General features: G+C 64.4%; 49 protein-coding genes and 2 pseudogenes. 22 read left to right on the top strand and 29 right to left on the bottom strand.

Features of this window, described 5'->3' with window-relative positions:
• Positions 1–822: 822 nt before the first annotated feature.
• Together XI08_RS18290 and XI08_RS18285 are read right to left on the bottom strand one after the other, a co-directional pair.
• On the bottom strand, positions 823–1,185 hold the full coding sequence (locus XI08_RS18290) for a hypothetical protein (protein ID WP_027542813.1): 363 nt from the start codon (positions 1,183–1,185) through the stop codon (positions 823–825).
• Between the two features lie 491 nt (positions 1,186–1,676).
• Positions 1,677–1,874 carry a hypothetical protein gene (locus tag XI08_RS18285; protein WP_271575452.1) on the bottom strand — a complete coding sequence of 66 codons (198 nt, stop codon included), beginning with the start codon at positions 1,872–1,874 and terminating at the stop codon, positions 1,677–1,679.
• A gap of 244 nt (positions 1,875–2,118) precedes the next feature.
• Here XI08_RS18285 and XI08_RS18280 point away from each other — a divergent pair, with 244 nt between their 5' ends.
• A complete protein-coding gene (locus XI08_RS18280; RefSeq protein WP_156936816.1) occupies positions 2,119–2,289 on the top strand; it encodes a hypothetical protein in 171 nt (56 codons plus the stop codon).
• 1,398 nt (positions 2,290–3,687) lie between these two features.
• Here XI08_RS18280 and XI08_RS18275 read toward each other — a convergent pair.
• Both XI08_RS18275 and XI08_RS18265 read right to left on the bottom strand, forming a co-directional pair.
• Positions 3,688–3,900, bottom strand: a complete 213-nt coding sequence (locus XI08_RS18275) for a hypothetical protein (RefSeq protein WP_271575451.1) — start codon at positions 3,898–3,900, stop codon at positions 3,688–3,690.
• Positions 3,901–4,168: 268 nt separating this feature from the next.
• Complete coding sequence (locus XI08_RS18265) at positions 4,169–4,777, bottom strand: hypothetical protein (protein ID WP_271575450.1); 609 nt, start codon at positions 4,775–4,777, stop codon at positions 4,169–4,171.
• Between the two features lie 657 nt (positions 4,778–5,434).
• Between XI08_RS18265 and XI08_RS18260 the strand changes: the two genes are divergently transcribed.
• Together XI08_RS18260 and XI08_RS18255 are read left to right on the top strand one after the other, a co-directional pair.
• Positions 5,435–5,626: a hypothetical protein gene (locus XI08_RS18260; RefSeq protein WP_271575449.1), complete on the top strand. Its 192-nt coding sequence runs from the start codon at positions 5,435–5,437 to the stop codon at positions 5,624–5,626.
• 361 nt (positions 5,627–5,987) lie between these two features.
• Positions 5,988–6,305 carry a DUF1476 domain-containing protein gene (locus XI08_RS18255; RefSeq protein WP_271575448.1) on the top strand — a complete coding sequence of 106 codons (318 nt, stop codon included), beginning with the start codon at positions 5,988–5,990 and terminating at the stop codon, positions 6,303–6,305.
• A gap of 51 nt (positions 6,306–6,356) precedes the next feature.
• On the opposite strand, the pseudogene XI08_RS18250 reads toward XI08_RS18255, so the two are convergent.
• A pseudogene (locus XI08_RS18250) lies at positions 6,357–6,936 on the bottom strand (TIGR00645 family protein).
• 231 nt (positions 6,937–7,167) lie between these two features.
• On the opposite strand from XI08_RS18250, the gene XI08_RS18245 reads away from it, so the two are divergent.
• On the top strand, positions 7,168–7,398 hold the full coding sequence (locus XI08_RS18245) for a hypothetical protein (RefSeq protein ID WP_135173799.1): 231 nt from the start codon (positions 7,168–7,170) through the stop codon (positions 7,396–7,398).
• Between the two features lie 33 nt (positions 7,399–7,431).
• Here XI08_RS18245 and XI08_RS18240 read toward each other — a convergent pair whose 3' ends face one another.
• Positions 7,432–7,560 (bottom strand): hypothetical protein, encoded by a 129-nt coding sequence (locus XI08_RS18240; RefSeq protein WP_256374848.1) that lies wholly within the window; start codon positions 7,558–7,560, stop codon positions 7,432–7,434.
• Positions 7,561–8,363: 803 nt separating this feature from the next.
• Here XI08_RS18240 and XI08_RS18235 point away from each other — a divergent pair.
• Positions 8,364–9,287, top strand: coding sequence for a septal ring lytic transglycosylase RlpA family protein (locus tag XI08_RS18235; protein ID WP_271575447.1), 924 nt, complete (start codon positions 8,364–8,366; stop codon positions 9,285–9,287).
• On the opposite strand, the gene XI08_RS18230 is transcribed toward XI08_RS18235, so the two are convergent.
• Positions 9,284–10,237 carry an alpha/beta fold hydrolase gene (locus XI08_RS18230; protein ID WP_271575446.1) on the bottom strand — a complete coding sequence of 318 codons (954 nt, stop codon included), beginning with the start codon at positions 10,235–10,237 and terminating at the stop codon, positions 9,284–9,286. The genes XI08_RS18235 and XI08_RS18230 overlap by 4 nt on opposite strands.
• A 152-nt stretch (positions 10,238–10,389) precedes the next feature.
• On the opposite strand from XI08_RS18230, the gene XI08_RS18225 reads away from it, so the two are divergent.
• The 6 genes from XI08_RS18225 (at position 10,390) to XI08_RS18200 (ending at position 17,080) form a co-directional block, all read left to right on the top strand.
• Positions 10,390–11,652 carry a D-alanyl-D-alanine carboxypeptidase family protein gene (locus tag XI08_RS18225; RefSeq protein WP_271575445.1) on the top strand — a complete coding sequence of 421 codons (1,263 nt, stop codon included), beginning with the start codon at positions 10,390–10,392 and terminating at the stop codon, positions 11,650–11,652.
• A 2-nt stretch (positions 11,653–11,654) separates the two neighbouring features.
• Positions 11,655–12,341 carry a dTMP kinase gene (tmk, locus tag XI08_RS18220; protein WP_271575444.1) on the top strand — a complete coding sequence of 229 codons (687 nt, stop codon included), beginning with the start codon at positions 11,655–11,657 and terminating at the stop codon, positions 12,339–12,341.
• Complete coding sequence (locus tag XI08_RS18215) at positions 12,338–13,384, top strand: DNA polymerase III subunit delta' (RefSeq protein ID WP_271575443.1); 1,047 nt, start codon at positions 12,338–12,340, stop codon at positions 13,382–13,384. The genes tmk and XI08_RS18215 overlap by 4 nt, the downstream gene beginning before the upstream one ends.
• Positions 13,385–13,494: 110 nt before the next feature.
• On the top strand, positions 13,495–15,480 hold the full coding sequence (gene metG / locus XI08_RS18210) for a methionine--tRNA ligase (RefSeq protein WP_271575442.1): 1,986 nt from the start codon (positions 13,495–13,497) through the stop codon (positions 15,478–15,480).
• A gap of 12 nt (positions 15,481–15,492) precedes the next feature.
• Positions 15,493–16,269: a TatD family hydrolase gene (locus tag XI08_RS18205; protein WP_271575441.1), complete on the top strand. Its 777-nt coding sequence runs from the start codon at positions 15,493–15,495 to the stop codon at positions 16,267–16,269.
• A 13-nt stretch (positions 16,270–16,282) separates the two neighbouring features.
• Positions 16,283–17,080, top strand: a complete 798-nt coding sequence (locus XI08_RS18200; protein WP_271575440.1) for an MBL fold metallo-hydrolase — start codon at positions 16,283–16,285, stop codon at positions 17,078–17,080.
• Between the two features lie 23 nt (positions 17,081–17,103).
• On the opposite strand, the gene XI08_RS18195 is transcribed toward XI08_RS18200, so the two are convergent.
• On the bottom strand, positions 17,104–18,009 hold the full coding sequence (locus XI08_RS18195; RefSeq protein WP_271575439.1) for a helix-turn-helix domain-containing protein: 906 nt from the start codon (positions 18,007–18,009) through the stop codon (positions 17,104–17,106).
• Positions 18,010–18,716: 707 nt separating this feature from the next.
• Between XI08_RS18195 and XI08_RS18190 the strand changes: the two genes are divergently transcribed.
• Positions 18,717–19,235, top strand: coding sequence for a hypothetical protein (locus XI08_RS18190; protein ID WP_271575438.1), 519 nt, complete (start codon positions 18,717–18,719; stop codon positions 19,233–19,235).
• Positions 19,236–19,271: 36 nt separating this feature from the next.
• On the opposite strand, the gene XI08_RS18185 is transcribed toward XI08_RS18190, so the two are convergent.
• The 5 genes from XI08_RS18185 to XI08_RS18165 all read right to left on the bottom strand — a co-directional run bounded on the left by XI08_RS18185 (position 19,272) and on the right by XI08_RS18165 (position 28,708).
• Positions 19,272–20,921 (bottom strand): acyl-CoA synthetase, encoded by a 1,650-nt coding sequence (locus XI08_RS18185; protein ID WP_271575437.1) that lies wholly within the window; start codon positions 20,919–20,921, stop codon positions 19,272–19,274.
• 21 nt (positions 20,922–20,942) lie between these two features.
• A complete protein-coding gene (locus XI08_RS18180) occupies positions 20,943–22,832 on the bottom strand; it encodes a TRAP transporter large permease (RefSeq protein WP_271575436.1) in 1,890 nt (629 codons plus the stop codon).
• 15 nt (positions 22,833–22,847) lie between these two features.
• A complete protein-coding gene (locus XI08_RS18175; RefSeq protein ID WP_027542794.1) occupies positions 22,848–23,867 on the bottom strand; it encodes a TRAP transporter substrate-binding protein in 1,020 nt (339 codons plus the stop codon).
• A 393-nt stretch (positions 23,868–24,260) separates the two neighbouring features.
• Positions 24,261–25,520, bottom strand: a complete 1,260-nt coding sequence (locus XI08_RS18170) for an efflux RND transporter periplasmic adaptor subunit (RefSeq protein WP_271575435.1) — start codon at positions 25,518–25,520, stop codon at positions 24,261–24,263.
• Positions 25,517–28,708, bottom strand: a complete 3,192-nt coding sequence (locus XI08_RS18165; RefSeq protein ID WP_271575434.1) for an efflux RND transporter permease subunit — start codon at positions 28,706–28,708, stop codon at positions 25,517–25,519. The genes XI08_RS18170 and XI08_RS18165 overlap by 4 nt, the downstream gene beginning before the upstream one ends.
• 480 nt (positions 28,709–29,188) lie before the next feature.
• On the opposite strand from XI08_RS18165, the pseudogene XI08_RS18160 reads away from it, so the two are divergent.
• Positions 29,189–30,384: pseudogene (locus XI08_RS18160) on the top strand (M24 family metallopeptidase).
• Here XI08_RS18160 and XI08_RS18155 read toward each other — a convergent pair.
• From XI08_RS18155 to XI08_RS18145, 3 genes are all read right to left on the bottom strand, one after another.
• Entirely contained in the window at positions 30,381–31,196 is an 816-nt protein-coding gene (locus XI08_RS18155) for a hypothetical protein (protein WP_271575433.1), read from the bottom strand. The pseudogene XI08_RS18160 and the gene XI08_RS18155 overlap by 4 nt on opposite strands.
• 78 nt (positions 31,197–31,274) lie before the next feature.
• Entirely contained in the window at positions 31,275–32,564 is a 1,290-nt protein-coding gene (gene fsrB / locus XI08_RS18150) for a siderophore utilization protein FsrB (RefSeq protein WP_271575432.1), read from the bottom strand.
• Between the two features lie 59 nt (positions 32,565–32,623).
• Positions 32,624–34,618, bottom strand: a complete 1,995-nt coding sequence (locus XI08_RS18145) for a TonB-dependent siderophore receptor (protein WP_271575476.1) — start codon at positions 34,616–34,618, stop codon at positions 32,624–32,626.
• Positions 34,619–35,312: 694 nt separating this feature from the next.
• On the opposite strand from XI08_RS18145, the gene XI08_RS18140 reads away from it, so the two are divergent.
• Positions 35,313–35,879, top strand: a complete 567-nt coding sequence (locus tag XI08_RS18140; RefSeq protein WP_271575431.1) for a helix-turn-helix domain-containing protein — start codon at positions 35,313–35,315, stop codon at positions 35,877–35,879.
• Positions 35,880–35,896: 17 nt separating this feature from the next.
• On the opposite strand, the gene XI08_RS18135 is transcribed toward XI08_RS18140, so the two are convergent.
• The 5 genes from XI08_RS18135 to XI08_RS18115 form a co-directional block, all read right to left on the bottom strand.
• Entirely contained in the window at positions 35,897–36,670 is a 774-nt protein-coding gene (locus XI08_RS18135; protein WP_271575430.1) for a MetQ/NlpA family ABC transporter substrate-binding protein, read from the bottom strand.
• A 28-nt stretch (positions 36,671–36,698) separates the two neighbouring features.
• Positions 36,699–37,364 (bottom strand): methionine ABC transporter permease, encoded by a 666-nt coding sequence (locus XI08_RS18130; protein ID WP_271575429.1) that lies wholly within the window; start codon positions 37,362–37,364, stop codon positions 36,699–36,701.
• On the bottom strand, positions 37,354–38,490 hold the full coding sequence (locus XI08_RS18125) for a methionine ABC transporter ATP-binding protein (RefSeq protein WP_442869836.1): 1,137 nt from the start codon (positions 38,488–38,490) through the stop codon (positions 37,354–37,356). The genes XI08_RS18130 and XI08_RS18125 overlap by 11 nt, the downstream gene beginning before the upstream one ends.
• 256 nt (positions 38,491–38,746) lie before the next feature.
• The gene (locus tag XI08_RS18120; RefSeq protein ID WP_271575427.1) at positions 38,747–40,222 is read right to left on the bottom strand and encodes a DASS family sodium-coupled anion symporter; all 1,476 of its coding nucleotides are present in this window, start codon (positions 40,220–40,222) and stop codon (positions 38,747–38,749) included.
• A gap of 144 nt (positions 40,223–40,366) precedes the next feature.
• Complete coding sequence (locus XI08_RS18115; RefSeq protein ID WP_271575426.1) at positions 40,367–41,125, bottom strand: hypothetical protein; 759 nt, start codon at positions 41,123–41,125, stop codon at positions 40,367–40,369.
• 62 nt (positions 41,126–41,187) lie between these two features.
• Between XI08_RS18115 and nthA the strand changes: the two genes are divergently transcribed.
• From nthA to XI08_RS18100, 3 genes are read left to right on the top strand one after another with little or no spacing between them, the layout of a single operon-like run.
• The gene (gene nthA / locus XI08_RS18110; RefSeq protein WP_271575425.1) at positions 41,188–41,814 is read left to right on the top strand and encodes a nitrile hydratase subunit alpha; all 627 of its coding nucleotides are present in this window, start codon (positions 41,188–41,190) and stop codon (positions 41,812–41,814) included.
• Positions 41,811–42,470 (top strand): nitrile hydratase subunit beta, encoded by a 660-nt coding sequence (gene nthB, locus XI08_RS18105; RefSeq protein ID WP_271575424.1) that lies wholly within the window; start codon positions 41,811–41,813, stop codon positions 42,468–42,470. The genes nthA and nthB overlap by 4 nt, the downstream gene beginning before the upstream one ends.
• On the top strand, positions 42,470–42,847 hold the full coding sequence (locus XI08_RS18100) for a nitrile hydratase accessory protein (protein ID WP_027542775.1): 378 nt from the start codon (positions 42,470–42,472) through the stop codon (positions 42,845–42,847). The genes nthB and XI08_RS18100 overlap by 1 nt, the downstream gene beginning before the upstream one ends.
• Before the next feature lie 214 nt (positions 42,848–43,061).
• On the opposite strand, the gene queC is transcribed toward XI08_RS18100, so the two are convergent.
• A complete protein-coding gene (queC, locus tag XI08_RS18095; protein ID WP_271575423.1) occupies positions 43,062–43,775 on the bottom strand; it encodes a 7-cyano-7-deazaguanine synthase QueC in 714 nt (237 codons plus the stop codon).
• 127 nt (positions 43,776–43,902) lie between these two features.
• Here queC and mazG point away from each other — a divergent pair, with 127 nt between their 5' ends.
• Together mazG and XI08_RS18085 are read left to right on the top strand one after the other, a co-directional pair.
• On the top strand, positions 43,903–44,721 hold the full coding sequence (mazG, locus tag XI08_RS18090) for a nucleoside triphosphate pyrophosphohydrolase (protein WP_271575422.1): 819 nt from the start codon (positions 43,903–43,905) through the stop codon (positions 44,719–44,721).
• A 14-nt stretch (positions 44,722–44,735) separates the two neighbouring features.
• Positions 44,736–45,194 (top strand): GNAT family N-acetyltransferase, encoded by a 459-nt coding sequence (locus XI08_RS18085; RefSeq protein ID WP_271575421.1) that lies wholly within the window; start codon positions 44,736–44,738, stop codon positions 45,192–45,194.
• On the opposite strand, the gene hflX is transcribed toward XI08_RS18085, so the two are convergent.
• The 4 genes from hflX to XI08_RS18065 all read right to left on the bottom strand — a co-directional run bounded on the left by hflX (position 45,195) and on the right by XI08_RS18065 (position 50,888).
• Positions 45,195–46,577 (bottom strand): GTPase HflX, encoded by a 1,383-nt coding sequence (gene hflX, locus XI08_RS18080; RefSeq protein ID WP_027542770.1) that lies wholly within the window; start codon positions 46,575–46,577, stop codon positions 45,195–45,197.
• Between the two features lie 11 nt (positions 46,578–46,588).
• Entirely contained in the window at positions 46,589–46,837 is a 249-nt protein-coding gene (gene hfq, locus XI08_RS18075) for an RNA chaperone Hfq (protein ID WP_007591126.1), read from the bottom strand.
• A gap of 248 nt (positions 46,838–47,085) precedes the next feature.
• Positions 47,086–48,456: a nitrogen assimilation response regulator NtrX gene (gene ntrX, locus XI08_RS18070; protein ID WP_271575420.1), complete on the bottom strand. Its 1,371-nt coding sequence runs from the start codon at positions 48,454–48,456 to the stop codon at positions 47,086–47,088.
• 17 nt (positions 48,457–48,473) lie between these two features.
• The gene (locus tag XI08_RS18065) at positions 48,474–50,888 is read right to left on the bottom strand and encodes a sensor histidine kinase NtrY-like (RefSeq protein WP_271575419.1); all 2,415 of its coding nucleotides are present in this window, start codon (positions 50,886–50,888) and stop codon (positions 48,474–48,476) included.
• Positions 50,889–51,064: 176 nt separating this feature from the next.
• Between XI08_RS18065 and XI08_RS18060 the strand changes: the two genes are divergently transcribed.
• On the top strand, positions 51,065–51,205 hold the full coding sequence (locus XI08_RS18060) for a hypothetical protein (protein WP_156936814.1): 141 nt from the start codon (positions 51,065–51,067) through the stop codon (positions 51,203–51,205).
• A 164-nt stretch (positions 51,206–51,369) separates the two neighbouring features.
• Here the strand turns inward: XI08_RS18060 and ntrC are convergent, their stop codons facing one another.
• The 3 genes from ntrC to dusB are packed head-to-tail and all read right to left on the bottom strand — an operon-like array spanning position 51,370 to position 54,995.
• A complete protein-coding gene (gene ntrC / locus XI08_RS18055) occupies positions 51,370–52,812 on the bottom strand; it encodes a nitrogen regulation protein NR(I) (protein ID WP_027542767.1) in 1,443 nt (480 codons plus the stop codon).
• Positions 52,813–52,821: 9 nt separating this feature from the next.
• Complete coding sequence (locus XI08_RS18050; protein WP_271575418.1) at positions 52,822–53,997, bottom strand: two-component system sensor histidine kinase NtrB; 1,176 nt, start codon at positions 53,995–53,997, stop codon at positions 52,822–52,824.
• Positions 53,994–54,995, bottom strand: coding sequence for a tRNA dihydrouridine synthase DusB (gene dusB / locus XI08_RS18045; protein ID WP_271575475.1), 1,002 nt, complete (start codon positions 54,993–54,995; stop codon positions 53,994–53,996). Before dusB ends, XI08_RS18050 begins: the two co-directional genes overlap by 4 nt.
• 279 nt (positions 54,996–55,274) lie before the next feature.
• On the opposite strand from dusB, the gene XI08_RS18040 reads away from it, so the two are divergent.
• Both XI08_RS18040 and XI08_RS18035 read left to right on the top strand, forming a co-directional pair.
• Positions 55,275–56,456 (top strand): bifunctional 2-C-methyl-D-erythritol 4-phosphate cytidylyltransferase/2-C-methyl-D-erythritol 2,4-cyclodiphosphate synthase, encoded by a 1,182-nt coding sequence (locus XI08_RS18040; RefSeq protein WP_027542764.1) that lies wholly within the window; start codon positions 55,275–55,277, stop codon positions 56,454–56,456.
• 4 nt (positions 56,457–56,460) lie between these two features.
• The coding region (locus tag XI08_RS18035) for a CinA family protein (protein WP_271575417.1) at positions 56,461–56,995 on the top strand (535 nt) is incomplete at its 3' end.

The following is a 56,995-nucleotide window of genomic DNA, read 5'->3' as shown; positions in this document are numbered from 1 at the left end:
AGTCAGAGCCCAACTCGGCGGACTTCGCCTGGTCGAAGCGCATCTGATTTCATGCGCAGGCGGTGCTGCAAGAGCCTAATGTTTTGCCCGTCGCCGACGACCCGCGCGACCGCTTCGGTCGCATTCTCAGGTTCGACCGCTGCAACCCAGTATGACCTATGCCCGTCGGGCGCGATGACCGCGACCATAGGTAATCGGACCATCATCAAAAAATTCCATGCTGAAAATCACAACCATAAATTTTAGGATTTGCCAAAACAAGACTTGGTCGCGGTTATGGTTAGCGTCGGCGGCCTAAGACTCATGTCTGCAGCGCGCCGCGCTGCCCGCCGCGCCAGCGCAAGGTGCTGGAACTTGCGGCGCATGGCCGGGTGAGACCTGTTCTTGACCTGATCCACTCCTTCGTGCGGACGGCGATATAGCCGCGGTCGCGGTGCTTGGAGACGATGTCTTGGAGCCAGTCTGGTCAGGCCGGGACAGCCCTGGCTGCACTTGGCAGGCAGAACCCGTACGCGCGGTGCATGAGAATGAGATGGTCACGCGGCTGCGAATATGCGAATCTCGTTCCGTTTTAGCGTCGGGAATTCGTTAGTGAGGGACCGATGACAATTGCATTGCCGTATCTTGGAATTGCGCTCTGCTGCTCGCTTGCGATCTGGTTGGTGACCCTGGTGCTATAAGCGCAGTCCTCAGTGTCGCCAACCGTCCTTGTCGACCTCGACACGAAAGCCTTCCGGCGTACGCGGCGCCTCGCGCTCGACCGGAATGTCGCAGGCGTGCACTTCACGGCCGCGTCGCCGTACGGCCTTCCTCCGGCTGGCATCACGCGGCACCTTGCAGCGGCAGCGCGAGCTGCACGTCGAAGCGCCTGGTGGCATTGGCGGCGATGAAGTCCTGCAGCGCGGACGGGACCTCGGCGTCGGTGTCAGTTGCGCGCTGCGCCAGCGCGTCAGCGACGTCGGACGTGGCGTCCCGTGACCAGCCTTCGCCAGGATTGAAGCACACAATCCGGACCGGATAGGCGTATTGGCCGGCGAGGAGATGCCTCAGGACCGTCTCAAGGTCGGTCTCGGTTTCGTCGGTCTCGCGCCAGGCGCAGCCGGCGCGGGCGCCAAAATCCTCGAGGACGAGATAGATTTCGCGGTCCAGGCGATCGAGCGGCACGATCGAAGGCGAGTGACGCATACGCAACTCCACGCGTCTGACCGGAAGGGAGAACGGCCCCAGCCTTGGGCAAAGCTGGAGCCGCTATTCCAATCTTCCGGCCTCGGGGATTGTTGGGGGCAGGCCGGAAGCGAGACGAAAACGCGGCACTGAGGCGGCGGTTCCATCCGGCAGGAGATGCTGCATTCTCTCCTCTAAAAGACGCAAACGCGGACTCCGCGCCTGGCTCGTTTTTGCCTTGTTTTGGTGCGGGGCTGGCACGGCAGCTCCCGCTCGACGGCCTGGACCACCAGACAGGGCGGGGCGCTTGCCGAGGTTGCTTTCAATCTTCCCGCCAGCTGACGTGGCCTTACCCAGGCCACGGCGGTCAGCCGGGGCCGGCCAGGAACCAAAGACGGCGGTCACCAATTGTTGTTCCAAGCACCTGTCTGCGACGCAACATAGATCTCGAATCACGAAATAGTCCTGAAACAATGAGGCGCCACAATCACCGGTATTTTTGAAGAGCTTTGCTACCACTCTGTTTCATTGCGATCGGTCTCTTTGAGGCAACCATGGATTTGAAAATGGATAGGATTGCAGTCGGCGCGCGTTTCAAGCTCAGCGAAATCGGAAAAACTCGTTGCCCAGACCTGGCTGACAAGGTTGGCGTCGTTGTCGCCATAGGCCTTCGTACAACCGGCATCACCGTTCTGTTCGATGGTGCCCAACGACCAACCGTTCTGCATAGGGATTACATTAAGACCAAGCTCTGATTAACGGATCGCTCCGTTCCGGCCCTCGGGCCACCCTAAAGAGGTACCCCAAAAGGATCGTCGGGATAGCCGGCGCGTCTTGATTTGCCTCGTGTACAGTCGCAAAGTCCTCGCGCGGCTTGGCACCCAGTTCTTCCATTTTCCCTGCTTCAGTAGGTTTGTAATCTCCACCAGGTCACCTCGGACGGGGGCGCGACTCATGGAAATATTTCGTGCTGAGAAGATCTGCGTTGTCGAGGACAACTCAATCAGAACCTGCCGCATCTGCGGCAAGAAAATGAAGCTTGTACGAGCGGTGGTGGACTCTGAAAGCGGAGGCATCACGCGCATGTTCGAATGCCCCTGCGGCAAGCGCGTCTGGGACGACTGATGCGTACCTCCGCGACCGGCAACGGCGCAGCGGCCGCTTCGGCGGTGGCCACCTGAACACTTTGCCGGGGAGGCGCAGGCGCAGCTCGAGGGCTGCCGCCTGGACAAGGTCGCTCACATGAACGAGCATATTCAGCAAGTGGCCAAGAAGGAATGCAGAGACTCAATGATGCATTTCAATGCGCCGCCGACCTTGTAGCGATTTAATCTGTTCAGCAGGGGGCGAGGGCAACACGCGTGAGGCGTCAAGCATTCTGGACAAGCGTTTTGGCGCCGATGGTGCTTGGCCCTGCTGTGCCACCGGCTGCTGCATACACGGCGAACACCTGTCCCTCCGCCGTCGTGGATCGCGTAGCAGCCGAGATGCGCAAAAACGGGAGGACGCCGCGGCCAGACGACATACAATGCTTCACGAGATCCCTGAAGAGTTATGGTCGCTCAATGATCATGATATCCGTTGGAGGCGAGCTGGTAGGGTCCTGCGAAGCCTCCGACGACCCTCATGGGGGACCAAGGAATTTGCGCTGCTCCAGATCTCGCTGACGTGTTTCCCGTTTGGCTTGACAGGGCCGCCCATCGGGCGGCCTCTGTCTCAACCGTGACAGCGCCTCGCGCGCATGAGCGCCTATGGCGGCGGGCAGGGTCCTCTCCGCTGCCGGGCTGAATGGCCGAGCCGCCGGCGCCAGCGCCTCCGGCATGAGCGTCAGCATCACTTACCGACGCGCCAGCGAGCAACACACACGTGACCATCGAGAGAATTGGTCAGATTATCTTCGCGCAGCTGCTGGCCGTGCCACGTGAGCGGCTACGACGTCGAAGAGCAAAGCGAAGATGAGGCAATTGCCTCCTGGAAGCAGCACCCGCTGGCGAGCCTCGGTGACTAAAATCCGAAAAGGTATATCCTTCCAGAGGGGCGGAGCTTGATTCGCCATGCTGGAAGCCATTCTCCTATTGCTGGGAATTGGGGCCGCAGCTCTCCTGCTGATCGCCTTTTGGGGGTTGCATCGCCAAGTATAGGCACAAGAAAACAGCTCAGTGGGATCAGGTGAGCTGGTGCTAGCGAGTGCCCTTGGAGAAGGGCATCGGAAAAGCTTGGCAATACAACCAACCTTCCTGTTCGCCAGAAGGGTTTGGGGGCCCAGCGGCACTCCCGGCGCTCCGATCCGCAATTGAACCGGCTGCCGGGAGTCTTGGGGGCTGGAATGCAAGCCGTGCCATGTTCGCGTTCGGACAGCAATGCTGTGGAACATCGCGCTCCGGTAGTTGTACGGAATCCATTTTCGGAACGGGGTGTTCTATAGAAAGAACACCGGCGTGATTTGAGTACCGATTTTTACTTTATCCGGGATGGCCGCAGTGGGGGCTGGAACCACCCTGCGGCTTTTCCCGTTGGACTTACTCAGCCGTCGCGGCACGGAACGCCGATATTGTCGCAGGTGAGAGCGAAGGTTTCTTTCGCCTTCGCATCTTCGAAGCAGAAGCGCGTGCCGACATCGGCGTGATCGATCCACCAATCAATCTTATTGTCCTTCGCAATGCGGGAGGCTTCTCCTCGCAGCAGATCCAATTGTCTTCCGGCAACGCGGACGATCAGGCAATTTTCCTTGGTCATGAATGACGTCCTTATAATTGAAGCAACGGCTCAATTGATTCCGACTAAAAATGATAATCGTGTGGCGTCCACCCAGAGAATGACGATCGTCCCCAATACGGCTTCTTCCCCTTGGGATTGAGCTTCGGGACGTCGTGTCGGTTCAGCGCCCGCATGACGCCGATACGGGCGAATATGGTCAGGCCGCCGCGCTCGTCCACCAGAAGCAAGGCCTCCATCGCTGTGCGCCACTCGGACGCGTCATGCTCTTTCTCCGGAAGCGAAACTTTCAGCTCTTTGGACCGGCGCCCTTCAGCGCGTCCCACGCGGTTTTGTTCGCTTGATCGAACGCCTTCCGGGATTCGGCGAGAGCGGCGCTCAGGACCGACCAGGATTCGCTGCCAGCCTGCTTCAGCTTCTGCAGACGCGCTTCTGCCTCGGAGGCATCGGATTTCATTTGCTTGAGCGCGGAATCGACGTCAACGGTGCGGGCTGCGGCCACTTTGCCCGCCGCCTCGCGGAATTTGTCCGCAGCTTCGCGCCAGGCCTTGGACTGTGCAGCCGCAACGTCCTTGAACGTGGCCTGCTGCTGCTCGAGCTGTTTGCCAGCGCCTTCGAAGTAGGTCTTCACCTGGGCCTCGAACCCGGCCCATTGCCTCTCCAGGTCCGTCTTGGCGCCCGCCCAGGCGGTTTCGCCCGCCTCGGCCTGGGTCTTGAGCAGGGCCTGAAACTCGTCACGGCGCTTGGTCAGATCGGACAGGAGCTGATCAGTCTTGGCCCTGGACTCAGCCTTGGCCTGGCCGACTTTGACCTCGAACGAGGCCAATGCAGCGTCCATTTCGTCCATCCGCTCCTTGGCCCAACTGAGGTAGAAATGCATGCTGCTCTGCTGTGACATGGCCGTCTCCATCTGCTTGCCGAAGTTAAGATCCCAGAGCTTGGGCTTGCTCGTATTGACCTGTCTCAATGACGTCGTGTTCCGAACCTGCCGCGAACTCTCGACGCGCCGCCTCATCCTGCGAAGGAGGAAAAGCGACTGACGTCTCGTGCCAGCGATTTGCTCGTCGGCCCATTCGCGCGACGGTGCGCCAAGCGTCCGGTATCGATCGCCGCGCGAATTCTTGCGGAGCTTGCAGCTTCGCATCGGTAAACAGCAGTTTGTCCGCGAAAGGCATCTTCGCGTTGGGGGCGGGTTGCCGCTGCTCCGCTGGCGGCCGCGACGCGTCTAACGTCAACCGATCCGGCTGCCCCGATCCGGTGCCGACTCTCATGGCCAACGGATTTTCCGAAGGTGGCAGAATGCCACTGTTTTGCCCGACGCGTCAAAGGGCGTTTCGTGGATTCCAAAAACCGTTGCGCCAGCAGGACTTAGCTACTGTGCATGGGGTTGTTTTTCGAGATTTTGTTTTGGGCGGCCTGTCCCGCTGGGAGGGCAGCGGGCGATGTTGAGGTCTTCTGCCGGTAACGTCCTGACGATGCGGATATTTCGGTTTGACCTTGGCCGGCCCGCCCGGTTCGGGGTGGAACCGTTGCCCCGCTGCCGCGTTGTCTTGGCATGAGCGAAGACTTTTCCTTCCGACGCAAACCCCTGACCCCCGAACAGCGCCAGGCGCGCGATGCGGCACGCCGGATCGAGGCCGAGAAGGCCATGCGCGACCATGAGGAGGCGCAGAAGCAGTTCTACGCCAACAAGGAACGGCTGAGGGCCGAGCGGCTTGCACGCGAAGCGGCAACCGCAAAGGACTGACCGAACGAGGTCGTCGCGCCAAGATCTCCTTGATTGATCCTCCGATGGGGCCGGAGGCGGTGCCGTTGCGCCGCGCGCCCAAGGCGAGCTTGAGCGCCTGGACAGCGCCTGCCATTGCGTGGCGGAGCGATGGGTGCTCAGGCAGACCCGTTCAATCCGTCGAAACTCCCCCAGCTCTCTATTCATGCGTCAGCTCTCGATGTCTCCGGGCCATGCGGCGCCGCGCCTGCCACGAGCGGCAGGCTTGACGGCGTTTGCCTTCCGCCCGAAGATTCAAATGATCCTCAACTGACGTGAATGACGGAGACGTTCGCTCCCAGCCAGTCCGATCCTCATCAGCGAAAACGCAATGGAGCTGACTATGACCACGTTCGACAAGCGCGAGCAGGGCTTTGAAGCTAAATTCGTCCACGACGAGGAGCTCATGTTCAGGGCCACGGCCCGGTCGAACAAGCTGCTCGGACTCTGGGCCGCAAGCCAGCTCGGACTCAGCGGCGATGCCGCCAAGAGCTATTCCACAGCGCTGGCGACGGACCATCTGGAGAGCCGGACGATGGACGAGGTCGTGGACAAGGTGTCAGGCGATCTCGCCGCCAAGGGCGTGGCGCGCGAGCAGGTCGCCGCGAAGTTCCAGGAATGCCTGCATCAGGCCATTCAACAACTCGAAGCCAAAGAGTGAGCGCCGCGCGGTTTGGTGCTTACAGCTCCCTGCAGGGTGTGCGGGCGGTCCTCACTCGGCATGTCTGCGCATCCCGGAGTCGCTGAGCTTGTCGACGTAGGCGATGCCGAGCGCCGAGACGATGAAGGTGATGTGGATCAGCACCTGCCACATCACGCCAGTCTCGGTGAAGCCGGCGCGGTTCGAGCCGAGATTGCCGGCCTCGATGAAGGTGCGCAGCAGCGCGATCGAGGAGATGCCGATGATGGCCATGGCGAGCTTGATCTTCAGGACGCTCGCATTGACGTGGCCGAGCCATTCCGGCTCGTCGGGATGGCCCTGCAGATCGAGCCGCGACACGAACGTCTCGTAGCCGCCGACGATGACCATCACCAGCAGGTTGGAGATCATCACGACGTCGATCAGCGCCCAGCACGCTCATCATGATCTGCTGTTCGGTGAGGTCGAGCGCGTGCCAGGACAGATGCCACAGCTCCTTGAGGAACAGCGCGATGTAGACGCATTGCGCCACGATCAATCCGAGATAGAGCGGCAGTTGCAGCCAGCGCGAGCCGAAGATGATCATCGGCAGCAGGCCGAGGCGCGGCGAGGGCGGGCGGGCTTCGGTCGTGGGGGCAGGCTCAACCGACATTCAGGCAGCATCCTCGCATCGAGATGAATCTCGCTTTCATGTAGCCCGACAAGATGGCCGGCGGAAGACATGGCCGGCGGAAGACGCGAGCTGCGCTTGCAGCCTTCCAGGGACCATGCCGTTTCGTGCTACCGTGCCTGGCGGCCGTCGCGCGACGGCCTGGATCGCGGGAGGCAGGACGTGCGGAGCGGCTTTGGCAACGGGCCCGCGAGGATCGCGCTTGTTGCGGCGATGATGCTTGGCGCCGGCGAGGTGTCGGCCACGCCACTGACGCCGTTTCGCTACGAGGCGCAAGCGCAGCGCCATTGTCCGCGCGATCAGGTGGTCTGGCTGGATTTCAGGAAGGGCGTCTACTACGCGAGGGGCCAGAGGCGGTACGGCCAGGGTTTTGACGGCAGCTACGTCTGCCTCGGCGAGGCCCGCGACAGCTTCTATCGTCGCTCGCTGCTTGGCCTGCGCTGAGCGGCACGTGACGGGAAGCGAAAACGATCCGGTCTATTTCCGGTCGGGCAGCTTCACCGGGACGTGCGGTGAGGTGCTGATGACCCGGGGACTTCCGTCCGGATAGGTCCGGTCGCCGCGGATCAGCGATTCCAGGACCAGGAAGAATTTCTCGGCAAGCATGTGCGTCACCTTCGTTGGTGATGGCCTCTTGAAATGAGTCGAGGCGCCGAACGCGGAAATTCAATCAACTAAACGGGAGCAGGGCAATTCCGGACAAACACCAGTGTTGCGGCGCAGTACGGTCGTGGTTGGAAGGCGAAGAAAGGGTGTCGCGATCAGCCGAAGGCCAGCGCGACAAGGCTCGAGCACAACAGCACCAGACCGCCTGCGGTCAATGCCAGGAAGCCATCGGATACCAGGTCATGATTGCGCATGGGACACCTGCCACTCTCGTCTGCGATGCTCGGTCGGATCGATTAAAATTGTCCGAACGTGCCGTCTTGAAAGAGGTGATGCTTGCCGTCCGCGCGAGTGCCCTCAGGCCCTCGTACGGTAACCTTCAAACGCATGGGCCAGGAAGATCCCCGCGCTTACCAGACCCATCAGTGCCGAAACCGTCTCGATCATCGTTAAATTCCAAATCCCGCCCTTGCATCCGAGAGAACGCGTGCGGCCTTGCACAGTCAAAAGAATTCCAGTGAGCGGCGCGACAATGGGGGTGGAGTGAGGATTTGGCGCAACAGAATGTCCAGGAGTGGCACAAAGCAGGTGCCTGAGCTCCGTAGATCAACTGGGGAAAGCGAACGCGCCGTTTACCATCTCCGCGCGATCGCCGCAGGCTCCCCATTTCCGCCGTGTTCGGGTTGCGATATCGTCACGACGTCCGAAGCGGTGGTGGGCCGCCTCGGTGCAAAGGACCGGACAGCGCTCCCCGTTGCCAAAGCGGGTTGGGCAGGCCTCCGGCAGAATGGTATTTGGGGCGAATGGGGATCCGACGGTCAGATTCGGTTTTGCGGGCCGCGCGTGGTGTTGCGGCGGCCGCGACCTGCCTCGCGCTCGCCAATTGCGCGTCCTCCAACAAATTCGCCAGCCGCGTCGATCCGAAATACGGCGTGTCCTCGAGCCCCCGGGTCGTGGCTTTGGGTGATCCGGTCCCCAAGGGCGGCGGCACCTACCGCGTCGGCAAGCCCTATGTCGTCGCCGGCCGGACCTACGTGCCGGAGGAGGACGTCAACTACCGCGCCGAGGGCATGGCGTCCTGGTACGGCGACGATTTCCACGGCCGCCTGACCGCCAATGGCGAGGTGTTCGACATGACCTCGCTGACGGCGGCGCATCCGACCCTGCCGATGCCGTGCTATGCGCGGGTGACCAACATCTCGAACGGCAAGTCGCTGATCGTCCGCGTCAATGACCGCGGTCCCTATCACGGCAACAGGCTCATCGACGTCTCGAACAAAGCCGCCGAACTCCTTGAATTCAAAGGCAATGGCGTCGCCAAGGTCCGCGTCGAATATGTCGGCCGGGCGCCGCTTGAAGGCTCCGATGACCGCCAGCTGATGGCGACCCTGCGTACCGGGATCCCGGCGCCGTCGCCCTCGATGGTCCGGGTTGCCTCGGCAAGGCCCTTCGTGCCGGAGCTGCCCTCGTCGAACCGTGGCACCATCCGCGGCGAGGTTCCGATGCCGGAGGGGCGCCCCTACAATCTCGGCACCACCTCGGCCGACATGGCCTCACTCAATGCGACCTCGGAAATGTCGGCCTCGAGCCGCGGCCGGGGCCGGGCGCTCCAGAACGCGCGCGCCGTATCCTATGACGAGGACGGCTACGCCACCGAGAGCGCCTCGTCGGCCTCCGACGGCGCCGCCGAGGCCCGCAGCATCCTGAGCGGCCGCGGCCTCTACTAAGCCGCGCTCTCCCGCAAGAACTTCACCAGCGCGGCGTTGACCTCGTCGGGCCGTTCCTGCTGCACCCAGTGGCCTGCGCCCTCGATGATCAGCTTGCGCTTCAGATTTGGCAGCACGCGCTCGAGTTCGTTGACGCGCTTGGCGCCGATCAGGCCGGTGATGACGGCGTCCTTCGAGCCGGCAATGAAGAGGGACGGCTGGCGGATCTGCGCATCCTGCCAGGGCGCTGTCAGCTCCCAATTGCGGTCGAGATTGCGATACCAGTTCAGCCCGCCGCGGAAGCCGGATTTGCGGAAGGTCTCGGTGAAGTAGGCGAGGTCGGCCTCGCTGAGCCAATCCGGCAGCGGTTCATCGGCAGTCGCGTGGCCGAGAAATCCCTTGCCCTCCTGCACGAACATGGCCGCGGAGGGATCGGCAAGGCCACGTCCGCCGAGCACGATGCGCATGGTGCGGGCAACGTCTTGCTCGAACTCGGCCTCGGCGACTCCCGGTGTCTGGAAATACTGCCAGTAGAAGTTGGTCACGCCGCCCTGACGCAGCAGGTCGAGCGGCTTGCCGCGGCCGCGGAATGGCGGCGGCACGCTCAGGCCCGCCACCGCCGTGAAGATGTCGGGGCGGAACAGCGCCGCGTGCCAGGCGACCGGCGCCCCCCAATCGTGGCCGACCACCATCGCCTTCTTCTCGCCAAGCGCCTGCACGAGGCCGACGATGTCACCGACCGTGTCGAAGATCGAATAGGCGCCCACGTCGGACGGCGCCGCGCTCTGGCCGTAGCCGCGCATGTCGGGGGCGACGACGTGAAATCCGGCGGATGCCAGAGCCGGGATCTGGTGGCGCCAGGAATAGGACAATTCCGGCCAGCCATGGCACATCACCACCAGCGGCCCCTGGCCAGCCTCGCGGATGAACAGATCGATCCCGTTGGCCTTGATCACGCGGGTGGAAGACATCGCTTTTCCGCCTTGTTTCAGGGGTTTGGTCGAGAAATATGAGGTGCCACGATAGGGGTGTGACGAGAATCGTGCAATCTCGGGTTCCGGCACCAGCCTCATGTTGTTCGCGCCGGTTCCGACTGTTAGAACGCCGCTCTCAGGGCTTGGCCATGGCATTTCGTCTCATTTCGCTCCGTCGCAGCCGCTTCACCTCCGGCATGCTGGTGCGCGCGCTTGTCGCCGGGATGCTGCTCGCGAGCCTCGGTTGGTGCGGAGTGCTCTACGCTGCCAACCAGAGCGTCCAGGGTGCCAAGAAGGCGGAAGAGTCCGGCTTTGACGGCGATGCCCCCACCGCGATCCTGATCGAGGCCTACAGCGGCAGCGTGCTGTTCGAGAAGAACGCCGACGAGCTGCGCGCCCCCTCCAGCATGATGAAGCTGATGACGGCGGAAGTCGTCTTCAACGCCATCAAGAAGGGCGACATGAAGCTGACCGACGAATACCGGATCAGCGAGAACGCCTGGCGCAAGGGCGGGGCGCCGTCGGGCGGCTCGACCATGTTTGCCGCCATCAACAGCAAGGTGTCGGTCGACGATCTCCTGCACGGCGCGATCATCCAGAGCGGCAACGACGCCTGCATCGCGTTGGCCGAAGGCATCGCCGGCAACGAGAAGATCTTTGCCGCCGACTTCATGACCAAGCGCGCCCGCGAGCTCGGCATGACCAAGTCGACCTTCGGCAACTCCAACGGTCTGCCCGACCCCGGCAACAAGATGACGGTGCGCGAGCTCGGCATCCTCGCCCGCCACATCATCCTGGACTTTCCGGAGTTCTACAAACTGTTCGGCGAGAAGGAGTACACCTGGAACAAGATCCGACAGCCCAACCGCAATCCGCTGCTCAATTCGATGGAAGGCGCTGACGGCCTGAAGACCGGCTACACCAAGGAGGGCGGCTATGGCATGGTCGGCTCGGCCGTGCAGAACGGCACGCGGCTGATCGTCGTCGTCAACGGGCTCGAAGACCCCGAGGATCGCGCCACCGAAGCCAAGAAGATGCTGGAATGGGGTTTTCGCAATTTCGAGACCCGCACGCTGATCGCGGCCGACCAGCTGGTCGGCTACGCCAAGGTGTTCGGCGGCGAGAGCCGCTCGGTGAAGCTGGTCGCCAAGACGCCCGTGAAGGTGATGGTGCACAAGAACGGCAGCGACAAGCTGATCGCGCGCGTCGTCTATAGCGGTCCGGTGCGGGCCCCGGTCGAAGCCGGCCAGAGGGTCGGTGTGGTCAAGGTCTGGCGCAGCGGCAACATCGCGGTTGAGACGCCGGTCTATGCCGCCGAGGCAGTCGGCACCGGCTCGACCATGCGCCGCGCCATCGACGGCGCCAGCGAGCTCGTGATCGGCATGTTCCGCGCAGGCGCCGAGAAGCTCTGACCATGAGTGAAAGCGCGACACAGCGGCCGTCCGGACGCGGACGCTTCATCACCTTTGAGGGCGGCGAGGGGACTGGCAAGTCCACCCAGATCAAGAAGCTCGCCGACCGCCTCAAGGCAGCAAGGATGCGCACCCTTGTGACGCGCGAGCCGGGCGGCTCGCCGGGTGCCGAGATCATGCGCCATCTGGTGCTGTCGGGCATGGGCAAGCTGCTCGGGCCCGAAGCCGAGACGCTGCTGTTCGCGGCCGCGCGCGATGACCATGTCCACACCGTGATCGAGCCCGCGCTCAAGCAGGGCATTTGGGTGCTGTGCGACCGCTTCGCCGACTCGACGCGCGCCTATCAGGGCAGCCTCGGCAGCGTTTCGCCGGCTCTGATCAACGCGATGCAGCGCGTCACGATCGGCGATCTCAAGCCGGACCTCACCATCATCCTCGACCTGCCGGTCGAGATCGGCCTCCAGCGCGCCGCCGCCCGCCGCGGCAGCGGCACGCCTGACAGGTTCGAGGGCGAGCAGCTCAGCTTCCACCAGGGTCTGCGCGAGGCTTATCGCAAGATCGCCGCGGACGATCCTGCGCGATGCGTGCTGATCGACGCCAATTCCGACCCCGACACAGTGGCGGGCCGCGTCTGGAACGCACTGCGCGATCGTCTCCTTCCGACGCCAGCCTCGGTGGTGTCGGCATGAGCCCGCGTCAGGCCGAGCGCGAGACCGCCATTCGGCATCCGCGCGAGACGAGCCGTCTGTTCGGCCATCGCGAGGCCGAGACGGCGCTGCTGTCCGCCTATCGCAGCGGGCGCATTCCGCATGCCTGGCTGATCGGCGGGCCGCAGGGGATCGGCAAGGCGACACTGGCCTACCGCATGGCGCGCTTCGTGCTGGCGCACGGCCAACCGCTGGCGGACGTCGTGCAGCATGCCGAGAGCCTGGCAGTCGACCCTGATGACGCCTTGGCGCGCCAGGTCGCCGCAGAGTCCCATGGCGGGCTGCTGACACTGGAGCGCACGGCGAACGACCGAGGCGTGATGCGCACCGTGATCACCGTGGACGAGACGCGCGAGACGATTTCGTTCTTCGGCTCGACGGCCGCAGCCGAAGGCTGGCGCGTCTGCATCGTCGACACTGTGGACGAGCTCAATCCGAATGCGGCCAACGCACTTCTGAAGATTTTGGAGGAACCGCCGCAGCAATCGCTGTTCCTGTTGGTGAGCCACGCGCCAGCGCGCGTGCTCGCCACAATTCAGTCACGCTGTCGCAAGCTGCGCCTGCGGCCGCTCGGAACGGACGAGGTGATCAATGCAGCGGCCGAAGCGGCCGGCCTCGCTCCAACCGATCCGGCGTTGCGCGAAGCGGCGGAGGCCTCGGAGGGCAGCGTCGCGCGGGCGCTGACGCTGCTCGGCGGCGATGCGCTCAAGCTCCAGCAGCGCACGGCGGCGCTTTTGGCGCGACTTCCCCAAGTCGATCCGCGCGAATTGCACACGCTCGGCGATTCGCTCGGCACCAGCGACCGCGTCGCGCTTGCGGCCTTCATCGACGGTATCGACCGCTGGATCGCGGAACGCCTGCATGCGGATGAGGCGAATGCCAACCAGAACCTGCCGCGCCTTGCGCGCCTAGCTGAGGTATGGGAAAAGATCGTCCGCGCCGCGCGTGACACCGAAACCTACAATCTGGAGCGAAAGCCCTTGGTTTTCTCGGTGTTCGGCTGGCTGGCGGACGCAACGCGCTAGAGCATGATCCGGAAAAGTGTGTAGCGGTCTTCCGAGAGGATCATGCTCAAAACAACAACCTAACGCAGGTTCGTTTCCAAATTTTTGAGAAGCCGGTAAAGGAATTCGTCGTGGCAACGCGAGCTAAAAAATCCGTCAAGCGCAAGAGCGGCAAGAAAGCTGCGAAGAAGGCCACCAAGAAGGCCGTGAAGGCGCTCGCGCGCAAAGCTGCCAAGAAGGTCAAGAAGAGCAAGAAGGCTGCCGCCAAGAAGGGCGTGAAGAAGAGCGCTGCGAAGACGGCAAAGAAGGCCGGCAAGAAGACTGCGAAGAAGCAGGTCGTCGCGAAGAAGGCTTCAAAGAAAAAGGCCGCCGAGAAAACGGCCAAGGCACCTGCGAATAAGGCACTTGCGAACAAAGCACCGGCGAACAAGGTGGCCAAGAAGGCGAGGGCAATTGCGCCGCCCGCGGCGCCGGCTGCTGTCGTCGCTCCGCCAAAGGCTGCCAAGCCGAAGGCGCCACGCGCGCCGAAACCGGTTGCAGCTGCGCAAGCCGCAGCGCCCGCCGCGGCTCCTGCGCGCGACAACGTCTTCTACATCACGACCGCGATCGCCTATCCCAACGGCAACCCGCATATCGGCCACGCCTATGAGGCGATCGCCACCGACACGCTGGCACGCTTTGCACGGCTCGACGGCAAGGATGTGTTCTTCCTGACCGGCACCGACGAGCACGGCCTGAAGATGATTCAGACCGCGCAGAACGAGGGCCTGACCCCGTCCGCGCTCGCGGCCCGCAACGCCGCCCGCTTCAAGGCGATGGACGAGCGGCTCAACGTGTCGTTCGATCGTTTCATCCGCACCACCGAAGAGCAGCACCACCGCTCCACCCAGGAGATCTGGCGGCGCATGGAAGCGAACGGCGACATCTATGCCGACACCTATGCGGGCTGGTACTCGGTGCGCGACGAAGCCTACTACGCCGAGGACGAGACGCGCCTGAACGACGACGGCGTGCGCCTCGGGCCGCAAGGGACGCCGGTCGAATGGGTCGAGGAGAAGAGCTACTTCTTCCGCCTGTCCGCCTATCAGGACAAGCTGCTCAAGCTGTATACCGATCATCCCGATTTCATCGGCCCGGACTCGCGCCGCAACGAGGTGGTGAGCTTCGTCAAGGGCGGACTGCGCGATCTCTCGATCTCGCGCACCACCTTCGACTGGGGCGTCAAGGTGCCCGGCGACGAAGAGCACGTGATGTATGTCTGGGTCGACGCGCTCACCAACTACATCACCGGGGTCGGCTTCCCCGACGAAAGCGACAAGAACTGGCGCTATTGGCCGGCCGATGTGCACATCATCGGCAAGGACATCATCCGCTTCCATGCGGTGTACTGGCCGGCGTTCCTGATGTCGGCCCGCATTCCCGTGCAGAAGCGGGTCTATGCCCACGGCTTCCTGTTCAACAGGGGCGAGAAGATGTCGAAGTCGGTCGGCAACGTCGTCGATCCCTTCAACCTTGCCGACCAGTATGGCGTCGACCAGATGCGCTATTTCTTCCTGCGCGAGGTGCCGTTCGGCCAGGACGGCAACTACAACCACGAGGCCATCGTCGCGCGCATCAATGCCGATCTCGCCAACGATCTCGGCAACCTTGCGCAGCGCTCGCTGTCGATGATCGGCAAGCAACTCGGCGGCGTGCTCCCGGAACCGGGTGAGTTCAGCGACAACGACAAGGCCATCCTGGCGATGGCCGACGGCATGATCGCAGCAAGCCGCGAGGCGATGGCGACGCAACAGATCCATCACTGGCTCAACGCCGTATGGGCCGTGGTCGCGGAAGCCAACCGCTATTTCGCGGGCGAGGCGCCGTGGGCGCTCGCCAAGACCGATCCTGCCAGGCAGAAGACGGTGCTCTATGTCACCGCCGAGGTCGTGCGCCAGATCGCGATCCTGGCCCAGCCGGCGATGCCGACCGCCTCGGGATTGCTGCTCGACAGCCTCGGTGTCCCCGAAGGCGAGCGCAATTTTGCGGCACTCGGCGGCGCCAAGCGCATCGCGCCCGGCTCGACGCTGCCCGCGCCGACGCCGGCCTTCCCGCGCTACATCGAGCCGGCGGCCTGAGGCGTTCGCACGATGCTGGTCGACAGTCATTGCCATCTGGACTTCCCCGACTTTGCGGAAGATCTCGACGGGATCGTGTCGCGTGCGCGTGCCGCCGGAATCGGGCGCATGGTCACGATCTCGACACGGGTGCGTAAGCTCACTCAGCTTCTGGCCATCGCCGAGCGCTTCGACTATGTCTACTGCTCGGTCGGCACCCATCCGCACAACGCGGATGAGGAAGACGGCATCGCGCCGGACGAGCTGATCGCGTTGACGCGGCATCCCAAGGTCGTGGCGCTCGGCGAGGCCGGGCTCGACTATTTCTACGACAACGGCTCGCCGGAAGCGCAGGCGAGGGGCTTTCGCGCCCACATCGCGGCCGCACGCGCGACCGGCCTGCCGCTGGTGATCCACACCCGCGAGGCGGACGAGGATTGCGGCCGCATCCTGGAAGAGGAGGCGGCACGCGGTTCGTTTCGCGCCGTGCTGCATTGCTACACTGGCGGACGCGAGCTGGCGCTGAAGGCGGTGTCGCTCGGCCTGTACATCGGCTTCACGGGCATCCTGACCTTCAAGAAGTCGGAGGCCCTGCGCGCGCTCGCGGCCGAGTTGCCGCCTGACCGTATTCTGGTTGAAACAGACTCGCCCTACCTTGCGCCCGGCAAGTTCCGCGGCAAGCGCAACGAGCCGGCCTATGTGGTCGAGGTCGCAAAGGTGCTGGCTGAGGTGCGCGGCGTGCCGTTTGATGAGATCTCGCGCCAGACCACCGAAAACTTCTTCCGCCTGTTCTCCAAGGTGCCAGCTTGAATCCGGGAGCCGCATGACGCTGACGCTGACGATCCTGGGCTGCGGCTCCTCCGCCGGCGTGCCGCGCCCGGCGCTCGGCTGGGGCGCCTGCGATCCGAGCAATCCGAAGAACCGCCGCCGGCGCTGCTCGCTGCTGGTCGAACGGACGTCCGAGCACGGCACGACGCGGATCGTGATCGACACCTCGCCAGACCTGCGCGAGCAATTGCTCTCGACCAATGTGGACCACATCGACGCGGTGTTCCTAACCCACGAGCACGCCGACCAGACCCACGGCATGGACGATCTGCGTTCGGTCGTCATGCACATGCGGCGGCGTATCCCGACCTACTTCAACTTGTCGACCGCCAAGGACATCATGGCGCGGTTCTCCTATTGCTTCATCTCGCCGGAGGGCAGCGACTATCCACCGATCCTGACCCGGCATTCGATCGAGGCCGGCGAAAGCCGGACCATTCTGGGGAAGGGTGGTGCCGTGACGATGACGGCCTTCCTGGTGCAGCACGGCGCCATTCCCGCGCTCGGCTATCGCATCGGGGACGCCGCCTACACGCCCGACCTCAACGACATCCCGCGCGAGAGCTGGGGAGCGCTGGAAAATCTCGACCTCTGGATCGTCGACGGACTGCGCTACACCAGCCATGTCAGCCATTTCAGCATCAACGACGCGCTGTCGTGGATCGAACGTTTCAGGCCGAAGCGCGCGGTCATCACCAACATGACGGCCGATGTCGATTATGAGGTGCTCAGGCAATCGCTGCCCGCGGGCGTGGTGCCGGCCTATGACGGGCTGCGGCTGGAGACGCACTGATGGCGTGGTCGGCCCTGCAAGGATCAGCCTTTGCGAACCAATCGCCAGCGTCCTGGCGTGGCGCCCATTGCCGCCGAGAATGCTCTGGTAAAGTGGCTCTGATCCGCGAAGCCACATTTGATCGCAATCTCGGTGAGTGACAGCGTCGAGTCTGCCAGTAGAACCTTGCTTTGCTCGATACGCTGATTCATCAACCATCGGTGCGGCGGTATTCCCGTGCTGACTCTGAAAGCCCGGGCAAAGTGGGCGGCTGACACGCCGCACTCGCTGGCGATTCGTGCCAACGCGATCTCGCCATCGAGATTCGCACGGATGAGTGCCTTCGCCGTCCGAAGTTGCCATGGCGCCAATCCGCTGCGGCAGGAGCGATTGCGAGGGTGGCTGACGGCATATCTCTTGAGGAAATGAACATTGAGCGCCATCGCGACGTGGCCCACGAACAGCTCGTTGGCCTCGTGCGGCCTTTCCAGCATCGGCAGAAGGCAGCCGCCCAGATGAGCCAGGATTGGATCGAGGAAGCTCGCGCCCGCGACAACGTCATACTCAACGCGACCAACGTCAAGCTCGTTCGCCAGCTCATTCAGCGCGTTGTGCGGCAGATACAGGTAAAGGAAGTCGAACGGATCCTGGAAGTGAACGATCGTCTCACATCGCAAATCGTAGATGCTCGTCTCGTCCTTCAACGCGCCCTTGGGCGCGTAGCGGCCATCCACCCACGTCTCGGCTCTTTGATGTTGCAGCCGAAGGCAAAGCGCAAAGGCCTCGTCGGGAGGGGACGGCAGCGTCGGATCGCCGACCGGTCCGGAATATGCCATCCGCACCGCGGCGAACGTTCCTTTCTGTAGCGACTTGACGAGGCCCGTGCTCGGCTCGCGGATCATTGGAAATAGCTTCGCAAGCCGATCGCCGTAGAGACCGTCGTCGCTCATCATCTGCTCCCAATGCGCGCTCGGAGACGATTGGTCCAATCTGCATTCGGTCCCGTTGTCGTGCCTCCTTGCAGGCTGGTTTTGATCAATCGTGGCTCAAGACATTCAAGCGCCAGGGGGCGGCCGTCCTTAAAGTCAGGTTCGCATCGGGTTGCCTCCGGAGCAGTTAATGCACGTCAAAGCGATCTATCTATAGTTGCAAGCTTGCACAATTGCAAACGCGCAGCGCTTCCCTAGATGACCCGAGGGCGCCATGGAACCACACGAGAAAGATAAGTCACCATCGATCGATCAATTCAATCGAGACTCTCTGAAGCTGTCGCTTGAAAATCTCAAGTCCGAGAACAGCAGGTTGAAGGATCTTGTGATCCGGCTCTCAGAAACACTCATAAGGACGGTTATGGGAAGAAAGTAACGCCGTCCCAAAATCGGCTTTGCAGGATCGGTCTCGGAGGAAGCGATATCGCTCTTTGCTGCGATCTTGACGAGGCCGGCGTTCGGCTTGCGGATCGTTGCAAATAGTTTCGCAAGCCGAAGCGCGGCCGAAGACGATCGGCCAGTCTGCGTTCCATTTTGATGCCCTGGCCTGATTTCCTTGCAGGCTGGTTTTGATCAATCGTGGCTCAGGATGTTCAAGCGTTACCGGTCGGGTGCCCCTAGAGTTCGGCAACACTTCGACTTTCACGCCGGCCGCATCTGGAGCATTGATGTATTTCACAACGATCAAACCGCACGTCATGTCGGCGTCGGCGCAGACCAATCTGTCTTTCCTGGAAGATCTCGTCCGTGCCGCTCGCTCTCGGTTCGCCGCGCTTGCGGACAAACTTAGTAAATTGCAAGCCAGTTCGTTATCGAGGATCCCGTGCGAGCGGAGTTCACGTGACAACAATCCGGGAAGCCGTGCGCCCGGTTCGGCGGGCGTGACCGAAGATCTGATCGCAATCGTGACCGTCATGGATCGGATGGCCGGCGAGCTCCTGCTCGAATCGAAGCAGTTGTGGGCGTCCGTCGGATTTGTCTCCGGGAACATCCACAAGATCAGCTTTGGACGATGGCGATTGCTAGGTAGCCGGAAGCGGAACGATCTGTTTGCCGTCGCGGTCGATGAAAGGCTCAGGCGGATGCCGCGCTTGGTGATCTCGCTGCTGGAAGTGGCAACTATATTGGAGGGAGCGGTTGCAGACCTGCAACCAGTCAGGATCGGAGAGGGGATTGGCGACCGGTAGCAACCCCTCAATGCCTAGGCCGATCCATGGATCAGCTCAGGCCGAGATCGCCTTCACCGAGCCGACCGCGTTGCGCAGCAGGAATTTCTGAATCTTGCCCGTGGACGTCTTCGGGATCGGCCCGAACACGACCGCCTTCGGCGTCTTGAAGCCGCTCATCTGCGAGCGGCAGAAGGCGATGATCTCGGCTTCGGTCGCACTGGCGCCGTCTTTCAGCTCGACGAAGGCGCAGGGCACCTCGCCCCATTTCGGATCGGGCTTGGCGACGACGGCGGCGAACAGCACGGCCGGGTGCTTGTAGAGGATGTCCTCGACCTCAACCGAGGAAATGTTCTCGCCGCCCGAGATGATGATGTCCTTGGAGCGGTCCTTGATGATGACGTAGCCGTGCTCGTCGAGCACGCCGAGATCGCCGGTGTGAAACCAGCCGCCCTCGAAGGCTTCCTTCGTGGCCTTCTCGTTCTTGAGGTAGCCCTTCATCACGATGTTGCCGCGGAACATGACCTCGCCGATGGTCTCGCCGTCGCGCGGCACCTCCTGCATGATCTGCGGATCGATGACGGTGACGCCTTCCTCGAGCGGGTAGGGCACGCCCTGCCGGCGCTTCATCCGTGCGCGTTCGGCCGGCGGAAGCTCGTCCCAGCCGGGCTGCTCGGCGCAGACGGAGGCGGGGCCGTACACTTCGGTCAGGCCGTAGACATGCGTCAGCTTGATGCCGATGTTTTCTGCGCCTTCGAGCACCGCAACGGGTGGCGCCGCGCCGGCGATCAGGCCGACGACGCGGCGGGCGGCATTGCCCTTCGGGGCATCGGGCGCATTGATCAGCGTGTTGTAGACGATCGGCGCGCCGCACATGTGGGTGACGCCGTGCAGTTTGATCAGCTCGAAGATCTTGGTCGGCTCGACCTTGCGCAGGCAGACATTGATGCCGGCTGAGGCCGCGATGGTCCACGGGAAGCACCAGCCGTTGCAATGGAACATCGGCAGCGTCCAGAGATAGACCGGATGCTGGCCGAGATTGCCGGCAAGGATGTTGCTGACGGCGTTGAGATAAGCGCCGCGATGATGGGTGACAACGCCCTTGGGATTGCCAGTCGTGCCCGAGGTGTAGCTCAGCGCGATCGCGTCCCATTCGTCCCTGGGCGGGATCGCGGTGAAATCAGGGGCGCCCTGCGCGACGGCGGCCTCATATTCGATCTCGCCGATACGCTTGCCGCCCTTGAAGGCGGCATCGTCGACGTCGATCACGAACGGCTTCGGTCCGCTCATCTGCGCCAGCGCATCGGTGATCACGCCCGAAAACTCGGGATCGACCAGGATGATCCTGGCCCCGCCATGATCGAGCTGGAACGCGATCGAAGGTGCATCGAGGCGGATGTTGAGCGCGTTGAGTACGGCGCCGGTCATCGGCACCGCGAAGTGCACCTCGTTCATCGCCGGGATGTTCGGCAGCATTGCCGCGACGGTGTCGCCGACGCCGATGCCCTTGCCTGCAAGGTAAGACGCAAAGCGCCGGCAGCGCTCATAGGTTTGCGCCCAGGAGAAGGTGCGGCCTTCGTAGACCGTGCTGACGTGATCGGGATAGACCGCGGCGCTGCGCGCGAGAAAGCTCAGCGGGCTCAGCGGCACGTAGTTGGCGGGCGTCTTGTCGAGGCCGATATTGTACGGGTTCTGCCGCTCGCTCATCGACACCCTCCTCAAAGCGCTTCAAAGAAATCCGATCGAGATCCACGGGAAGATCGCGACGATGATCAATCCCACCAGCAGCGCCAGCAGATAGCCCCAGATCGGCCTGATGCCTTCGGCCGGGTCGACGCGTCCGATGGCGCAGGCGGCATAATAGCCGACGCCGAAGGGCGGGGCGAATAGCCCGATACCCATGGCCAGAATGATCACCATCGCATAGTGCACCTCGTGCACGCCGACTGCGCGGGCAATCGGAAACAGCAGCGGCCCGAACAGCACGATCGCCGGGATGCCCTCCAGCACGCTGCCGAGGATGGTGAAGGCCAGGATGGACACGGCGATGAAGGTCGCCGAGCCGCCCGGCAATCCCGTCATGGCCGCCGCCAGCGAGCGCGAGAAGCCGGATTGGGTCAGGCCCCAGGCCATACCGGTGGCGGTGCCGATGATCAGGAGGATGGCGCCCGACAGCGCCGCGGTCTCGACCAGCATCGGAAACAGCCGCCGCCAGTCGAAGCGGCGATAGACCAGGAGGCCGACCAGGGCGCCGTAGACGATGCCGATGGTGGAGACTTCGGTGGCAGTGGCGATGCCCTCGACCACGGCGTAGCGGATCACGAAGGGCAGCGCGAGCGCGGGCAGGGCGACGACGAAGGTCTTGCCGATCTCGCTGCCCGTGGCGCGGCGGACATGGCTCATGTCCTCATGGCGGTAGCGCCACCACACCAGCATGCAGAGCGTGACGGCGAGCACGACGCCGGGCAGCAGGCCGCCGGTGAACAGCGCCGCGATCGAGACGCCGGTGACCGAGCCGATCGTGATCAGCACGAGGCTCGGCGGAATGGTCTCGGTCTGGGCTCCCGTGGCCGCAAGAAGCGCGACTAGGTCGCCGGGGCGGGCGCCGCGCTGTTTCATCTCCGGGAACAGCACGGGCGCAACCGCGGCCATGTCCGCGGCCTTGGCGCCGGAAATGCCGGAGACCAGGTACATGGCACCGACCAGCACGTAATGCAGGCCGCCGCGGACATGCCCCAGCAGGCTCGCCAGGAACGCCACCATGGCCCGCGCCATGCCGGTCATTTCAATCAATAACCCCAAAAACACGAACAGCGGCACCGAGAGCAGGATGAGATGGCTCATGCCCTCGTCCATCCGCCCGATCAGCACCATGACCGGCGTGCGCGTGGTCAGCGCCAGATAGCCGAAGATCGCAAGGCCGAAGCCGAACGCAATGGGAACGCCGGCAAAGACGCAGAAGCCGGCGACGCCGACGAAGAAGATGACGAGGTTGAGGTTGCCGAGCGGCCGCAGATAAGGCTGCGCCAGCCAGAATAGACCGACGATGACGGCAACTGTTATCACCGCCGTCAGCACCATGCGGTAATCGGCGGCGCGCAGCAGCCGCAGCAGCGCGAAGACCGCCATCAGGCAGATGCCGGCCGGCAAGGCCGCGGCGCGCCACATGTTCGAGATCTGGAGCGCCGGCGTGGTGATGAAGCTTTCCTCGTAGGCGTATTCGGCGGATGGCCAGACGATCAGCGCTAGGAACGCCAGCGCCGCGCAGGTCGCGACCACGTCCAGATAGGCGCGCGTGGCCGGCCTGGCGCTCGCGACAATTGCCGTCATGCGCATGTGCTCGGAGCGGCGGAATGCGACCGCCGCGCCCAGCATGGCCAGCCACAGGAACAGGATCGAGGCGAGCTCATCCGACCAGATCAGCGGCCGGTGCAGGCCGTAGCGTGCGACCACGCCGGCAAACAGGATCACGATCTCGGCGACCACCAGGGTCGCAGCCGGGATTTCGACGGCGAAGCCGAGGACGCGTTCGAGCGAAGCCAGCAGTGAGGATCGGCGAGGGGACTGAACAGCCACCTCGCCCGCCACTTCGGTCACCTCAACCTCGATATGAGCCATGACGGCCCCAACGCGTTACGAGAGCTTGCCGACGGCCTTCTCCAGGAGGTCCCAGGCCTGATCGCCATATTTGCCCTTCCACTCGGCATAGAAGCCGGCGGTCCGCAGCTTGTCACGGAACGGCGCAACCGTGGGCTGGTTGAAAGTCAGGCCCTTGGCCGCGAGCTCCTGCTGGAGGTTGGCATTGAGCTTGGCGGTATCCTCGCGCTCCTTGACCGCCGCGGCATTGATGTTCTTGGCGACGATGGTGCGCACATCTTCCGGCAGCGCGCTCCAGGCGCGGCGATTGGCCAGGAACCAGAAGCCGTCCCACATGTGGTTGGTCAGCGAGCAGTATTTCTGCACCTCGTAGAGCTTTGCGGTCGAGATGATCGCCAGCGGGTTCTCCTGGCCCTCGACGATCTTGGTCTGGAGCGCGGAATAGACCTCGCTGAAATTGATCGAGGCGGGCGCCGCATCGAACGCCTTGAACATCGAGGTCCACAGCGGCGACACCGGCACCCGGATCTTGAAGCCCTTGAGGTCGTCGGGACCGGTGATCGGCTTGGTCGAGGACGTGGTCTGGCGGAAGCCGTTGTCCCAGATCTTGTCCATCACCTCGAGGCCGGCCTTCTTGATCTCGCCGCGGACATGGGCGCCGAGATCGCCGTCCATGGCCTTCCAGACCGTGTCGTAGTCCGGGAACGCGAAGCCGATGCCGTTGATGGACGCGGCCGGCACCAGGGTCGACAGGATCAGGCCCGACAGCGTGAAGAATTCGACGCCGCCGGAGCGGATCTGGCTCAGCATGTCGGTGTCGGAGCCAAGCTGGTTGTTCGGGAAGATCTGGAGGTCGAACTTGCCGTTGGTCTCGCTCTTGATCGCCGCCGCCATCTCCTTGGCGCGCACGTTCAGCGGATGGGTGTCCGGCAGGTTATTGGCGTATTTGTAGCTGAACTCGGCGCTCTGGGCGCGGGCCACATGGGGCGCACCGAGGCCGCCCAGGACCGCGGTTGCGGCGGAGGCCTTGAGAAGCGTGCGTCGGGAAAAGCTCATGGGTCTGCTTCCTCGGAAGGTTTGTTGTTGTTCTGAGATGCAGACCTATACGGAGGTCACGTCGGAAGGTCATCTGCGATCTCGCGAAGCCTCGCTTATTGCAGCCGGACAACGTCACGGCAATATCGCTTTCGGCACATGGAGCCGGATTCAAAAACGCGAAAAACAACCCCATGCACAGTAGCCGTCAAGAGCTGGGACGACGTTCGAGGGTCGGGCCGAAAATCGCGCTGGAGCGAAGCCGGGATGTCAGGAATTCCGTCTAAATATTTGATCTGATTGTATATAAATATATTCCATAATATACCTTATGCGAATCATGGATATGGGTGGCCATGGGCTCATGGCGGCATCCAGGCTGCTCGCCTCTCGCGCCAATCCTGCCCTTACGGGCTACGACACGGTCGTTGTCGGTTGGGCTCGGACCTTGGCGCCGTCGGCGAGATCGACGGATGGATTGAGGATGATCTGGTCGCCACGTTTGACGCCGCTGTCGACCTCGAGCTCGCGGCCGAGGTCGCGCAGCACGTCGATCTTCCTGAGGTGCACGACGCCATTGTCCACCACGGCGACCTGCATGCCGCCGGCGTTGAAGATCACGGCGTCGGCAGAGATCCGGAAGCTTGGGGTCCGGCGTGGGATGCGCAGTTCCACGGTGCAGTAGATCCCCGACGTGAGCGCAGCGTCGGGATTGGGAATGTCGACCTCGGTGAGCAGCGTCCGCGATCCCGGCTGGAGCGCGTCCGCAATGCGGGTCACGGTGCCTGGAAAGGTCCGGTCCGGCATCTCCGGCACATGGACCACCGCGGTTATGCCGGGCTTGAGGCCGAAGGCGGCGTCCTGCGGCACGAACACCTGGGTACGGATCACATTGCCCTGCTGGAGCGTGAACATGAAGGTGCCCGAGGTCGCGTCGGCCTGGACCAGGCTGCCGACGTCGATGTTGCGCTGGGTGATGACGCCATCGAACGGGGCCACCACGCGCTGATAGAGCTTTTGCTGGCGAAGCACCTGCAACTGCGCCTCCTCCGCCCTGATATTGGCCTGGGCCACCGACACCGCGGCCTCCTGGGCCTTGAGAGTCTGCTCGTCGATGGTGCCCTGCTGCGCCGTGACCCATCCCTTGTCGACCAGCGGCCGATCGCGGTCCCAGGTGACCTTGGCGAGCTCGCGGTTCGCCTGGGCCTGCTGGAACGACCAGTTGAGCTGGGCAAGCGTCGCTTCGGCCTGGGCGATCTGGTGATCGAGCTCGGGGGCGACGATTTCGGCGAGCAACTGGCCTGCCTTGACTTGGTCGCCGATATCGACCGCGCGGGTGGCGATATAGCCGCTGGCCCGGGCGAAGATGTTGGCGCTGGCAAAGGCGGAGGTCGTCGCCGGCAGCTTCACGACCTCGTTCGTGTCGCTGGGCTCGACGGTGGTGACACGGACCTGCGGCACGAAGTCACGCGCCTGCTCGGCCGTCGCGAGCACCTGGCGTCGCTCCGCATAGTGGCTCCATGCACCCGACGCCAGCGCCGTGCCGGCCACGAGGATCAGGCCGAAGCCGGCGAGGCGCCCTCCCCGACGACGCGCGTGCTGCCGCGGTGCGACGTCCCGGCCCCGGTCCGTCTCTGTCACGCGCTCCGGCTCGATTGGTCCGTTGAAGTTCATTCCAGCACCTCGTCAAATACCCCGTGATGTGTCTTGCCGTCGTTGCCCTTGCGAAGCATCGCGAACAGGTAGGGCACGACCAGCAGCGTGGTCGGCGTTGCAAACAAGAGCCCGCCGATGACGGCGCGGGCCAGTGCGGCGTTCTGCTCCTCGCCGGCCGCGCCGATCGCCATCGGGATCATGCCGACGATCATCGCGGCCGCCGTCATCAGCACGGGCCGGATCCGGGTATGGCCGGCCTCGATCGCAGCCTCGAAGGCGGTCTTGCCTGCAAGCTGCTGCTCCCTGGCAAAGGTCACGAGCAGGATCGAATTCGCCGAGGCGACGCCGACCGCCATGATCGCTCCCATCAGCGATGGGACGTTGAGGGTCGTGCCGGTGATGAACAGCATGGTCAGGATGCCGCACAGCGTTGCCGGCAAGGCCAGAATGACGACAAAGGGGTCGCCGAAATTCTGGTAGTTCACGACCATGAGCAGATAGACGAGCACGGCTGCGAACAGCAGGCCGGTGCCGAGATTGATGAAAGCGCTGTTCATGCTCTGGATCTGGCCAGTCACCTGAATGGTGTTGCCGGGTTTGAGCTGCTTCTGGAGGTCCGCCGTGACCTTGCTGATCTCGCTCGCCACGCTGCCGAGATCGCGGCCCTGGACGCTGGCATAGACCTCGTAGACAGGCTGCACATTGGCCTGGTTGGTGTTGGTCGGGATCGTGCTGCGCCGGAACGTGGTGACGTTGCTGAGCATGCCGGGAATTGGGGTATCGCTCTGTGCTGACGCCAGCGACGTCGACACCGGCGTGTTGGCGAGGTCGTTGAGCGAGCTGATCTGGCGCTCGGGCGTCTGCACCGCGAAATAATAGGGAATGCCGGATGTCGGGTCGGTCCAGAAGTTCGGTGTCACCTGCTCCGAGGAGCTCAGGCTGACATTGAGATTGGTCGCGATCGTATCGGCGTTGAGGCCGAGCTGCGCCGCACGGGTGCGGTCGATATCCGCGTAGAAGGCCGGTGCGTTCACCTCTTGCTGAAGGTGGGCGTCGGCGATCCCCGGGATCGCCGCAATGCGCTGGCGCAATTCGTTGGCGACCTTCAGGTTGTTGGCCTTGTCGTAGCCGACGGTGCGCACGTCGATCTGGGCCGGCAGCCCGAAATTGAGGATCTGGGTGACGATGTCTGCGGCCTGGAAGTAGAACGTGTCTTCCGGAAACGCGGCCGGCAGGATCTCGCGCAGCCTGCGCACGTAGTCGGCCGTGGGCTGGTGCCCCTCCTTCAGCGAGATCAGGATCACGCCATCATTGACGCCGATGGTCGAGCCGTCGCTGAACGCCAGATTATAGGAGCGCGCGGGCAAGCCGATATTGTCGACGATCAGCGCACGGTCCCTGTCCGGAATGACCTGGCGGATCTTGTCCTCGACCTGCTGGAAGGTCTTCTCCGTGTTCTCGATACGGCTACCTGCCGGTGCGCGCACGTGGAGCTGGATCTGTCCGCCGTCGATCAACGGAAAGAAATCCCGGCCGACCAGCGGGAACAGCACGACACCAAGGACCAGAATGGCGGCCATTCCGGCCGGAATGATGAAGCGATGCTCGATCAATCCGGTCAGCGAGCGCGAATAGGCATGGCGCATCGTCTCGAAATTGCGCTCGAACGCCGCGTGAAAGCGCCCGAACGGTCCGCGCGGCGCGGTGCCGGGTGCATCGTGGCGCTCGCCCTTGAGCAGTAGGCCGATGATGATCGGCGTCAATGTCCTGGACAGGCCGTAGGATGCCAGCATTGCGAAAACCACGGCAAGGCCGAGCGGCGTGAACAGATATTTGGCCGGTCCCTCCAGGAAGACGACGGAGGTGAAGACGCAGCTGATCGCAAGCGTCGAGACGAGTGTGGGAACAGCGATGCCGGCCGCGCCGTGCAGCGTCGCCTGCGGCAGCGGCATCCCCTCCTCGGTCAGCAGGCGATGGGTGTTCTCGATCGTGACGGTGGAATCGTCGACGAGGATGCCCACGGCCAGCGCCAGCCCGCCCAGCGTCATGGTGTTGAGGGTTTCGCCGAGGAAATGGAGCACGATCAGCGAGGTGAGGATCGACAGCGGAATCGAGATCATGACCACGAGCGTCGAGCGCCATGATCCCAGGAACAGGAGGATCATCAGCGCGGTCAGTCCGGCGGCGATGGCGCCCTCGCGCAGCACGCCTTCCACCGATTGCTTGACGAACACCGACTGATCGAACAACTCGTTGATCTGCATGCCCGGAGGCGCTGCCGCGCGCGCGGCCTCGAGCGCCTTGTGGACCGCCTTGACCACGCTGACGGTCGAGGCGTTGCCGTTCTTGATGATGCTGAGCAGGACCGAACGACGGCCGTTCTGGCGCACCACGTTCTGCTGCACCAGCCAGCCATCGTGAACCTGCCCGACGTCCTTGACGAAGATGGTGGCGCCGTTCACGACCTTGATCGGGATATCGTTGAGGTCCGCGATCGAAGGCGGCGTCGCGTTGGTGCGGACGACATATTGCTTGTCGCCCATTTTCGCGGTGCCGGCCGGCAGCGTCAGGTTCTGGGCGTTGACCGCATTGACGACGTCGAGTGGCGTCAGCCCTTTCGCGACCAGCTTGGCGGGATCGATATCGACCATGATCTGCCGGTATTTTCCGCCCGCGGGCGTCGGCAGCGTGATGCCGGGGATCGGCGCCAGTTGCTGACGGATGCGATAGATACCGTAGTCGTAGAGCTGCTGCTCGCTGAGCGTATCGGAGCTCAGGCTGATCTGGAGCACGGGCACGCTCGAGGCGTTGAACTGCACGACGACCGGCGCCTGGATGCCGGGCGGCATCAGCGCGCGGATCGCATTGGTGGCGGAGACGATCTGCGAGATAGCGAGGTCGAGGTTGACGTCGGGTTGGAAGTAGATCTTCTGCACCGACAGACCGGCCATCGTCTGCGCTTCGATATTCCTGATTCCGTTGACGTTCGAGCTGATCGAGTACTGGCTGTAGGTGGTGACACGCTGCTCCATCTCCGGCGTGCTCAGGCCGGTGTAACTCCAGATCACGGTTACGACCGGAATGTCGATATCGGGGAAGATGTCCGTCGGCATCGCAAATATGGTGACGGCGCCCAGGAACAGGATCAGCGCGGCGACCACGTAGAACGTGTGAGGAAATCGCAGAGCGAAACGAACGATACCCATCGAGCACTCCTCGTTCCGCGGCGACCGTTTGCGGCCACGCGGCATCCAGATCAGCAGCAAGGCGTTGCACGCGGAATTTTCCGCGCGGCCCAGCCTCCTGCGCCTCCTGGATGTTCTTGGCTCGAGGGTCGACGAATATCCGCTCAATGAACCCTGGCCGCGTTCCCGGCTTCGCGCGGCCGGTATCGCGGTTGAAGGAGGACTTAGAACTTGGACGTCGGAAGTGAAAGCCGCGCGGCGTTACTTCGCGGTAATGAAGCGCGCAATTTGACCACGAGTTGGTGAACCGCCGCGCACGGAAACTCAAGGTCACGCGAGCTTGCGTGGTCCTGCACTCCCGGCGGTGGCGCCATATCATTTCGGCATTGGTCAAAATCGTGCCGGCCGTCCAAGATCCGCCGTGCCGGCGAAGCACAATGCACAATGCAACGAAGCACAATCCAACAAGGAGTGCCGCACGGTAACAATGGGAGGTTCGTCATGCAGGAGAACGTTGTTCGCGCGAACAGCTCGCGCGCCATTCCATTCGATGCCGCCAAACTCGACCGCCTGATGGAAGCAGCCGGCCTCGACGTCCTGGTCGCGACCTCCAAGCACAATGTCCAGTACCTGCTCGGGGCCGAGCGCGCGATCTTCTTCGACTACATGGATGCCATGGGCGTCAGCCGCTATCTGCCGGTCCTGGTCTATCCCAAGGGCGCGCCGGAAAAATCCGTCTATGTCGGCCACCGCCTGGAGACCCATCAGCGCGCCGTGGCACCGCCCTGGGTGCCGCAGGTCCGGACCGAGTCCAGCGGCTCGGTCGACGCGATCATGCGGGGCGTCGCGGCCTTGAAGGACGCCTGCGTGCCGATGAAGCGGGTCGGGTCGAGATGGCGTTCCTGCCCATGGATGCGGGCCGGGCGCTTGCCGACGCCCTGCCCGGCGCCGAGCTCAAGGACGCGCTGCTGGTGCTGGAGCGTCTGCGTGCGGTCAAGTCCGCGGGCGAGCTGGCCAAGCTGAAGACGGCATCCGAACTGGTGATTGCCGCGATGCTGGAGGTGATCGCCGGGCACGGTCCCGGCACGACCAAGCAGCAATTGTCGGACGGCTTGCGCGTCGCCGAGGTCAACCGCGGGCTCACCTTCGAATACTGCCTGCTGGCCTGCGGCAACAGCCACAACCGGGCGCCGTCGGGGCAGCGCTGGGAGCAAGGCGAGGTGCTGTCGCTCGATTCCGGCGGCAATTATCACGGCTATATCGGCGACCTCGCCCGCATGGCCGTGCTGGGCGATCCGGATGCCGAGCTGAAGGACTGTCTGGCCGAGATCGAGGCGGTGCAGCGCGCCGCTTTCGCCGCAGTCCGTCCGGGCGCCATGGGCGGTGACATCTATGTCGCGGCCGAGCGGCAGCTCGCCCAGATCACGCAGCGCGACTGCACGGATTTCCTGGCCCACGGCATGGGCCTCGTCAGCCACGAGGCTCCTCGCCTGACCGCCACAGGTCCGGTTCCCTATGACGACACGGACGCTCGGCTGCCGCTCGAGCCCGGCATGGTGGTGTCGATCGAGACCACGATGAAGCATCCGAAGCGCGGCTTCATCAAGCTCGAGGACACGGTCGCGGTGACGGCGACGGGATACGAGATCTTTGGCGAGGGCGGCCGCGGCTGGAATCTTGGCGGCAGTGCGCTCTAGCGCAGCGGCAGCAACTCGAGCTGGCCCTGCGCCTTCCTGACGGCCGCAGCGAACCAGCTCTGGCTTGGCGCTTCCTTGGCGAAGCATTTTGTGTAGGCGTCCATCGCCTGGTCTTCGCGGGCCATACTGTCCTGCGGGGCCTTCCTGGCCATCATCTGCTTCCAGACCTTCTCGCAAGCTGGAATCTCAGCCGTCGTCACGGCGTCGGTGACGGCGAGGAAGTAGACCTTCTCGCCCTTGATCGCGACGACGTCGATCTCACGCGGCGACCCCTTCAGATCACCATTGCCGCGCACGCCGAGAACGGCGACCGCGGCGCTCGCCGCCGCAGGCTTGGTGATCGGCAGCTCGGCATATTTGGCGAAGGCGGAGTCCTGGATCGCATAATAGTAGAAGCGATCGGACCTAAAGGCGGCACTGATCTCCTGCGGCATGCCGTCCTCGCGGTGCTCGCGCAGCCAGTGCTTGAGTAGCGCGGTCGTGGTCGCCACCGCTTGCATCTTGTCGCCCTCGGAGGCGAAGCCGAGCCCGTCGAGATGGCCGAAGCCGGAATCGCCCTTGAAGAGCGTATCGGCGTTCGACTTGCCCTCTGCGGGCAGCCCTTTGATCGCGACCGGTCCCACCAGTTCGCGCAGCACGCCCGTCAGCTCCTTGAGCGCCGCATCGTGCTGCCTCGAGGTCTCGTCGTTCTCCGGCGCCTTGGAGAACTTTGCAATGTAGCGATCGCGCAGGTCGAGATAGCGCTGCTCGGGCGCGACCGCGTGGGCGGTCGTCGTGAAGACGAGCAGGCAGAGCAAGGCGAGCGATCTCATTCAATGTCCGCAGACTGGAGCGATCTCCAGTCTTTGTGCCGGCGCCGGGCGGGAAGGTTCATCGGCGAGGGGCGTGCCCTACTCCGCCGGCGTGAGCTGCCTATTCAGACGCATCGCAGCGGTCTCACGCACGCGGACGCGGGCGCGGCGCTTGCGCCACCAGATCACGACGCCGGTCACCGAAAGCGCGGCCACCACCAGCCCCATGATCGAGATCAGGATGCGGCCGAACAGTCCCACGATGCGGCCCGAATGCAGCGGAAACTGCGCCTGCACGAAGATATCGGCGGCGGTGCCGACCCATGGCAGCCGCTCGCCGAGTGGACGGCCGTCCTCGCTGTCGTAATAGAGCTGCGCCGGGCCGACGCCGCCGGCGCCGTGATCGTCGCCGGGATGGAAGTAGGCGGCGGCATAGACCCCGTGGGCGGGACCGTAGCTTAGCGCGCCGACCGGGGTGGACCACCCTCGCCCCTTGCCGTCGGCCGCCGCGCGCGCGGCGATGTCGGCAAATGTCACCTTGGGCTCGATCGGATTGTCGAGATCGCGGTACGGCCGCTGCTCATACGGCGTCGGCGTATAGTTCGACACCATCTTCATCAGCGGCGAGAACACCTCGAAATAGAGGTTCAGCGAGAACGCCGTGAAGGCGATGACGAACAACTGCCCCCAGGTCCACAGGCTGAAGGCGCGGTGGATGTCGAAATTGATCCGGTAGGCGCTGCCCGACGTCTTGATGGTCCAGGCCGGCGCCCAGCGCGCCCAGAAGCCGCGTTCGAGCTGGCGCGTGACCTGCGGCGCCCGCGCGGCCTTCGCGCCGCGCCGTGACGGCAGCGTCAGATAGAAGCCGACGAAGCAGTCGATGGTCCAGATGATGGCGATGATTCCGAGCAGGCGCATGCCCCAGCGGTCGCTGCCCCAGAACTCCGGGATGTGCATGGTGTAGTGCAGCTTGTAGAGGAACGAGACGAAGTTCTCCCGCGTCACCGGCCATACCGCGCCCCAGTAGCGCCGTCCCAGCTCGACGCCCGTGTTGGGATCGAGGAAGACCTGATTGTAGTCGAGCGGATAGCGCTTGCTGGTTGCCGGATCGATCCGCGGCATGACGAAGAACCACAGCGAGTGGCCCTCCTCCGGCGTCATGAAGAGGTAGACGACGCGTGCACGGGGATCGCGCTGCTCGATCAGCTTGGCGAGCTCGATCGAGGGAATGGCCGGGCCCTTGCTGGTGACGTCGAACAAATGGCTGTTCAAGACGTCGTCGATCTCGTGATCCCAGGAGATGATCGCGCCGGTGATGCCGGAGAAGAACAGGAATCCGGCCGTGAGCAGTCCCGCCCAGCGATGCAACCGACTGAATATCGCTCTCATCGTCTTCGACTCTCATCAAGCGGGTCCGGCCCCCGTTGCCGGACCGTCGTCAGTTGAACTCACCAGCGATACGTCAGCTTGCCGATCGCCTTGCGTCCCTCGGCATACATGCAGCCCGACAGGCCGTAGCAGGCGGCGACGTAGCGTGTGTCGGCGAGATTGGTGACATTCAGTGACAGGCGCCAATTGTCCCTGGTGTAGGCAAGCAGCGCATCCAGCATGGTCGAGGCTCCCACCTTTAATGTGTTGGAATCATCGCCCCAGGTCGCGCCGACATAGCGGATGCCGCCGCCGAACTGGAGACCAGCGAGCGGACCGCCCTGAAGCGTATAGTCGCTCCACAGCGAGGCGCGGTTGAGCGGCACGGTGACCGGCGCCTTGCCGACATTCACCGGATCCTGCGTGACCATGGCATCGACATAGGCATAGGCGGCGCGCAGGTTCCAGCCGTCGGCGAGTGACATCGTGCCTTCGAGCTCGACGCCGCGCGATTTCACCTGACCGGTCTGTTCGGCAAAGGTGGCCCCAGGCACAAAGGTGACGACGTTGTCGCGCGTCAGGTCGAAGGCGGCGAAGGTGAACAGCGCATTCCATCCGAGCGGCTGGTATTTGACGCCGACCTCGTACTGGACCCCGGTTTCGGGATTGAGCATCTGTCCGGACGGACCGGTCGCGAGCACCGGCAGAAACGACTCGGAATAGCTGAAATACGGCGCGATGCCGTTGTCGAAATTGTACATCACGGCGGCGCGGCCGGTGAAGGCCGAGGCATCCTTCGAGGCCGACGTATTGGTGGTGGGGAGATTGGTGTCGAGCTGCGTCGTCACGAAATCCTGGCGGCCGCCGAGCTGGAACGATAGCCGGCCGAGCTTGATCTGGTCCTGCGCATAGAGGCCGAGCTGCGACTGCTTGACGCCTTTGTTGTCGTACATGTCGCCGATGGTCCAGTCATAGCTGTAGACCGGGTTGAAGACGTTGATCTCCGGCGCCGACGTCGAGACGGCAAAGGCGGTGTCGCGGAATGTGGTGTTGCGATAATCGAGCCCGACCAGCGTGGTATGGCTGAGGATGCCGGTGGTGAACTTGCCCTGGAGCTGGTTGTCCACCGCGAAGGAGTTGATGTAGGAGTTGCTGTAGCTGCCGAAACGCCCCAGCTGCCCTGCCGCCTCGTCGGTATATCCCGTGCCGTAGAAGGTCTTTTCCTCGTTGTGCTGATAGGCGTAGCGCAGGTTCTGCCGGAACGTGATGTTGTCGGTGAAATTGTGCGAGAGCTGGTAGCCGGCGGTTGCGATCTCGGTGTTGAACGCGTTGAAGCTCGGTACGCCCGCGAAGAACGAGACCGGGATGGTGCGGCCGTTGTTCGGCCACACGGTGCCCGAGGCCGGCAGGAACTGAAGGCCCCACCCTGCCCGGTCCCTCTGGTAGTTGGCGAGGATCGTGATCGTCGTGTCCTCGTTCGGCTTGAAGGTGACGGCCGGCGCGATGAAGACGCGGTTGTCCTTGGTGAAGTCGACCTGGGTCTCGCCGTCGCGCACCACGCCGGTCAGGCGCCACAGCACGGTGCCTTCCTTGTTGGCGGGGCCACCCATGTCGAACTGGCCCTGATATCGGTTGAAGCTGCCGCCGGAGACCGAGACCTCGCCGAACTGCTGCGCGGTCGGCAGCTTGGTCACGTAGTTGAGGATGCCGCCGGTGCCGCTGCCGCCATACATCGCCGAGGACGGCCCCTTGAGGACCTCGAGGCGCTCGGCGCCGTAGGGATCGAGGCCGTTGAAGTGCACGTAGTTGCTGGAGGGGATCCGCAAGCCGTCGACGTAGAGACCCGACATGGTGGTGTCGAAGCCGCGGATCTGGAGGGCGCCGAAGCGGGTGTCCGAACCGCCATTGACGTCGCCGCTGACGCCGGCGGTGTAGCGCAACGCTTCGCCGATCGAGACCGCGCCCTGGTTCCTGACCTGGTCGGTGGTGACGACGGACACCGACTGCGGCGTTTCGATCAGCGGCGTATCGGTCTTGGTGGCGGTGCCGCTTCGCGTGGCGACGAACCCGCGCACCGGACCATTGGCGCGTTCATCGGTGGCGCCGTTCGAAGCCGACTGGGTTGGCGCAGCTTGCTGCGCGGGAGCGCGCCGATTGGTGCGGGAGCTGCGCGTCGTTGCCGACCGTCGCGACGGAGCAACCGCCGCGGGACGGGCGCGCTGAGCCGGCGCTTCAACGGAGACCGCGGGAATTTGCGTCTGCGCCTGCACGGCACCGAAGGGGACGACGAGAGAAAATGTGCTGACGGCGCCGAAGAAGAGCACTCGAAGCTGTCGAAGACGCGTGTCGGAACGCGAATGAAGTTGGAAGTTGGTCACGTCTTGCAAGGCCCCACGCACTGCCGGCTTTGCCGGTATCGTTCTTGATGCCCCGCCCTAACGCAGGCGATTTCGGAGTGCGATAGGAACAGCGTTAGAATTTCTCCAGAGCGGTGCGCAGCAACTGCGGCGAATGCGCCCATGCGCGACCCAAGGTGCATGTGCTCCGGATTTGGAATCCTTCTAGACGAACACGATCGATCGACCGGACAGGACACCCGACGACATCGAAAGGAAGCGCGGAGAACGAATCCTTTACCATGCCCGTCAGGCTCGATTGAGCCTGAGGAACCCCGGAGGTAAATTCAGCTGCGGGATACTTCATTCATTTTGCTGAACGCACCGCAACGTTCTGTGCCGGCGCGTGCTGGGCATCCGGAGTTCGACGTCCATGAGCGAATTGCGCGCGGCGACCAGGCAATCCACGGCGAGGACGGGGATCATCGAGTTTGACGGTGCCAGGGGCATCGTCAGCATCCCCTGCACGATCTCGGACGTGTCAGGCACGGGCGCAAGACTGAAGCTCGACTGGTCGCTGTCGTTTCCGAAACAGGCCACGCTGATCTTTGCCGACGGCCTGCGAAAGCCCTGTCGTGTGGCATGGCAGAAGCGGAGACTGCTCGGCGTCGCGTTCGCGGATGGTGTTGCGAGCCTGGACGAACAGGCCCTCATGATGACCGAAGCAGAGCAGGCTCTGCACCGGCAGCATATTGGCGCGCAGGTCAGAAGCGCGCGCGAGGCACGCGGCTATACGGAGAGCCAGATCGCGAACCATCTCGGCGTCTCGCCCGAGTTCGTGTCGCGTGCCGAGAGCGGGGAGCTGAGCATCCCCCTCCACCAGCTCACCCACATTGCCGATCTGCTGCTGGTCGACCTCGACAGCCTGGTTGCCGGCCCGGCGTCGATCGGATCGCCGCCCGGCGAGGCGCGCGCGAGCGACGTCGAACTGGCGGAGTGAATTGACGCGCCCCGTCGCTACCAGGTCGGCAGATACGTGCCCTTGAAGCGCGTCTCCAGAAACGCCTTCACGGGATCGGAGTGATAGGCCTCGACCAACTGCTTCACCCAGGGCTTGTCCTTGTCCTCCTCGCGGACGGCGAGAATGTTGACCCAGGGGCCATCGGGGTTTTCGCGCGCGATCGCATCGGTCGCCGGATTGAGGCCGGCCTGCACCGCGTAGTTGTTGTTGATCGAGACGACGTCGACGTCCTGGAGCGCGCGGGGAAGCTGGGCGGCGTCGAGCTCGACGAAGCGCAGCTTCTTCGGGTTGTCGGTGATGTCGGCAATGGTCGAGGCGACGTTGTTGGGGTCCTTCAGCTTGATCACGCCGTGCAGCGCCAGGATCATCAGGCCGCGCGCGCCGTTGGAAGGATCGTTGGCGATGGCAACGCGGGCGCCTTCGGGAAGGTCTGCGAGCTTCTTGTATTTCTGCGAATAGACGCCCTGCGGCGAGCCGATCGTGTTGGCGACCTTGACGATCTTCCAGCCGGTCTTGGCGATCTGGTTCTTCAGGTACGGCTCGTGCTGGAACGAGTTGGCCTCGAGGTCCTTCAGCGCCAGCGCCTGGTTCGGGATCACATAGTCGGTGAACTCGACCACCTTGATGTCGAGGCCGCGCTCGGCGCCGACCTTCTTCACGACGTCCATGATCTCGGCATGGGGACCGGCGGTCACGCCGACGCGGATGGTTTCGGCCGCGGCCGTGGTCGCGAGCAAGGCTGCAGCCGCAAGGGTTGCGAGAAAGCGCATTGAAGTCTCCGATGTGTAGAAGCTTATGTCAGCGATGCCGCAGCCGGCGGTTGACCCGGCGCGCCAGATAGTCGCCGGCGCTCTGGACGAGCTGCACCAGCGCGATCAGCACGACGACGACCGCCAGCATCATCTCCGGCATGAAGCGCTGGTAGCCGTAGCGGATGCCGAGATCCCCCAAGCCCCCGCCGCCGACGGCGCCGACCATGGCGGAGTAGCCGAGCAGGCTCACCACCGCGAGCGTCAGCGCCAGCAACAGGCCGGGCAATGCCTCGGGGATCAGCACCTTGAGCACGATCTGCATCGGCGAAGCCCCGAACGAGGACGCGGTCTCGATCAGGCCGCCATCGACCTCGCGGATCGCAGCTTCGACGAGACGCGCGATGAACGGCGTCGACGCGATGGTCAGCGGCACGATCGCCGCGGTCGAGCCGATCGATGTACCGGCCACGAGCCGCGTGAACGGGATGATGGCCACGACCAGGATGATGAAGGGCGTGGAGCGCGTCGCATTGACGACCATGCCGAGCACCCGATTGACGACGGGGGCCGCGAACAGCTCCCCTTTCCGGCTGGTCGCCAGGAAGACGCCGAGCGGCAGGCCGAAGGCGGTGCCGAGCAGCGCCGCGATGCCGACCATGTACAGGCTTTCGAAGGTGGCCTGGACGATCAGGTTGATGAGTTCAGGCGACATAGCCGAGACGCTCCGTCGGGAATTGATATTGAGACAGCCAGGCGAGCGTCCGCGTCACCGCGTCTTCGCCGCTGGAAATGCCGAGAGGGATACCGAGGGTGAGCGAGCCCACATGCTGGCCGCCGATCTCGTCGATGCGGGCCGCAAGCAGCGCAAGGTCGAGGCCGAGCTCGCGAGCGAGCCGTGCCACCAGCGTGTCGCCGGCCCCTGCCCCGCGCACCTGGACGCGGATCACGGCCTGCCCGCCGGCAGGCGGCACCGGCACGATCCGGCTCGCCAGCGACACCGGCAGGCTGTCGCCGATCACCTCGGCCAGGAAGGATTGCGTGATCGGATGTTTGGGATGGGTGAAGATGTCGGCGACCTGGCCGCTCTCGACGACGTGGCCGGCGTCGAGCACCACGACCTCCCTGGCGAGCTGGCGCACCACGGACATCTCGTGGGTGATCAGCACGATGGTCACCCCGAGCTCGCGGTTGATGTTGGCGAGCAGGTCGAGGATCGCGCGCGTGGTCTGCGGATCGAGCGCGGACGTCGCCTCGTCCGACAACAGCACGCTCGGCCGAGTCGCCAGCGCCCGCGCAATGCCGACGCGCTGCTTCTGGCCGCCGGACAGCTCCGACGGATAGCGGTCGTGCTTGTCGGTGATGCCGACAAGGGCGAGCAGCTCGGCGACGCGGGCCTTGATGTCGGACTTGGCCCAGCCGGCGATCTCGAGCGGCAGCGCGATGTTGTCGGCCGCGGTGCGCGACGACAGCAGGTTGAAATGCTGGAAGATCATGCCGATCGAGCGCTGCGCCAGCCGCAGCTCGCGGCCCGCCAGCGCGGATATATCCCTGCTATCGACGATCACGCGTCCCGTGGTCGGCTTCTCCAGCCCGTTGATCAGCCGGACCAGGCTCGACTTGCCGGCGCCGGAGCGGCCGATCACGCCGGTGATGGAGCCGCGCGGGATCGTGAAGTCGATGTCTTGCAGGGCGTTGACGCCAGGCTTGCCGCGATAGGCCGGATATGTCTTCGAAATGCCTTCGAAACGGACCATCGCGTCCGGCTCGGTCGCGGCAGGTGAAATCGCATCGAGCGTCTCGATCCTCTGTCCGATCGCGAGCGATTGGTGGGCGTTCATGGCGGCGGCCTTCATGTACAATAGTTCGCTTGCCCGCATGCCCCGGGGGCCCACGGGAACCAGGTCGCATCGCGCGACGGGGAATGAAACTGCGACCGGGCGCCCGGGTGGAACGCGCTGCACCGCAGCATGCACCATCGCCCGAACGGGTCTTTCTTGCAATGTCAGATATTTGCGGGGAGTTGGACGAAGTTTTCCAAATCCCGCCCCGGCGAAGAAAATTCATCTGCCGGGGGCTATCGGCCTTCGACCCGGCTTACCTGCCAAACTGCAACCAGGGCAGCACGATCAGCAGGAGCCCGGCGAAATAGAGCAGCCCGAAGATCAGCCCAAAGCCCCAGAACTGGCCCTTCCCGATATAGCCGCTGCCGAAATACATCGGCGCCGGCCCCGTGGCGTAAGGCGAGATCACTCCCATCAGGCCGAGCGAATACATGCAGAGCATGGCGAGCGTCGTGACCGGCAGGTCAGCGATGCCCGATCCGACCGCGAGCACGACGGGCAGCACCGCGGCGGCATGCGAGGTGATGCTGGAGAAGAAATAGTGGATCCAGAAGAACAGTGCGACCAGCAGGAGCATCGCGGTTGACGGCGACAGCCCCGCGAGCGGCTTTGCGTATTCGTTCGCGAACCATTTGATGAAGCCGATCTCGTTGAGGCCCGAGGCGAGCGTCAGCAGCGAGGTGAAATAGAAGAACACCTCCCATGCGCTCTTCTCGCTGACGATGTCGGCAAACTCGATCACGCCCGTGACCAGCATCAAGGAGATCACGATGAAGACGACGGTGGTGGCGTTGACGAAATTCGAGCCGAGCAGCGGCACGTGGATGTCCGGGCTGGAGCCGGCGATCCACAGGAACATCGCGAGCACGATCAGCGCCAGCATGATCCACTCGTTGCGCGACATCGGGCCCATCTCCGCGAGCTCCTTTGCCGCCCATTCGGAGATCTCGGGGCTGCGCTTCACTTCGGGCCGGCAGATCGCGTAGCTCAGCAGCGGGACGAGGATCATCAGGAGGATGCCGAGCGGCGCAAAGCCGATGAACCACTGTCCCCAGCTCACCTCGACCCCGACGGTCTTCTTGGCGATCGCGAGCGCGGCTGCATTGGGCGCGAGCGCGGTGAAGAACAGCGAGCTGGTGACCGCGGTCGCCGCGAACGCGGTCCACATCACATAGGTGCCGATCCTGCCGGCGGTCGGTCCGGGCTCGGAGCCGTAGATGCGCGGGATGTTGCTGATGATGGGATAGACGATGCCGCCGCTGCGCGCGGTGTTGGAGGGCGTTGCCGGCGCGAGCAGAAAGTCCGACATCGCGACCGCATAGCCGAGGCCAAGCGTGTTGCTGCCGAGCTTTTGCACCAGCACCAGCGCGATGCGCCGGCCGAGTTGGCTCTTGCGATAGCCGATCGAGAACACGAAGGCGCCGACGATCAGCCACACCGTGCTCTCGGCAAAGCCCGCCAGCATCCAGCGCAGCGACTTGGTCGGATCGGGATCGATATAGCCACCGACGCCGGCGACCGTGAGCCCGATCAGGCCGACCGCGCCGACCGGCATCGATTCCAGGATGAGCCCGGTGATGACGGCCGCGAACACGGCAAAATAGTGCCACTGATTGACGTTGAGCCCTGACGGCACCGGCCACAGATAGATCGCCAGCCACACCACGAGCGGTGCAACCAGCTTCCAGCGAAACCCTTTCGCCTCAGGCGCCTGCGAGCTAGCGGCCATGGGTCCTCCCCCTCGATTGTCGTTGCGTCGTGCCGCCCGTTGGCCGGGCCGCTTTTGTCCCTGCGCGGCGTATACGGACTGTCCGCGGCGCGATCAATGGCTTGACGCGGGTTCTGCCGCCCGCTGCTTGTTTTTCCCTGGTGGTCACAAATGCCCGGTGCGCCGATGCTCCGGCTCGGCGCCGCGGACCGGAAACCGGATGGTGGTGCCGACGGTGATCCAGTTGGCGTTTTCGCCGGTGATGTTGCGGCCGTAGATGAGGTCGACGGAGAAGATCTCGTTCGGCCGGTAGCGGACGCCAGTCTGGAAGCGCGGCTGCACGACGCTTGCGATCTCGGAGGCGCCGGCCTGGCCGTACGCCTCGATTGTCCATTGCAAGGTGTCGGTAAACTTCCAGTCGAAGCCGATGCCATAGGTCAGGTAGTGGCGATCCACGGTACGATCCCAGAGCCAGCCGCCGTTGACGTTGATGCGCATGGTTTCGGACAGACGGAAGGTTGCGGGGATGACGGCAAAGGCGGACAGCGCCTCGCCGGTCGCCGCATCGAATGATCCCCCGCCATAGGCCGACAAGCCCCACCGGCCGATGCCGGTCGGGATGAAATTCGTCTTGGCTTTCGGGGCCACCGTCGTGCTCCAATCGCCATCGCTGCGGGCCCGGATGGTCTGCATGCTCAGCTCGATCGGCCGGAAGGGATCGACGACGCAGGAGGGATTGGCGACCGCGGAGAAATCCGTGTTGGAAGCGCTCGACATCCAGCTTTCGACCTTGCAGGAGCGGACCTCCGAGATGTCGGCGGCATCCACCGCATAGGCGCCATTCGCGGCGCGCGCATCCTGCGCCGCGAGCGCGACAAGAGCCGCGATTGCGGCGGTTAGTCCGGTTTGTTTGCACCATCCCATGGCCCGATGTTAGCAGAGTCTTCGCCTCGACAAGGCCCGGATTCTGGGACTATCTTCGCCTCATGAGTGAACATCATCACCACCACGATCACGACCATTCCGAACTGTCCGAGACCGAGCTGCGCGTCCGCGCGCTCGAGACGATCCTGACCGAAAAAGGCTATGTCGAGCCGGCCGCGCTCGATGCCATCATCCAGGCCTACGAGACCAGGATCGGCCCGCACAACGGCGCCCGCGTCGTCGCCAAGGCCTGGACCGATCCGGCGTTCAAGCAGGCGCTGCTCGAGGATGGCTCGAAGGCGATCGGCACGCTCGGCCATGTCAGCCGCGTCGGCGACCATCTCGTCGTGGTCGAGAACACGCGGCAGCGGCACAACATGGTCGTGTGCACGCTGTGCTCCTGCTACCCCTGGGAAATGCTGGGGCTGCCGCCGGTCTGGTACAAGGCCGCGCCCTACCGCTCGCGCGCGGTGAAGGACCCGCGCGGCGTGCTCGCCGATTTCGGCGTGGCGCTGCCCAAGGATATCGAAGTTCGCGTTTGGGATTCCACCGCCGAGACGCGCTTTCTGGTGCTGCCGATGCGGCCCGAGGGCACGGAGGGCTGGAGCGAGGAGCAGCTCGCCGAGCTCGTCACGCGCGACTCCATGATCGGCACCGGCTTTCCCAAGACGCCAGGAGCGCCGTCGTGAACGGCGTGCACGACATGGGCGGTATGGACGGGTTCGGCAAGGTCGAGCCCGAGCCCAACGAGCCGGTATTCCACGCGGCGTGGGAATCCCGCGTGCTGGCGATGGTGCGCGCGATGGGCGCCGCCGGCGCCTTCAACATCGACACCTCGCGCTTCTATCGCGAGACGCTGCCGCCGCATGTCTATCTGTCGAGCTCCTATTATCAGAAGTGGTTCCTCGGGCTCGAGGAGATGCTGATCGAGAAGGGCTATCTCACCCGGGAGGAGGTCGCTGCGGGCCACGCGATGCAGCCGGCCAAGGCGCTCAAGCACGGCAAGCTGGAGCTCAGCGACGTCGAGCGCACCATGGTGCGCGGCAAGTTCGCCCGCCCTGCCCCGGCGCCCGCCAAATTCAAAATCGGCGATCGCGTGCGCGCGAAGAACATCCATCCGGCGACGCACACCCGCCTGCCGCGCTATGTGCGCGGTCATGTCGGCGTGGTCGAGCTGAACCATGGCTGCCACGTGTTTCCGGATTCGGCGGCGATGGAGCTCGGCGAGAATCCGCAATGGCTCTACACCGTCGTGTTCGAGGGCAGCGACCTCTGGGGTGCGGATGGCGATCCGACCTCGAAGGTCTCGATCGACGCGTTCGAGCCGTATCTGGACCCGGCGTGATGAGCAGCACGCTTGCTGCCGCCGCGACCGCAGCGATCCCGAGCATTCCCCGCGATGACGACGGCCCGGTGTTCCGCGCGCCGTGGGAGGCGCACGCGTTTGCGATGGCCTTGAGCCTGCACGAGCGCGGCGTCTTCACCTGGCCCGAATGGGCCGCGGCCCTGGCCTCCGAGATCAAGCGCGCGCAGGCCGCCGGCGACCCCGATACGGGCGAAACCTACTACCTGCACTGGCTCGCCACGCTGGAGGGGCTCGTCGCACGAAAGGGCGTCGCATCCACCGAGACGCTGCACCGCTACCGCGACGCCTGGGATCACGCGGCGGATCGTACGCCGCACGGCAAGCCGATCGAGTTGAAGCCGGAAGATTTTGGCTAGCTCGGTAATTGGCACGCTCGTGCCAAGCCCTACGCTGTCATTCCCCGCGACCCGGCTACGCCAAGGCTTCGCCGGGGTTGAGGTCGAGGGGCGCCGAAGCTTTAGCGTAGGCGGCAGGCGGGGAATCCAGTACGCCGCGGCTTCTCGGCTCAAGCACGGTCTCTGGAATACTGGATCGCCCGCCTGCGCGGGCGATGACACTAAGCGTGTAGCGTCAGCGACCCGCCACATACTCCCGCCACCCCTTCGCCCGCAGGCTGCACGCCGGGCACTCGCCGCAACCGTATCCCCAATCGTGCTGCGCGCCGCGTTCGCCGAGATAGCAGGTGTGCGACTGCTCGCGGATGAGATCGACCAGCCCGTCGCCGCCGAGGTCATGCGCGAGCTTCCAGGTCGCGGCCTTGTCGATCCACATCAGCGGCGTATGCAGCTCGAACTGCTTGGCCATGCCGAGCGAGAGCGCGGCCTGCATGGCGCGGATGGTGTCGTCGCGGCAATCGGGATAGCCGGAATAGTCGGTCTCGCACATGCCGCCGACGATGTGGGTGATGCCGCGCCGATAGGCCAGCGCCGCGGCAAAGGTCAGGAACACCAGATTGCGGCCAGGCACGAACGTGTTCGGCAGCCCATCGGCGCCCATCGCGATCGCGACGTCGCGGGTCAGCGCTGTCTCGGACACGGCTGCCAGCGTCGGGATCGACAACGTATGGCTCTCGCCGAGCCTTGCCGCCCAATCCGCGCGCAAAGCCCTGATCCCCAAAAACAGCCGGTCGCGGCAGTCGAGCTCGACGGCGTGGCGCTGGCCGTAGTCGAAGCCGAGCGTCTCCACGCGCGCAAAGCGGTTCAGCGCCCAGGCAAGGCAGGTGGTGGAATCCTGTCCGCCGGAGAACAGCACCAGCGCGGTTTCGGTCGAAAAAGCGTCACTCATGGCCCCGCGCTTTAGCACTGTGTGACCTACCCGCCAATCGGTGGAAATCGGCCTGTTCCGCACCGCGACGCTGGGATCGGCCGGCGGCTTTTGGCATAAGGTTTTGGACCCAGGAGAATGGCCCGCAATGACCCCTTCCCGCGACATTTCCCGCCTGATCGAGATCATGGCGGCGCTGCGCACGCCGGTGACCGGCTGCCCCTGGGACCTCGAGCAGGATTTTGCGACCATCGCGCCCTACACGATCGAGGAGGCCTATGAGGTGGTCGAGGCCATCAGCCGCGGCGATCTCGATGATTTGCGCGAAGAGCTCGGCGACCTCCTGCTCCAGGTCGTGTTCCACGCCCAGATGGCGGAGGAAAGGAACGCGTTCGCCTTCGGCGACGTCGTCGAGGCCATCACCCGCAAGATGATCCGTCGCCATCCCCATGTCTTCGCCGACAAGGACGGCAATCTCGCCTCCTCCCACGTCAAGGAAGTCTGGGACCGCATCAAGGCCGAGGAGAAGGCCGAGCGTGCTGCGCGCCGGCCGCCGGAAGCAAAGCCGTCGCACAAGTCCCTGCTCGCGGGCGTGAAGGCCGGCCAGCCCGCGCTGACGCGCGCCATGGAGCTGCAGCGCAAGGCCTCGACCGTCGGCTTCGACTGGAACGACCCGCGCGCGGTGCTGGCGAAAATCCGCGAGGAAGCCGACGAGATCGAAGCCGCGCTGGACCGCAACGACAAGGAGGAGCTTGCGGAAGAGACCGGCGACCTGATGTTCGCACTCGTCAACCTCGCGCGCCATGTCGATGCCGATCCGGAAGCCGCGCTCCGCGCGACGAACGCCAAATTCGAGCGGCGGTTTGCGTTCATCGAGCGCGCATTGGAGGCGCAGGGGCGCACGTTGGAACAGGCGTCGCTCTCGGAGATGGACGCGCTGTGGAATGCGGCCAAGACCGCCATCTGACACAAGGGGACGACGTGGACATCAGGCAAGACGATCCGACGGCGCCATATGTCGCCGACTTGCTGGCGCATCATCTGGAAGAGCTCCGCAGCGTCATGGGCGAGCACGCGCAGGCGCTGGACGCGAGCGGTCTTTCGGTCGCATCCGTGACGTTCTGGACCGCCTGGCACAATGGTGCGTTGGCCGGCTTCGGCGCCCTCAAGCAACTCGATGACACGCATGGCGAGGTGAAGTCGATGCGCGCCGCGTCCACTGCGCGGCGGACCGGGGTCGGGCGAGCCATTCTGGACCACATCATTGTCGAAGGCCGCAAGCGAGGATATGCGCGTCTCAGCCTGGAGACCGGCACTGCGCAGCTGCACGCCCCCGCGATCTCGCTCTACCGCAGTGTCGGCTTCGTACCCTGCGAGCCGTTCGCCGACTATCAGGCGAGCCCACACAACCAGTTCATGCGCCTCGACCTGTCCAACTGATTACGCCGCGTGATGCGGCACCGCGTCGAACCGGTTCACCACGATATCGCGCTTGGTCTCGTCCACGCGCACCGTCATGTCGAAGCGGCCGTCGTGCAGCTCTTTCGTCAGCACCTCGGAATTCCGATGCAGCCAGCTGATGCCGGCGCCGTCGGCGGCGTCGATGGAGAGATCGAGCGTGGTGCGTTTGGCCGCAAGCCGTTCCTCGATCGCGGCGAGCAGTGCGTCGACCCCCTCGCCTGACACGGCCGAGACCAGCATAGCCGGATGATCCTCCGGCCTGCGCGCGGCGATGTTCAAGAGCTCTTCACGCTGCTCGGCGTCGTAACGATCGATCTTGTTCCAGACCTCGATGATCCGGCCTGAATCGTCGGGGTTGATGCCGAGCTGGCGCAGCACGGCGTCGACATCGCTCTGCTGCGCCTCGGCGTCCTCATGCGAGATGTCGCGGACATGCAGGATGACGTCGGCCTCCAGCACCTCCTCCAACGTGGCGCGGAAGGCCGCGACGAGCTGCGTCGGCAGATTGGAGATGAAGCCGACCGTGTCGGACAGCATCGCCTTGCCGCCATGCGGCAGGGTGAGCGCGCGCAGGGTGGGATCGAGCGTGGCAAACAGCATGTCGGCCGCCTGCACGTCGGCGCGCGTCAGGCGGTTGAACAGCGTCGACTTGCCGGCATTGGTGTAGCCGACCAATGCGACGACGCGGTACGGCACGCGCTGGCGTCCGGCGCGATGCAGGCGCCGCGTCGCCTGCACCTTCTTCAGTTCGCTCTCGAGCTTGGAGATGCGCTCCTGGATCAGGCGGCGGTCGGCCTCGATCTGCGTCTCGCCCGGACCGCCCATGAAGCCGAAACCGCCGCGCTGGCGTTCCAGATGGGTCCAGGATCGCACGAGGCGAGAGCGCTGATAGTTGAGATGTGCAAGCTCGACCTGGAGCGAGCCTTCCTTGGTCTTGGCGCGGCGGCCGAAGATTTCCAGAATGAGCCCGGTGCGGTCGAGCACCTTGGCGTGCAGCTCCTTCTCGAGGTTGCGCTGCTGGATCGGCGCCAGCGCGCAATCCATCACCACGAGCTCGACGTCGAGGCTCTTGGCCAGCGCGGCGATTTCTTCGACCTTGCCCTTGCCGATATAGGTGGCGGGGCGGATCTGGCTGATCGGCGCGATGATGGCGTCGGCTATGACGAGATCGATCGCGCGCGCGAGGCCGGCGGCTTCGTCGAGCCGGGCCTCGGCGTCTCGCACGACATGACTTTCCGATTGCGCGTCGGCACCGCCCGCGCGCACACGCAAGTAGGGGCCGACGACAAGCACCCGCCCCGTTTGCTTAGCCCCTGCCGGCCGCGAACGGTCGGCATCCCCGTCGAAATTCCGGGGTTCCAATCAGGTCACTCTCAAGCCGGCTGATCCTCGCCGCCTTCGAACAGCTGGATCGGAGCGCCCGGCATGATGGTCGAGATCGCATGCTTGTAGACAAGCTGCGAGTGACCGTCGCGCCGAAGCAGCAAACAGAAATTGTCGAACCAGGTCACGATGCCCTGGAGCTTCACTCCGTTGACCAGAAAAATCGTCAGTGGCGTCTTGGTTTTGCGAACGTGATTAAGGAAGGTGTCCTGTAGGTTTTGTGCGCGGTCTGCCGCCATTGTTTTTTTCTCGCTTTGAGTTTCTTTTTATTGCGCCGGTTGCGGCCCTCTTGGTGAAATTCGGGGCCTCGTCCGGTTGCCGTTCCTCATGAGATCCCCCTCGGAGGAACAGCGGTTCGATTAGAGGACAGGTCGGGTTATTAGGCAAGCCGCTTCACGCGGCAGGCCACGCCGTATTGCCCCGAAAAACTACGGAAATCGATGATTTTCCTCGCTTATCCCTGAGGCGCAAACGCAACGTCGCGGCGTCAGCCGACGCCGAGCGCCTTCAGCTTCCGATGCAGCGCCGAGCGTTCCATGCCAACGAACTCGGCCGTACGAGAAATATTTCCTGAAAAACGGCTGATCTGTGCAATCAAATAGTCGCGCTCGAACACTTCGCGCGCTTCGCGCAGCGGCAGGCCCATGATGTGCTCGCCATTGTTGCTGGTCGGCATCGCCGGCACCATGGAGCCGACGTCCTGCGGCAACATGTCGGCGGTGATGATCACTTCCGGTCCGCCTGCGGCCAGAATCATGACTCTCTCAACGTTGTTGCGAAGCTGGCGCACGTTGCCGGGCCAGACATGCGATTGCAGCACCGCCATCGCGTCCTGGCCGATCTGCCGCTTGGGCAGGCCGCTGCCGGCCGAGATCTGCTCCATGAAGTAGTCGATCAGTTCCGGAATATCCTCGCGCCGCTCCGACAGCGCGGGCACGCGGATCGGCACCACCGAGAGGCGATGATAGAGGTCCTCGCGGAAATGGCCGGCCGCGATCTCCTCTTCCAGGTTGCGCGCCGTCGAGGAGATGATGCGCACGTCGACCTGCACCTTGGCGGTGCCGGCGACGCGCTGGAACGACTGCTCGACCAGCACGCGCAGGATCTTGTTCTGGGTCTCGCGCGGCATGTCCGCGATCTCGTCGATGAACAGCGTGCCGCCATGCGCTTCCTCAAGCGCACCGGGCTTGCGCGGCTGCTCGCCATTGGACTGCTCGACGCCGAAAAGCTCGTGCTCCATCCGCTCGGGCGTGATCGCGGCGGCGTTGATGACGACGAAGGGACCGTCGGCGCGGCCCGAGGCGGTGTGCAGCGTGCGCGCAGTCAGCTCCTTGCCGGCGCCGGCGGGGCCGACGATCAGGATGCGGCTGTTGGCCTTGGCCGCGCGCTCGATGGTCTGGCGCAGCTGGTTCATGCTGGGCGAGCGACCGACCAGCGAGCTTGCGCTCGGCGCGAGCTGCTTCAGCTCCTTGACCTCGCGCTTCAGCCGCGAGTTCTCCAGCGCGCGGTTGGCGACCAGGATCAGCCGGTCCGCCTTGAACGGCTTCTCGATGAAGTCGTAGGCGCCGCGTTTGATCGCGGCGACCGCGGTCTCGATGTTGCCGTGGCCGGAGATCATCACGACCGGCAGATCGGCATTGTCCTTCTTGACCTGCTCCAGCAGCTGCAAGCCGTCAAGCTTGGAGCCCTGGAGCCAGATGTCGAGGAACACCAGATGCGGCCTGCGGTTGGCGATTTCGGCCAATGCCGAGTCGCTGTCGCGTGCGGTCCGGGTGACGAACCCCTCGTCCTCGAGGATGCCCGCAACGAGATCCCGAATATCGGCCTCATCATCGACAATCAGAATTTCACTTGCCATGGGTCGCGCCTGTCTTGTCAGCTGCCTGTTGAGGCTTCGATCTTCGTTGAATCATTGGTCATTTCAGCCGGCTCTTTGGTTTCGGCAGCCGGCCCTTTTGTTTCCGTGTCCTTGATGGATTCCTTGGCGATTTCCGCTTCCTTGATCGTTTCCGCGGTCGTTTGCTCGATCGTGTTCTTGGCGGCCGGCGCCTGCTCGGTCCCCTCGGCCTTCGCGGGCGCGCCGGAGATCGCAAAGCGCATCCGCATCCAGGCACCGCGCTGACCCGCACGGAAGTCGGAGGCGTCCTTCAACTCGATGCGCCCACCATGGTCTTCAAGCACGCGGCCGACGATCGCAAGGCCAAGGCCGGTGCCCTTGGCCCGCGTCGTCACATACGGCTCGAGCAGCCGCGAGCGCGCCACCTTGGGCAGGCCGATGCCATTGTCGATGACATCGATGAGCACGTCCTCGCCCTCGCGCGACACCACGACGTCGATACGGCCCTTGCCGAGCTCTTCCGGCGGCACCTGCTCGATCGCCTCGGTGGCGTTCTTGACGATGTTGGTGACCGCCTGCGAGATCAGCCGCCGGTCGAACTGGGCGCGCAGCGGATCTTCCCTGAACTCGGCCTCGATATCGAGCTCGGGATGGGCGACCTTCATCAGGAACACCGCCTGCCGCACGGTGTCGGCGACGTCCTCGCCCTCCATCACCGGTTTCGGCATCCGCGCAAAGCGCGAGAATTCGTCGACCATGCGCCTGATGTCGTCGACCTGACGCACGATGGTGTCGGTGCACTGCTCGAAGATCTGCTTGTCCTTGGCCTCGGTGATGTCCTTGCCGAACTTGCGGCGGATGCGCTCGGCCGAAAGCTGGATCGGCGTCAGCGGGTTCTTGATCTCATGGGCGATGCGGCGCGCCACGTCGCCCCAGGCCGAGGTGCGCTGTGCCGACACCAGCTCGGTGATGTCGTCGAGCGTGATGATGTAGCTGTCGTGCGGCTGGTTCTTCTCGGCGCTGACGCGGACCGAGAGGTTGCGCTCCTGTCCGTCGCGCGTGATCGTGATCTGGCCCTGCACCAGGCGCTGGGTGCCTTCCCGCGCCGTCTTCATCATCTCGTCGAGCTCCGGCAGGACGTCGGAGAGCGCATGGCCGAGCGTCTCCGCTTCGGAGTGACCGATCAGCTTCTCGGCGGAGCGGTTGAGGATGCCGACGCTGCCTGAATTGTCGACGCCGATGATGCCGGCGCTCGCCGAGGACAGCACCGCTTCGATGAAGCGGCGGCGGCTGTCGATGAGATCGCTGGCGTTGACGAGCTCGTCGCGCTGGCTGCGCAATTCCTGCGTCATCTTGTTGAAGGTCTCGCCGAGCTGGGCGAGATCGCCCTCCGACTGGTGCACCGGCACCTTCACATGAAGGTCGCCGGTCGAGACCGTGTGGGCCGCGTTCATCAGCCGCCGGATCGGCGATACCAGCGAGTTGGCGAAGTTCAGCCCGATCAGCACCGAGGCCATCAGGATGGTCAGCGCGATCACCGCAAACATCAGCGCGAAGGCGACCTGGATGCCGAGCCGCCGCGACTCGATCTGGGCATATTCGGCGACGCTGACCTCGGTCTGCTTGAGCTGGTGGACCACATTCGGATCGAGCGGCCGCGCGACATAGAGGAAGGTGTCGCTGAAGGCGCGCAAGCGGATCACCGCCGCGACGAAGCTCGCATCCGGCAGCACCGCGATCTCGGGCTCGGACTCGTTGACGTTGCTGAGGAAGTCCGGCGCCGGTGGCGAATAGGCCAGCCGCATGCCGGTGTCGGCGGATTCCAGGATGTTGGTGTTCTTGTCGATGATCATCGCGCCCGGCAGATTGCGGGAGCTGGCACTGGCCGTCAGCATCTCGCGAAACGACCGCCGGTCCTGGTCGTAGAGCGGCCGGGCGTGCGCGATATCGTTGGCCATGCCGAGAATGTCGCCGCGGATCAGCTGCGCATGGTCCTGCATATAGGCCCGCGCGATGTTCAGCGAGTTCTGGATGACCTCCTTGGTCGGCCCGGAGAACAACCGGTCGAGGCCGCGCTCGAGAGTGACGTTGGCGACGACGGAAACCAGCACGGCCGGAAGCACCGCCACGATCGAGAACAGGCTGACGATCTGGACATGGAGACGTGCCGCCGCCCTGCCCCGCCGGCGCGCCAGGATGAGCTGCCAGAGCTCGCGGACGATGATCCCGACCAGGAGCAGGATCGTGCCCGCATTGATCAGATAGAACGTGCGGACCACCTCCGGCGTCGGATCGATCCTCGTGAGACCGGTCAGGACCAGGAAGGTCAGCAGGCCCGACAGCAGTGCCAGCGCCACGGCAAAGGGCGCCAGCCAGCGTCGCGGCGACCAGCGTCGGGGCTCTTCAGCTGGGGCCGTGTCAAAGGATGCGGCCGAGGTGTCTGCGCTGGTCATTCCGGCAATGGGTGCTGAAAAACGGGGTCCGCGGTCGTGGCGGATACTGATGTATTCCTACCACATTGTTGCCGAATTGCGACAATTCCGCGGCGTCCCCGCCGCGACGGACCGGCGCATCCACAGGGCATGCCGGGCCAGCGGGAACGGAGTCCGGCCGTTCCGGCTTGACTGGGATGGACAGGTTCTTTCTCGCGATAATGGTCGCGGCCGTTCTGCTGCTGATCGTCGCTTCCGACCTGCTGGTCAACGGCCACGGCATGCAGGCGCCGGCCGACGTGGCCATGCTGCCGACATCAGGCCGCCTGGTCAGATAGGTGCGACGCCGCGTCCTGCGGTCGAATGACCAATTTGAATGTTCCGGCGGAACAATTCGGTCCTATCAGGACTTCTGCTCACCGCGCCAGCCATCAAGGCCAGCGCGATTCGGACAGGCTCAGCTCCGCTGTGGTAGGGGGAGCTGAGCCACCGTCCCGGAAAACTAGCCCCCGCTCCGATAGACCTGGATATCGAGATCCCGGATCTTCTTCCGCAGCGTGTTGCGGTTGAGGCCGAGCAGGTCCGCGGCGCGGATCTGGTTGCCGCGGGTGGCGGCGAGCGCGGCCGTGAGCAGCGGCACCTCGATCTCCTTGAGGATACGGTGATAGAGGCCCGGCGGCGGCACGCCGTTCGGAAAGCCCTGGAAGTGCGAGGACAGATACGCCTCCACCGCGCCGCCGAGATTGTCGACGCCCTGCTGGACCGCGGCACCGGGGCTGACCGTGGGCGGCGCCAGCTCGCCGTCGATGACGGAGCCCGTGATCACGTCCTGCGGATAGAGCGCGGCGAGGCGCCGGGCGAGATTTTCGAGCTCGCGCACGTTGCCGGGCCAGCGGTGCTGCTTCATCCGCTCCAGCGCCAGCGTGTCGAGCTTCTTCGGCGGCAGGCCGTCCTTCTCGGCCAGCGTGAAGAAGTGCCGCACGAGGTCCGGCAGGTCTTCGATGCGCTCGCGCAAGGGGGGCAGCCGCAGCGGCACGACGTTAAGGCGGAAGAACAAATCTTCGCGGAACAGGCCCTGCTGGATCAGGACGCGCAGATCCTTGTTGGACGCCGCGACGATCCGCACGTCGGTCTTGATCGGGGTGCGGCCGCCGACGGTGGTGTATTCGCCCTGCTGGAGCACGCGCAGCAGGCGGGTCTGCGCCTCCATCGGCATGTCGCCGATCTCGTCCAGGAACAGTGTGCCGCCCTCGGCCTGCTCGAACCGGCCCGAGGCGCGGGTGTTGGCGCCGGTGAAGGCGCCGCGCTCATGGCCGAACAGCTCGGACTCGATCAGGTCGCGCGGGATCGCCGCCATGTTGACGGCGACGAACGGGCCGTTGCGGCGCTTGCCGTAATCGTGCAGCGCGCGCGCCACCAGCTCCTTGCCGGTGCCGGACTCGCCCGTGATCATCACGGTGAGGTCGGTCTGCATCAGGCGCGCCAGCACGCGGTAGATTTCCTGCATCGCCGGCGAGCGGCCGACCAGCGGGATCGCCTCCATCTCGGCGTCCTCGTCCGGCGTCGAGGTTCGCTCCTTCGGCTCGGCGAGCGCACGGCCGACGATGGCGATCAGCTCCTTCAGGTCGAAGGGCTTTGGCAGATATTCGTACGCCCCGCGCTCGGAGGCGCGGATCGCCGTCATGAAGGTGTTTTGCGCGCTCATGACGATGACGGGCAGATTCGGCCGCATCTTCTTGATCCGCGGCAGCAGGTCGAAGGCGTTTTCGTCCGGCATCACCACGTCGGTGATGACGAGATCGCCCTCGCCCTGGCTGACCCAGCGCCACAGCGTTGCGGCATTGCCGGTGAGCCTGACCTCATAGCCGGCGCGGGACAGAGCCTGGTTGAGTACCGTGCGGATGGCGGTGTCGTCATCTGCAACGAGAATGCTACCTGCGGGCATTGTTAATCCTCATTTTGCCCCCTGTGATGCAGACGACGACTTCCCGGCAGAGCCGTCGCGACTGCTGTGATCGGCATGTTTGACCGATGTGGAATACATCGGCATCAGCACGCGGAAGGTGGTTTTGCGCGGCTGAGATTCGCATTCGATGATGCCCCCGTGATCGCCGACGATCTTTGCGACAAGCGCAAGGCCCAGACCCGAGCCGGTCTGCTTGGTGGTCACGAAGGGATCGAACAGGTTGGGCAGAAGATCGTCCGGCACGCCTGGTCCGTTGTCCTTCACGCAGAATTCGAGCGGCAACGATACCCGGGATTTTTGACCGGGGACTGACAGGCGTACGCCGGGGCGGAACGCGGTGGTGAGCTGGATCTCGGCGTCGGGCACGTCGATCAGGGCTTCGGCGGCGTTCTTCACGAGATTGAGGAACACCTGGATCAACTGGTCCTGGTTCGCCAGCACCGGCGGCAGCGAGGGATCGTAGTCCTCGATGAAGCGGATGTTGCGGGCAAAACCCGACTGCGCCAGCCGCTTCACGTGATCGAGCACCGAATGGATGTTGACCGGTCCGCGCACCACGGGGCGCTCGTCGCCGAACACCTCCATGCGGTCGACCAGCGTCACGATGCGGTCGGCCTCGTCGCAGATCAGCCGCGTCAGCATGCGGTCCTCGGAGGACGCCTGCTGCTCCAGCAGCTGCGCCGCGCCGCGGATGCCGGAGAGCGGATTCTTGATCTCATGCGCGAGCATTGCTGCTAGCGCTATCACCGAGCGCGCGGCGCTGCGATGGGTGAGCTGGCGGTCCATCTTGTCGGCGATGGTGCGCTCCTGGAGCATCACCACGATATGGCCGGGCCGCTCCGTGAGCGGGGCGACGTGCAGATCGACCTGGCGGTCGCCGCCCATGCGGGGCGTGCCGAGATCGACCTTGTATTCGTTCACCGGCGAGTTCGACGAGCGCACCTGGTCGATCAGCGCCAGCAAGGGGCTGCCGAACGGCACCAGCTCTTTCAGCGACTGCCGCTTCAGGAACTGCGTCGAGATCTCGAAGAAAGCTTCGGTTGCGATGTTGGCGGCGACGATCTTGCCGTCTGGCCCGATCATGAGCACGGGATTGGGAAGCGCATCCAGGATCGCATCGCTGTCGGACGGAAGCGGCCGACGATGTTCAGCGGCTGAGCTCATGCAGCAGCGCTCCATGCGAAGTCGTCGAAGGCATCTTGCAGTGACTGGCGAACGAGGCGCGGATCCTCGGACGTCAGAATGGTCTGGCGCCAGGATTTCAGCTTCGCGGCCGGCGCGCGGCTCGCTTCGGCCGCGACGTCGAGCGCCCAGCCGAGATGCTTGCGGGCATGCTTGAGGCCGACGCGCAGGCCGTAGAGGGCGCACACGCCTTCATAAAGCGTGCGGACATAATGGAGTTGCGTCGCGAGCGACGGCGCGGCTTCCGCCGCCCCGCCCTTCAGGCGACGGCCGATCTGGCCGGGCAGCCAGGGCTGGCCCTGCGCGCCGCGGCCGATCATCACGGCGTCGGCGCCGGAGGATTCGAGCGCCGCGAGCGCCTTCTCGTAGGAGGTGATGTCGCCATTGACGATGAGCGGAATCGAGATCGCCTCGCGCACGGCGCGGATAGCATCCCAATCGGCCTCGCCCTTGTAGAACTGGCAGCGGGTGCGGCCATGCACAGTGACGAGCTTGATGCCGGCGGCTTCCGCGCGCCGCGCCAGTTCCGGCGCATTGCGGCGGCGGTCGTCCCAGCCGAGCCGCATCTTCAGCGTCACCGGCACCTTCACCGCCGCGATCGTCGCATCGATCAGGCTGACGGCATGGTCGAGATCCCGCATCAGGGCCGAGCCGGACTGGCCGCCGGTGACGTGGCGGGCCGGACAGCCCATGTTGATGTCGATGATATCGGCGCCCTCGGCCTCGGCGATCCGGGCGCCTTCGGCCATCCAGTGCGCCTCGCAGCCGGCGAGCTGCACCACATGCGGGCCGATTCCGGTCGCTTCGCAGCGCAACCGGGACATCCGGTGGCCGTTGGCGAGCTCATCGCTGGCGGTCATTTCGGACACCACCAGACCTGCCCCAAGCTCGGCGACCAACCGCCGGACGGGCGAGTCAGTCACTCCCGACATCGGTGCCAGGAAGACCGGGGTGGCGACCTCAATATCGCCTATTTTCAAGGGCTTGGAGCCTGATCCTGCCGGGCCGGTCACAGTGGTCTCATTCACTCGCAGGGCCTCATCGCACCTGCCATGATCTATCTTGCGCACAATTCTTGTGCAGTCAAGCGTCATGCCTACAGTTTAGACAGTTCTGCAAATCTTTCAAGTGCAGTGCAACAAACTGCTGTTTCCCACAATCCGGGGAAACCCCCTTTTTTTGCGGGCCTGCCGTGCTAGAGGCATGCCGGCAATCACCCACTCCCGACTCTTTCATTAGCAACTGAGTATTTGAGTCCTATGGCGAAATCACAGCGCACCGCAGTCGTTCTTGTCGCGGCAGGTCGCGGCCTGCGCGCAGGCGCCGGCGGGCCGAAGCAATATCGCGAGATCGGCGGCCAGCCCGTGATCTATCGCGCCATGGAAGCCTTCAGCCGCCACCCCGACGTGTTTGCCGTGCAGCCCGTGGTCAACCCCGACGACAGCGCCATGTTCACGGTAGCGGTCGCAGGATTGAAGCACGAGCCGCCGGCCAATGGCGGCGCCACGCGCCAGGCCTCGGTGCTTGCCGGTCTCGAAGCGCTGGCACGGCACAAGCCCGACATTGTCCTGATCCACGACGCCGCGCGTCCCTTCGTCTCGGAAGGCGTGATCTCGCGCGCGATCGATGCGGCCAGCCGCACCGGCGCCGCGATCCCCGTCGTTCCCGTCACCGACACCATCAAGCTCACCGGTGAGAGCGGCAATGTCGAGGACACGCCGGACCGGGCCCGCCTGCGGATCGCGCAGACGCCGCAATCCTTTCGTTTCGATGTCATCCTCGAGGCGCATCGTCGCGCGGCGAAGGACGGACGCAGCGATTTCACCGATGATGCCGCGATTGCCGAATGGGCGGGATTGACGGTTGCAACCTTTGAAGGCGATGTTGCCAACATGAAGCTCACCACTCCCGAAGACTTCGTGCGCGAGGAAGCGCGCTTGGCTGCCCAGCTCGGCGACATCAGGACCGGCACGGGCTACGACGTGCACGCCTTCGGCGAAGGCGACCACGTCATGATCTGCGGCGTGCGCGTGCCCCACAGCAAAGGCTTCCTGGCCCATTCCGACGGCGATGTCGGCCTGCATGCACTGGTGGATGCCATCCTCGGCGCGCTGGCCGACGGCGACATCGGCTCGCACTTCCCGCCGAGCGATGCGAAGTGGAAGGGCGCCTCCTCCGACCAGTTCCTGAAATACGCCATCGAGCGCGTCACCCAGCGCGGCGGCCGCGTCGCCAATCTCGAGGTGACGATGATCTGCGAGCGGCCGAAGATCGGCCCGCTGCGCGACACCATGCGCGCGCGCATCGCCGAGATTTCCGGTGTCGACATCTCGCGCGTCGCGGTGAAGGCGACGACCAGCGAGCGGCTCGGCTTCACCGGCCGCGAGGAAGGCATCGCGGCCACCGCGAGCGCCACCATCCGCCTGCCCTGGAGCGTGTAAGATCATGGGCGGCAGCGACGCACGCGCCCTCTCCCGCTCGCTGCTCGATTTGTGCCGGATGCGCAAGCTGACGATCGCCACGGCCGAATCGTGCACCGGCGGCCTCGTTGCCGGCGCACTGACCGACATCCCCGGCTCCTCCGACGTGATCGACCGCGGCTTCGTCACCTATTCCAACGACGCCAAGCGCGCGATGCTCGGCGTTGAAGCAGGTACGCTCACCAATTTCGGTGCCGTCAGCAAGGAGACCGCAACCGCGATGGCGATCGGCGCGCTGGAGCGTGCCGGTGTCGACCTAGCGGTCGCCATCACCGGCATCGCCGGCCCCGGCGGCGCCACGCCCGGCAAGCCGGTCGGCCTCGTCCATTTCGCCGCCGCCGCCCGCGACGGCCGCATCATCCATCGCGAGCATCGTTTCGGCGCGATCGGCCGCAGCGCCGTGCGTCAGCGCTCCGTGGTCGAGGCGCTGCGCATGCTGATGGACCTCGCTCGCGGCCCGCAAGTCGCGGCCAAGCCGCGCCGCGCCGCCGCCGCAACCC

The organism is Bradyrhizobium sp. CCBAU 11361, assembly GCF_028128935.1.
Taxonomy (GTDB): domain Bacteria; phylum Pseudomonadota; class Alphaproteobacteria; order Rhizobiales; family Xanthobacteraceae; genus Bradyrhizobium; species Bradyrhizobium niftali.
This window is presented reverse-complemented; position numbering and strand designations above follow the sequence as displayed.

What these genes read in the sequence shown, in the direction of transcription:
- XI08_RS18120 (WP_271575427.1), bottom strand. Translation starts at nt 40,222, where the DNA reads ATGGCCGCTAGCTCGCAGGCGCCTGAGGCGAAAGGGTTTCGCTGGAAG.
- XI08_RS18165 (WP_271575434.1), bottom strand. Translation starts at nt 28,708, where the DNA reads ATGGGTATCGTTCGTTTCGCTCTGCGATTTCCTCACACGTTCTACGTG.
- XI08_RS18260 (WP_271575449.1), top strand. Translation starts at nt 5,435, where the DNA reads ATGAGCGAAGACTTTTCCTTCCGACGCAAACCCCTGACCCCCGAACAG.
- ntrX (WP_271575420.1), bottom strand. Translation starts at nt 48,456, where the DNA reads ATGGCAAGTGAAATTCTGATTGTCGATGATGAGGCCGATATTCGGGAT.
- queC (WP_271575423.1), bottom strand. Translation starts at nt 43,775, where the DNA reads ATGAGTGACGCTTTTTCGACCGAAACCGCGCTGGTGCTGTTCTCCGGC.
- mazG (WP_271575422.1), top strand. Translation starts at nt 43,903, where the DNA reads ATGACCCCTTCCCGCGACATTTCCCGCCTGATCGAGATCATGGCGGCG.
- tmk (WP_271575444.1), top strand. Translation starts at nt 11,655, where the DNA reads ATGAGTGAAAGCGCGACACAGCGGCCGTCCGGACGCGGACGCTTCATC.
- XI08_RS18170 (WP_271575435.1), bottom strand. Translation starts at nt 25,520, where the DNA reads ATGAACTTCAACGGACCAATCGAGCCGGAGCGCGTGACAGAGACGGAC.
- XI08_RS18130 (WP_271575429.1), bottom strand. Translation starts at nt 37,364, where the DNA reads ATGTCGCCTGAACTCATCAACCTGATCGTCCAGGCCACCTTCGAAAGC.
- XI08_RS18225 (WP_271575445.1), top strand. Translation starts at nt 10,390, where the DNA reads ATGGCATTTCGTCTCATTTCGCTCCGTCGCAGCCGCTTCACCTCCGGC.
- XI08_RS18155 (WP_271575433.1), bottom strand. Translation starts at nt 31,196, where the DNA reads ATGAGATCGCTCGCCTTGCTCTGCCTGCTCGTCTTCACGACGACCGCC.
- nthA (WP_271575425.1), top strand. Translation starts at nt 41,188, where the DNA reads ATGAGTGAACATCATCACCACCACGATCACGACCATTCCGAACTGTCC.
- XI08_RS18235 (WP_271575447.1), top strand. Translation starts at nt 8,364, where the DNA reads ATGGGGATCCGACGGTCAGATTCGGTTTTGCGGGCCGCGCGTGGTGTT.
- XI08_RS18190 (WP_271575438.1), top strand. Translation starts at nt 18,717, where the DNA reads ATGTATTTCACAACGATCAAACCGCACGTCATGTCGGCGTCGGCGCAG.
- XI08_RS18040 (WP_027542764.1), top strand. Translation starts at nt 55,275, where the DNA reads ATGGCGAAATCACAGCGCACCGCAGTCGTTCTTGTCGCGGCAGGTCGC.
- XI08_RS18175 (WP_027542794.1), bottom strand. Translation starts at nt 23,867, where the DNA reads ATGAGCTTTTCCCGACGCACGCTTCTCAAGGCCTCCGCCGCAACCGCG.
- XI08_RS18275 (WP_271575451.1), bottom strand. Translation starts at nt 3,900, where the DNA reads ATGACCAAGGAAAATTGCCTGATCGTCCGCGTTGCCGGAAGACAATTG.
- fsrB (WP_271575432.1), bottom strand. Translation starts at nt 32,564, where the DNA reads ATGAGAGCGATATTCAGTCGGTTGCATCGCTGGGCGGGACTGCTCACG.
- hfq (WP_007591126.1), bottom strand. Translation starts at nt 46,837, where the DNA reads ATGGCGGCAGACCGCGCACAAAACCTACAGGACACCTTCCTTAATCAC.
- XI08_RS18200 (WP_271575440.1), top strand. Translation starts at nt 16,283, where the DNA reads ATGACGCTGACGCTGACGATCCTGGGCTGCGGCTCCTCCGCCGGCGTG.
- XI08_RS18280 (WP_156936816.1), top strand. Translation starts at nt 2,119, where the DNA reads ATGGAAATATTTCGTGCTGAGAAGATCTGCGTTGTCGAGGACAACTCA.
- XI08_RS18265 (WP_271575450.1), bottom strand. Translation starts at nt 4,777, where the DNA reads ATGTCACAGCAGAGCAGCATGCATTTCTACCTCAGTTGGGCCAAGGAG.
- XI08_RS18135 (WP_271575430.1), bottom strand. Translation starts at nt 36,670, where the DNA reads ATGCGCTTTCTCGCAACCCTTGCGGCTGCAGCCTTGCTCGCGACCACG.
- XI08_RS18290 (WP_027542813.1), bottom strand. Translation starts at nt 1,185, where the DNA reads ATGCGTCACTCGCCTTCGATCGTGCCGCTCGATCGCCTGGACCGCGAA.
- XI08_RS18195 (WP_271575439.1), bottom strand. Translation starts at nt 18,009, where the DNA reads ATGAGCGACGACGGTCTCTACGGCGATCGGCTTGCGAAGCTATTTCCA.
- XI08_RS18230 (WP_271575446.1), bottom strand. Translation starts at nt 10,237, where the DNA reads ATGTCTTCCACCCGCGTGATCAAGGCCAACGGGATCGATCTGTTCATC.
- XI08_RS18255 (WP_271575448.1), top strand. Translation starts at nt 5,988, where the DNA reads ATGACCACGTTCGACAAGCGCGAGCAGGGCTTTGAAGCTAAATTCGTC.
- XI08_RS18065 (WP_271575419.1), bottom strand. Translation starts at nt 50,888, where the DNA reads ATGACCAGCGCAGACACCTCGGCCGCATCCTTTGACACGGCCCCAGCT.
- XI08_RS18125 (WP_442869836.1), bottom strand. Translation starts at nt 38,490, where the DNA reads ATGAACGCCCACCAATCGCTCGCGATCGGACAGAGGATCGAGACGCTC.
- XI08_RS18100 (WP_027542775.1), top strand. Translation starts at nt 42,470, where the DNA reads ATGAGCAGCACGCTTGCTGCCGCCGCGACCGCAGCGATCCCGAGCATT.
- XI08_RS18240 (WP_256374848.1), bottom strand. Translation starts at nt 7,560, where the DNA reads ATGCTTGCCGAGAAATTCTTCCTGGTCCTGGAATCGCTGATCCGCGGC.
- ntrC (WP_027542767.1), bottom strand. Translation starts at nt 52,812, where the DNA reads ATGCCCGCAGGTAGCATTCTCGTTGCAGATGACGACACCGCCATCCGC.
- XI08_RS18205 (WP_271575441.1), top strand. Translation starts at nt 15,493, where the DNA reads ATGCTGGTCGACAGTCATTGCCATCTGGACTTCCCCGACTTTGCGGAA.
- XI08_RS18140 (WP_271575431.1), top strand. Translation starts at nt 35,313, where the DNA reads ATGAGCGAATTGCGCGCGGCGACCAGGCAATCCACGGCGAGGACGGGG.
- XI08_RS18215 (WP_271575443.1), top strand. Translation starts at nt 12,338, where the DNA reads ATGAGCCCGCGTCAGGCCGAGCGCGAGACCGCCATTCGGCATCCGCGC.
- XI08_RS18060 (WP_156936814.1), top strand. Translation starts at nt 51,065, where the DNA reads ATGGACAGGTTCTTTCTCGCGATAATGGTCGCGGCCGTTCTGCTGCTG.
- XI08_RS18180 (WP_271575436.1), bottom strand. Translation starts at nt 22,832, where the DNA reads ATGGCTCATATCGAGGTTGAGGTGACCGAAGTGGCGGGCGAGGTGGCT.
- XI08_RS18185 (WP_271575437.1), bottom strand. Translation starts at nt 20,921, where the DNA reads ATGAGCGAGCGGCAGAACCCGTACAATATCGGCCTCGACAAGACGCCC.
- XI08_RS18050 (WP_271575418.1), bottom strand. Translation starts at nt 53,997, where the DNA reads ATGAGCTCAGCCGCTGAACATCGTCGGCCGCTTCCGTCCGACAGCGAT.
- XI08_RS18245 (WP_135173799.1), top strand. Translation starts at nt 7,168, where the DNA reads ATGATGCTTGGCGCCGGCGAGGTGTCGGCCACGCCACTGACGCCGTTT.
- XI08_RS18115 (WP_271575426.1), bottom strand. Translation starts at nt 41,125, where the DNA reads ATGGGATGGTGCAAACAAACCGGACTAACCGCCGCAATCGCGGCTCTT.